This window comes from Streptomyces sp. NPDC029122 (assembly GCF_055569445.1).
In genome coordinates, this window is the sequence record NZ_JBVHWK010000040.1 from 1 (window position 1) to 40,395 (window position 40,395).

The 40,395-nt window shown below is 72.2% G+C and carries 42 protein-coding genes and 1 pseudogene; 22 read left to right on the forward strand and 21 right to left on the reverse strand.

From position 1 onward, the window contains the following. Positions 1-146 precede the first annotated feature (146 nt). The gene (locus ACZ4WZ_RS31565) at positions 147-842 is read right to left on the reverse strand and encodes a DUF4232 domain-containing protein (RefSeq protein ID WP_467896201.1); all 696 of its coding nucleotides are present in this window, start codon (positions 840-842) and stop codon (positions 147-149) included. A 248-nt stretch (positions 843-1,090) separates the two neighbouring features. Between ACZ4WZ_RS31565 and ACZ4WZ_RS31570 the strand changes: the two genes are divergently transcribed. Continuing rightward, positions 1,091-2,122 (forward strand): hypothetical protein, encoded by a 1,032-nt coding sequence (locus ACZ4WZ_RS31570; protein ID WP_467896202.1) that lies wholly within the window; start codon positions 1,091-1,093, stop codon positions 2,120-2,122. A gap of 79 nt (positions 2,123-2,201) precedes the next feature. Here ACZ4WZ_RS31570 and ACZ4WZ_RS31575 read toward each other — a convergent pair whose 3' ends face one another. The 4 genes from ACZ4WZ_RS31575 to ACZ4WZ_RS31590 all read right to left on the reverse strand — a co-directional run bounded on the left by ACZ4WZ_RS31575 (position 2,202) and on the right by ACZ4WZ_RS31590 (position 5,350). Continuing rightward, positions 2,202-3,212 carry a glutathione S-transferase family protein gene (locus tag ACZ4WZ_RS31575; RefSeq protein ID WP_467896204.1) on the reverse strand — a complete coding sequence of 337 codons (1,011 nt, stop codon included), beginning with the start codon at positions 3,210-3,212 and terminating at the stop codon, positions 2,202-2,204. 73 nt (positions 3,213-3,285) lie between these two features. Continuing rightward, entirely contained in the window at positions 3,286-3,795 is a 510-nt protein-coding gene (locus ACZ4WZ_RS31580) for a GNAT family N-acetyltransferase (RefSeq protein WP_467896206.1), read from the reverse strand. Positions 3,796-3,943: 148 nt separating this feature from the next. Beyond that, a complete protein-coding gene (locus ACZ4WZ_RS31585; protein ID WP_388941286.1) occupies positions 3,944-4,270 on the reverse strand; it encodes a GYD domain-containing protein in 327 nt (108 codons plus the stop codon). A 186-nt stretch (positions 4,271-4,456) separates the two neighbouring features. Next, a complete protein-coding gene (locus ACZ4WZ_RS31590) occupies positions 4,457-5,350 on the reverse strand; it encodes a LysR family transcriptional regulator (RefSeq protein WP_467896209.1) in 894 nt (297 codons plus the stop codon). 241 nt (positions 5,351-5,591) lie between these two features. On the opposite strand from ACZ4WZ_RS31590, the gene ACZ4WZ_RS31595 reads away from it, so the two are divergent. From ACZ4WZ_RS31595 to ACZ4WZ_RS31635, 9 genes are all read left to right on the forward strand, one after another. Then, on the forward strand, positions 5,592-6,206 hold the full coding sequence (locus tag ACZ4WZ_RS31595; RefSeq protein ID WP_467896210.1) for a hemerythrin domain-containing protein: 615 nt from the start codon (positions 5,592-5,594) through the stop codon (positions 6,204-6,206). 100 nt (positions 6,207-6,306) lie between these two features. Next, a complete protein-coding gene (locus tag ACZ4WZ_RS31600; RefSeq protein ID WP_467896212.1) occupies positions 6,307-7,308 on the forward strand; it encodes a GNAT family N-acetyltransferase in 1,002 nt (333 codons plus the stop codon). Between the two features lie 107 nt (positions 7,309-7,415). Beyond that, positions 7,416-8,627 carry a glycosyltransferase gene (locus ACZ4WZ_RS31605; protein ID WP_467896214.1) on the forward strand — a complete coding sequence of 404 codons (1,212 nt, stop codon included), beginning with the start codon at positions 7,416-7,418 and terminating at the stop codon, positions 8,625-8,627. Next, complete coding sequence (locus ACZ4WZ_RS31610; RefSeq protein ID WP_467896216.1) at positions 8,624-9,361, forward strand: SAM-dependent methyltransferase; 738 nt, start codon at positions 8,624-8,626, stop codon at positions 9,359-9,361. Before ACZ4WZ_RS31605 ends, ACZ4WZ_RS31610 begins: the two co-directional genes overlap by 4 nt. A gap of 72 nt (positions 9,362-9,433) precedes the next feature. Then, positions 9,434-10,303 (forward strand): alpha/beta fold hydrolase, encoded by an 870-nt coding sequence (locus ACZ4WZ_RS31615; RefSeq protein ID WP_467896218.1) that lies wholly within the window; start codon positions 9,434-9,436, stop codon positions 10,301-10,303. 428 nt (positions 10,304-10,731) lie between these two features. Continuing rightward, positions 10,732-11,547, forward strand: a complete 816-nt coding sequence (locus tag ACZ4WZ_RS31620) for a S1 family peptidase (protein WP_467896220.1) — start codon at positions 10,732-10,734, stop codon at positions 11,545-11,547. Between the two features lie 274 nt (positions 11,548-11,821). After that, positions 11,822-12,010: a DUF6381 family protein gene (locus tag ACZ4WZ_RS31625; RefSeq protein WP_467896222.1), complete on the forward strand. Its 189-nt coding sequence runs from the start codon at positions 11,822-11,824 to the stop codon at positions 12,008-12,010. 110 nt (positions 12,011-12,120) lie between these two features. Continuing rightward, a complete protein-coding gene (locus tag ACZ4WZ_RS31630) occupies positions 12,121-12,507 on the forward strand; it encodes a VOC family protein (RefSeq protein ID WP_467896224.1) in 387 nt (128 codons plus the stop codon). 309 nt (positions 12,508-12,816) lie between these two features. After that, positions 12,817-13,509, forward strand: a complete 693-nt coding sequence (locus ACZ4WZ_RS31635) for an esterase/lipase family protein (RefSeq protein WP_467896303.1) — start codon at positions 12,817-12,819, stop codon at positions 13,507-13,509. Between the two features lie 96 nt (positions 13,510-13,605). On the opposite strand, the gene ACZ4WZ_RS31640 is transcribed toward ACZ4WZ_RS31635, so the two are convergent. From ACZ4WZ_RS31640 to ACZ4WZ_RS31660, 5 genes are read right to left on the reverse strand one after another with little or no spacing between them, the layout of a single operon-like run. Beyond that, a complete protein-coding gene (locus ACZ4WZ_RS31640; RefSeq protein WP_467896226.1) occupies positions 13,606-14,589 on the reverse strand; it encodes an ABC transporter substrate-binding protein in 984 nt (327 codons plus the stop codon). Further along, complete coding sequence (locus ACZ4WZ_RS31645; protein ID WP_467896228.1) at positions 14,582-16,684, reverse strand: ABC transporter permease subunit; 2,103 nt, start codon at positions 16,682-16,684, stop codon at positions 14,582-14,584. The genes ACZ4WZ_RS31640 and ACZ4WZ_RS31645 overlap by 8 nt, the downstream gene beginning before the upstream one ends. 46 nt (positions 16,685-16,730) lie before the next feature. Then, positions 16,731-17,831, reverse strand: a complete 1,101-nt coding sequence (locus ACZ4WZ_RS31650; RefSeq protein ID WP_467896229.1) for a quaternary amine ABC transporter ATP-binding protein — start codon at positions 17,829-17,831, stop codon at positions 16,731-16,733. Beyond that, positions 17,828-19,414 (reverse strand): GMC family oxidoreductase, encoded by a 1,587-nt coding sequence (locus ACZ4WZ_RS31655; RefSeq protein WP_467896305.1) that lies wholly within the window; start codon positions 19,412-19,414, stop codon positions 17,828-17,830. Before ACZ4WZ_RS31655 ends, ACZ4WZ_RS31650 begins: the two co-directional genes overlap by 4 nt. A gap of 21 nt (positions 19,415-19,435) precedes the next feature. Continuing rightward, the gene (locus tag ACZ4WZ_RS31660) at positions 19,436-20,920 is read right to left on the reverse strand and encodes an aldehyde dehydrogenase family protein (protein WP_467896231.1); all 1,485 of its coding nucleotides are present in this window, start codon (positions 20,918-20,920) and stop codon (positions 19,436-19,438) included. A gap of 237 nt (positions 20,921-21,157) precedes the next feature. Between ACZ4WZ_RS31660 and ACZ4WZ_RS31665 the strand changes: the two genes are divergently transcribed. Both ACZ4WZ_RS31665 and ACZ4WZ_RS31670 read left to right on the forward strand, forming a co-directional pair. Then, the gene (locus ACZ4WZ_RS31665; protein WP_467896232.1) at positions 21,158-21,847 is read left to right on the forward strand and encodes a DUF6882 domain-containing protein; all 690 of its coding nucleotides are present in this window, start codon (positions 21,158-21,160) and stop codon (positions 21,845-21,847) included. A gap of 149 nt (positions 21,848-21,996) precedes the next feature. Next, entirely contained in the window at positions 21,997-22,371 is a 375-nt protein-coding gene (locus ACZ4WZ_RS31670) for a VOC family protein (RefSeq protein ID WP_467896234.1), read from the forward strand. A gap of 153 nt (positions 22,372-22,524) precedes the next feature. Here ACZ4WZ_RS31670 and ACZ4WZ_RS31675 read toward each other — a convergent pair whose 3' ends face one another. Further along, entirely contained in the window at positions 22,525-23,133 is a 609-nt protein-coding gene (locus ACZ4WZ_RS31675; protein ID WP_467896236.1) for a DinB family protein, read from the reverse strand. Positions 23,134-23,360: 227 nt separating this feature from the next. On the opposite strand from ACZ4WZ_RS31675, the gene ACZ4WZ_RS31680 reads away from it, so the two are divergent. Beyond that, entirely contained in the window at positions 23,361-24,233 is an 873-nt protein-coding gene (locus tag ACZ4WZ_RS31680) for an isocitrate lyase/PEP mutase family protein (protein WP_467896238.1), read from the forward strand. Next, positions 24,230-24,484 carry a hypothetical protein gene (locus ACZ4WZ_RS31685; protein ID WP_467896240.1) on the forward strand — a complete coding sequence of 85 codons (255 nt, stop codon included), beginning with the start codon at positions 24,230-24,232 and terminating at the stop codon, positions 24,482-24,484. The genes ACZ4WZ_RS31680 and ACZ4WZ_RS31685 overlap by 4 nt, the downstream gene beginning before the upstream one ends. Positions 24,485-24,589: 105 nt before the next feature. Here ACZ4WZ_RS31685 and ACZ4WZ_RS31690 read toward each other — a convergent pair whose 3' ends face one another. Further along, positions 24,590-25,561, reverse strand: coding sequence for a GlxA family transcriptional regulator (locus tag ACZ4WZ_RS31690; protein WP_467896242.1), 972 nt, complete (start codon positions 25,559-25,561; stop codon positions 24,590-24,592). A 100-nt stretch (positions 25,562-25,661) separates the two neighbouring features. Between ACZ4WZ_RS31690 and ACZ4WZ_RS31695 the strand changes: the two genes are divergently transcribed. Both ACZ4WZ_RS31695 and ACZ4WZ_RS31700 read left to right on the forward strand, forming a co-directional pair. After that, positions 25,662-26,075, forward strand: a complete 414-nt coding sequence (locus ACZ4WZ_RS31695) for a hypothetical protein (RefSeq protein WP_467896245.1) — start codon at positions 25,662-25,664, stop codon at positions 26,073-26,075. Between the two features lie 81 nt (positions 26,076-26,156). Beyond that, complete coding sequence (locus tag ACZ4WZ_RS31700; RefSeq protein WP_467896247.1) at positions 26,157-27,425, forward strand: hypothetical protein; 1,269 nt, start codon at positions 26,157-26,159, stop codon at positions 27,423-27,425. 73 nt (positions 27,426-27,498) lie between these two features. Here the strand turns inward: ACZ4WZ_RS31700 and ACZ4WZ_RS31705 are convergent, their stop codons facing one another. Together ACZ4WZ_RS31705 and ccrA are read right to left on the reverse strand one after the other, a co-directional pair. Beyond that, complete coding sequence (locus ACZ4WZ_RS31705) at positions 27,499-27,885, reverse strand: VOC family protein (protein WP_467896307.1); 387 nt, start codon at positions 27,883-27,885, stop codon at positions 27,499-27,501. A 54-nt stretch (positions 27,886-27,939) separates the two neighbouring features. Then, positions 27,940-28,806: pseudogene (ccrA, locus tag ACZ4WZ_RS31710) on the reverse strand (crotonyl-CoA carboxylase/reductase); the annotation flags it as partial. Between ccrA and ACZ4WZ_RS31715 the strand changes: the two are divergent. Further along, a complete protein-coding gene (locus tag ACZ4WZ_RS31715) occupies positions 28,739-28,984 on the forward strand; it encodes a hypothetical protein (protein ID WP_467896313.1) in 246 nt (81 codons plus the stop codon). The pseudogene ccrA and the gene ACZ4WZ_RS31715 sit on opposite strands and share 68 nt — an antisense overlap. A gap of 58 nt (positions 28,985-29,042) precedes the next feature. On the opposite strand, the gene ACZ4WZ_RS31720 is transcribed toward ACZ4WZ_RS31715, so the two are convergent. After that, positions 29,043-29,339 carry a winged helix-turn-helix transcriptional regulator gene (locus ACZ4WZ_RS31720; protein WP_201878052.1) on the reverse strand — a complete coding sequence of 99 codons (297 nt, stop codon included), beginning with the start codon at positions 29,337-29,339 and terminating at the stop codon, positions 29,043-29,045. A gap of 333 nt (positions 29,340-29,672) precedes the next feature. Between ACZ4WZ_RS31720 and ACZ4WZ_RS31725 the strand changes: the two genes are divergently transcribed. Together ACZ4WZ_RS31725 and ACZ4WZ_RS31730 are read left to right on the forward strand one after the other, a co-directional pair. Then, positions 29,673-29,966, forward strand: coding sequence for a DUF1330 domain-containing protein (locus ACZ4WZ_RS31725; protein ID WP_467896250.1), 294 nt, complete (start codon positions 29,673-29,675; stop codon positions 29,964-29,966). Positions 29,967-30,005: 39 nt separating this feature from the next. Then, the gene (locus ACZ4WZ_RS31730) at positions 30,006-30,659 is read left to right on the forward strand and encodes a PhzF family phenazine biosynthesis protein (protein ID WP_467896252.1); all 654 of its coding nucleotides are present in this window, start codon (positions 30,006-30,008) and stop codon (positions 30,657-30,659) included. A gap of 257 nt (positions 30,660-30,916) precedes the next feature. Here ACZ4WZ_RS31730 and ACZ4WZ_RS31735 read toward each other — a convergent pair whose 3' ends face one another. The 5 genes from ACZ4WZ_RS31735 to ACZ4WZ_RS31755 form a co-directional block, all read right to left on the reverse strand. Continuing rightward, positions 30,917-31,432: a glycine-rich domain-containing protein gene (locus tag ACZ4WZ_RS31735; RefSeq protein WP_467896254.1), complete on the reverse strand. Its 516-nt coding sequence runs from the start codon at positions 31,430-31,432 to the stop codon at positions 30,917-30,919. Further along, positions 31,429-32,760 (reverse strand): hypothetical protein, encoded by a 1,332-nt coding sequence (locus ACZ4WZ_RS31740; protein ID WP_467896256.1) that lies wholly within the window; start codon positions 32,758-32,760, stop codon positions 31,429-31,431. Before ACZ4WZ_RS31740 ends, ACZ4WZ_RS31735 begins: the two co-directional genes overlap by 4 nt. A gap of 143 nt (positions 32,761-32,903) precedes the next feature. Continuing rightward, positions 32,904-33,056 carry a hypothetical protein gene (locus ACZ4WZ_RS31745; RefSeq protein WP_388941401.1) on the reverse strand — a complete coding sequence of 51 codons (153 nt, stop codon included), beginning with the start codon at positions 33,054-33,056 and terminating at the stop codon, positions 32,904-32,906. Positions 33,057-33,359: 303 nt separating this feature from the next. Beyond that, positions 33,360-34,817, reverse strand: a complete 1,458-nt coding sequence (locus ACZ4WZ_RS31750; RefSeq protein ID WP_467896258.1) for a SulP family inorganic anion transporter — start codon at positions 34,815-34,817, stop codon at positions 33,360-33,362. Positions 34,818-34,890: 73 nt separating this feature from the next. Beyond that, positions 34,891-35,484: a carbonic anhydrase gene (locus ACZ4WZ_RS31755; protein ID WP_467896261.1), complete on the reverse strand. Its 594-nt coding sequence runs from the start codon at positions 35,482-35,484 to the stop codon at positions 34,891-34,893. Positions 35,485-36,202: 718 nt separating this feature from the next. Between ACZ4WZ_RS31755 and ACZ4WZ_RS31760 the strand changes: the two genes are divergently transcribed. The 3 genes from ACZ4WZ_RS31760 (at position 36,203) to ACZ4WZ_RS31770 (ending at position 39,762) form a co-directional block, all read left to right on the forward strand. Continuing rightward, positions 36,203-37,885: a flavin-containing monooxygenase gene (locus ACZ4WZ_RS31760; protein WP_467896262.1), complete on the forward strand. Its 1,683-nt coding sequence runs from the start codon at positions 36,203-36,205 to the stop codon at positions 37,883-37,885. A gap of 117 nt (positions 37,886-38,002) precedes the next feature. Next, entirely contained in the window at positions 38,003-39,118 is a 1,116-nt protein-coding gene (locus ACZ4WZ_RS31765) for an AI-2E family transporter (RefSeq protein ID WP_467896263.1), read from the forward strand. Between the two features lie 134 nt (positions 39,119-39,252). Continuing rightward, positions 39,253-39,762, forward strand: coding sequence for a RidA family protein (locus ACZ4WZ_RS31770; protein ID WP_467896265.1), 510 nt, complete (start codon positions 39,253-39,255; stop codon positions 39,760-39,762). Positions 39,763-39,898: 136 nt separating this feature from the next. Here ACZ4WZ_RS31770 and ACZ4WZ_RS31775 read toward each other — a convergent pair whose 3' ends face one another. Further along, on the reverse strand, positions 39,899-40,279 hold the full coding sequence (locus ACZ4WZ_RS31775; protein WP_467896266.1) for a hypothetical protein: 381 nt from the start codon (positions 40,277-40,279) through the stop codon (positions 39,899-39,901). Positions 40,280-40,395: the final 116 nt, after the last annotated feature.

Here is a 40,395-nt window from a genome sequence, read left to right on the forward strand (position 1 = left end):
CTGGCAGGCCAACCACTGGTACTAAGCCACCAGCGCCCCACGGCACAAGAGACGCCCGCCCGGCGACCCCCGGCGGGCGTCTTCGCGTTCCCGTGCCCGCCGGGACGGGGCGAGCGCAAGCGCCCCGGGAGGTTCGCCGGCGACGCCTACAGGGTGTTGAACGAGTCGCGGGCGGTGAAGTGGTAGAGGCCGACCTTCGGGCGGGCGACGGAGTGCGGGGTGGCCAGCGGAAGACTGACGCCGTCCGCGTTCGGCATGTGGCCCGGGTCGGCCAGGATGTTGATCTCGTCGGCGACGGGTCCGGTGCCGCCCGACGGGTTGAGGTCCACGGCCGCGTACGTCGTCGCCCCCGGCCGCACCGGATGGGCCGGTGCGCCGCCGAGGCCGCTCGGAGGCGTCGCCTGGATACCGAGGGCGGCGCCCTTGGCGCTGAAGCCGACGGCGGGGTGGAAGTCGAGCCCGCACACGGTGGAGCCGTTGTTCGTCACCGTGACGATGCGGACCGTGGCCGGGAAGCCCTGCGGCGAGGTCACCTTGACGGTGATGTTCCGTGCGGAGCACGGGTGGGTGTACGCGTAGCTGTCGTCGGTGGCCGCGCCGCCCGTGCCCTTGCCGTCCGGGCCCGTGGGGGCAGGGCTCGCGGCGGCGGGCGGCGCCGCGGCACCGGACGGTGTCGCCGTCGGGGTGGTGCCGGCGGCCGCCGTGCCCCCGCTGGAACCGGGGTCCGGCGTCGACGCCTTGAGCGGCCGGTCCGTGGAACCGGCGCCGCCGCAGGCGGTCAGGGCCAGGGTGAGCCCGAGGAAGGTGGCCAGGGCCGCGGAACGGCTCCGATGGATGCGCATGAGGGAACTCTCCGTGTCGTACGTTCGGGGCGGAAACCGCCCACGTGGGAACCATCATGACCGAGCGTCAGGTGTGTCCGGCACGCGCCCCGGTCACCTTGTCGTGTGGAGTCCGACGGCGGGTGCGTGGAGTCGACGCCGTGCCCGCGCCGCGCGGGCCGCGCTCACGGCCGCTCCCCCGGCAGGGGGAGGGGGATGGTTCCGGCGGCTGATGCCCACCCCGACGCCGTCGATGCACTGTTCGGGACATGACCAGTAGCGAATGGACGACGAAGGTGCGGCGGGGCGCCCGGTGGCAGTGGCGGCCGTACGGGGTGGCCCGGGCGACCGTGGTGTGGGCGGTGCTGTACACCGGCTTCGGTCTGGTGTGCGCGTTGAGCGGGACCCCCTTTCTCTACCACGGCGGTGACTCGGGGATCAGCTGGCTCGGTTGGGTGGCGGTGGCGGTGGGTGCACTGGCGGCGATGGCCGGCGCGGCGGTGGGGCGGTCCGGGCCGCGGCCGGCCTTGCGGGTGCTGCTCCGGGTCCTGTGCGGGCTGGCCGGACTCGCCGCGTTCAGCCTACTCATGGACGTGGTCACGCTGATGCTCGGTCAGGGGGTGGACAGCCCGGCCTCCACCGCGAACAAGGCCCTGGCGGCGGTCGGGGCGGTCCTGCTCGCGGCCACGGCCCGGTCCGGCCCCCGGCCCGCGGGCACCGCCGCGCCGGCGGCGTCCGCGGCACCGGGGCCCGTCCAACTCGCCGCCTGGGCTGGGACGCTGGCCTTCGTCCCGTACACCGCTATGAAGCTGGTCTGGGCGTCCGGCGGCACGTTCGCGGGGATCACCGGCGAGGAGATGCTCGCGGTCTCGGAGCGGAACGGGGCCTCGGGGACGTTCCTCACCCTGGAGTCCTGGGGCCTCGATCCCACCGCGCTGCTGGCCGTGCTCGGTGTCTTCCTGCTCTGGGGCCTGGTCCGCCCGTGGGGCCAGGTCTTCCCGCGCTGGACGCCGTTCCTCCGCGGCCGGCGGGTGCCGCACTGGCTCCCGCTCGCCCCGGCCCTGCTCGGCGCCGCCACGCTCGCCCCGTACGGCGTCGTGGGGGTGGGGTACCTGGCCCTCGCCTCGGCCGGCGTCGTCACCTTGCGGCGCGGAGACTTCCACTCCTCGGGCGACGCGCTGCTGGTCGGCTGGATCGGGATGGTCGCCTTCGCCGTGTACGGCGTCGCCCTGGTCATCGCGGCCCGCTCGTACCGGCTACGGACCCGCCCCGTCCGCCGGACGGGTGCCGACGTGCCGTAGTGCCGGGCAGCCGGGCAGCCGGGCGCGGGGCCCGCGGGGCCGGGGAAGGACCCGACCCCCACGGGCCCTGCGGGCCGCATCAGGGGTGCGTCGGAGCCTGGTGGGGCGGGACGGTCTCACCGGGGGAGGGAGGCCCGGGCGGGGTGCCGTCCCCGAACGGGCGCCCGCCCAGAGCCTCACGGCCGTGCGGTTCGAGCCAGCCCGACGGGTCCGGGCCGAGGGGCACGATCCCGGACGGGTTGATGTGGCTGTGGACCACGTAGAAGTGCTTCTTGATGTGGTCGAAGTCGACCGTGTCCCCGAAGCCGGGCGTCTGGAACAGGTCCCGGGCGTACGCCCACAGCACCGGCATCTCCGAGAGCTTCTGCCGGTTGCACTTGAAGTGGCCGTGGTAGACGGCGTCGAAGCGCACGAGCGAGGTGAACAGCCGTATGTCCGCTTCGGTGATCGTTTCGCCGACGAGGTAGCGGGACCCCTCCAGCCGCTCGGAGAACCGGTCGAGGCGGGCGAAGAGACGCTCGTACGCCTCGGTGTACGCCTCCTGGGAGGGGGCGAACCCGACGCGGTAGACGCCGTTGTTCACGTCCGTGTAGATCTCTTCGTTGACCGCGTCGATCTCCGGCCGCAGCGCCTCCGGGTACAGCTCCGGAGCCCCGTCACGGTGGTACGCCGTCCACTCCAGCGACATGTCGATGGTCATCTGCGCGTAGTCGTTGGTGACCACCTCGCCGCTCGGCACGTCCACGATCGCGGGCACGGTGATGCCCCGGTCGTAGTCGGGGTCGCGGGCGAAGTAGGCCTCCTGGAGCCGCTCTATCCCCAGGACCGGGTCACGGCCGTCCGGGTCGAGGTCGAAGGTCCAGCTGCGCTTGTCGTGCGTCGGGCCGGCGACGGCCATGGGCAGGGCCTTCTCCAGCCCGAGCAGCCGGCGCACGATCACCGCGCGGTGTGCCCAGGGGCAGGCGCGGCTGACGACGAGACGGTAACGGCCGGGCTCCACGGGGAAACCGTCGCGTCCGTCGGCTGTGATGCGGGTGGTGATGTAGCGGCTGTCGCGGGAGTATCCCTTGCCGGGCTTTACGTTGCTCATCCTGGGGCCTTACCCAGGAACCGCCGCGCCGAGCGGCCGCTCCACCGGAGCTCCGGTCTCCCTCGTCCCGGTCTCAGGTTCCGGACCGGGGCGCCGCCGCGGGGCCGAGGGCGCGGAGGTAGGACAGCCCGGGGCGGCCGCAGAGCCGGGTACGGCCCGTGACGGTGAACCCGGTACGGGCCAGCACGGCCCGGGACGCCGCGTTGTCGAGGGTGGTCGCGGCCCGCAGGGACGTCAGCCCGTAGCTGCCGGCGGCCAGGGCGCACACGGCCCGTACGGCCGCGGTGGCGAGGCCCCGGCCCGCGGTCCGTTCCGCGATCCGGTACCCGAGCTCGGCACCGCCGTCCGCCACGTCCACCAGGTTGACCCGCCCCAGGACCTCGCCCGTGGCACCGGTCAGCACGTGGAAGTAACAGACGCCGGAGTCCTGTTCGGCCAGCAGTTCACGGTGGCGAGTCCCGAACCGGGCGAAATAGTCGTCGCCCCGGTCGGGGACGGACGCCGCGAAGTAGGCCCGGTTCTCCCGCTCGAAGGCGAGGAGCGCGGGGGCGTGGTCCGGACGGAGCAACTGCAGCTCGGGCATGGGGCAGACGCTATGCGGCCGGACCGCCCTTCCGCCACGGGGACGGTGAGGCCGGTACGGACCTGCCGCGCGCCGGCAGCCCGCGGCCCTGATCCGCAGGGCACGTCTCCTCGCGGTCCCGGCGGCACGCGGGATCCGGGGCCGGCCGCTACGCGCCGGGAGGCCGGTACCGGATCTGCCCCGCCCCGCGCAGGGCGTCCAGGGTCTCGTCGACGCTCAGCAGCACGGTCGTCTCGAACGAGCTGAGCGCGCCGCCCCCGCTGATGGCCAGCGCGACCGAGGCCATGGACACGTTGTCCGGAGCTTCCCAGAGGTTGTAGCCGTCGTGCGTGCCGAAGGCGTACCAGAAGCCGTGGAGCTTCCCGCCGACGGACTCGATGTACGACCGGGCGGCCTGTGAGCGGTCCTCCGGGTGGCCGGTCAGCCTCGCCCAGGTCTCCGGCGTGTAGCTGAACCTCGACAGATAGAGCGGCATCGTGTCCCTCTCTCGTTTCAACCATCGGTGCCCCCGCCCGGTGGAGGAGGGCCGGGGAGGCCCGCGGTTCCCCCGAACGGCCGGGGACGATGACCGGCACGGCCCACAGCCGACGGGTGAACGGGCCGGCACCACCGTGGTGGCCGGCGTCGCGTGATCACCGCGCGGTGCGGCCCGGGCGGAGGGTCAGAACCGGCACACGCCGAGCTCCCGCACCGTGTCGGCCAGAGCGCGGACGAGGTCGTTCTCGGCTTCGGTCCGCCAGACCAGGGCGAAGTGCAGGGTGGGCATGTCGGGAAGGGGGAGCCATCGGATGTTCGACAGAGCCCAGTACCTGGTCACATGGCCGGGGAAGGTGTGGATGATCTCGTCCATGCCGACGTGACCGATCAGCTCATCGCCGGTGTCCGAGGCCGCGTGGGTGAGGCGCTCGATCGTACGGCCCCGGGGGGTGTGGAAGGGCAGGTAACTGTCTTCCCAGTAGTCCGGCAGACCCAGGGCGGTGGCGTGCGGGAAGTCGGCGAGCAGCTCCAGGGACACGGAGTCCCGTCCCGCGAGCCGGTGCCCGGCGGCCACGGCGAGGATCCGGGAGTCGGTGCACAGGGTCGGCCCGACGGTGAAGTCCGGCTCTTCCACCGGCAGCCAGGCGACCACGACGTCCATGGCACCGCTGCGGAGCCGGCCGAACACATCGGTGAAGGTCGCCTGGCGGATCTGGAGCCCCCAGTGCGGGTACCGCGCGCGGAACGCCTTCCAGTAGGGGTGCAGCTCGGGCAGGTTGAAGGGCAGCAGGCTCACGCGGAGCTGTGCCGTGATGCCGCGGGCCGCCAGCCGGGCCCGCTCCAGGGATTCGTGCAGGCCCGCGTAGACCGGTTGCAGGTCGTCGCGGAACTGCCGGCCGACCGCGGTCAGGCGCACGGTGCGGCTGGTGCGGGTGAACAGCTCGGCGCCGATGCGCCGCTCCTGCTGCTTGATGGCCTGGCTGACGCGCGCCTGGGAGACGTGCAGCCGCTGTGCCGTCCGGCCGAAGTGCAGCTCCTCGGCCAGCACCAGGAAGATCTCGATGTCCCGCAGCTCCACCGGCCCCGGCCTTTCGTCGATAACCCAGCGGTTATCGAACCGCACACAAGTGTTCCTTGATCATACGTACGCACTGCAAGATCGTTTCAGGCATGCAGTCACGCACCCAGACCCTCACCCGCACGGCCGGACGGGTGAGCCGTCGTTCCGCCAGCCCCCTCGGCCGCGTCGGCTCCGTGGCCGCTGAGCACGTCCGAACGGCCTGCCACCGCCCGGGAGCCACGCCATCGACCTGACCGTGATGTACGCGGTGCACGACGCCCTGCGCCGGGATCTGGCCCATCTGGACCGGGTCACCACCGCCGCGGACCGTGACCCGCGGCAGGTGCTGGCCACCGCTGCCGGATGGACGCTGTTCAAGAAGGCCCTCCACGCCCACCACGCGGCCGAGGACGACGCACTGTGGCCGTCGCTGCGGCGGAACCTGGCCGGCCGGCCGAAGGACCTGGCGCTGCTGGAGGTGATGGAGGCCGAACACGCCGCCATCGCCCCGGTGGTCCGGGCCATCGACGGCGCGCTGACCGACCCGGGTGCCGACTCCCTGCGCTTGGGCCAGCTCGCCGACGCCCTGACCCGGGGTCTGGCCGGTCACCTCGAGCACGAGGAGGAAGCGGCGTTCCCACTGGTCCGGCGGATGCTGACGGCCGACCAGTGGGGCCGCTTCAGCCGGGTCCACGACCAGTACGTCGACCAGGACGCGCCCCGGCTGCTGCCCTGGCTGCTGGACGGCGCCGACGAACCGACGGCGGAGAGGCTCCTGGCCCGGCTGCCCGCAGCCGCGTACGCCGCCTGCACCACCCGGTGGATCCCGGCGTACGCCGCCCTCGACCGCTGGAGTCCCGGCACCGCGCCCTGACCCCGGCTCATCGGCCGCGCCCCGGCGGTCCGCCGGCCGATGCCGACACGCCCTCGCGTCCTCCCGAAGAACAACCGGCTCGACCATGAAAGCGATCACTTTGTCCACATCCGTACATGTCATTCCGCTCCCGCACGTCTCGGCCGCCGAGGCCGCCGCGTGGCACCGGACCGTCGCGAACGCCATGGCCCACGACCTGCCCGGAGTGCCCGCCCCCGAACCGGAACGGATCCACGCCCAGCTCACCCAGCCCGCCCTGGGCAGCCGCCGGCTGGCCTGGCTGGCCACCGGGGCGGACGGGGCCCCCGTCGGAGTCGCCGGCCTGAGGGTGTTCACCTCCCCGGGCCAGGAGCACCTGGCCGAACTGGAACTGCACGTCGACCCCGCCCACCGGCGCCGGGGAACCGGCTCGCTCCTGATGTCGGCGGCCGTGGCGGCCTGCGGCGCCGAGAACCGGCGCAGCCTCATCGCGGCAGCCGCGGCCGGCAGCCCGGGCGAAGCCTTCGCCGAACGGTGCGGCTTCCGCCGGGCACTCACCCTGGACCACCTCGTACTGCGCCTCGACGAGCTGTCCGACGCCGGCCTGCCGCGGATCGCCGACACCGCGCCCCCCGGCTACCGGCCGGCCCACTGGACCGGTACGGTCCCCGACGAACTCGCCGATGCCTTCGCCGCGGCCAAGAACGCGATGAACGACATGCCCGTCGGCGACCTGGACTACGGCAGCGTGGCGTGGGACGCCGACCGGGTCCGCTCCATGGCCAAGGCGGTCGCCGACCGCGGCGACACACTGCTGACCGTCGCGGCGGTCCACGACGACGGCACCATGGCCGGCTACACCGAGATCCTGCTGCCCCAGGGTTCCGGACCGCGCGCCCAGCAGTACGACACGGCCGTCGTGCCCGCGCACCGCGGTCACGGTCTCGGCCTGTGGGTGAAGGCCGCCATGGTGCGGCGCCTGCGCGCCGAGCATCCCGATGTCGTGGAGATCGAGACGGACAACGCCGCCGACAACGTCCACATGCTGGCCGTCAACCACCGCCTCGGATTCCGCTCCTACCGGCGCACCCACGAGTACCAGCTCGACGTGCCCGCGACCTGATCCGTCCGCAAACGCCACGAGGCGCCCCCAGGCGAGACCCGGAACACCCGGCTCCCGCCGCACCATCGCCGGCCGGAGCCGGCATCCACAGGAATGAGGAACACGACATGCGTGTGCTGTTGATGGCTTACGGGTCACGCGGCGACATCGCCCCGCTGGCCGCGCTGGCGGCCCAGTTGCGGACACTCGGTGCGGACGTACGCGTGTGCGCGCCGCCGGACGAGGAGTTCGCGCGCCTGCTGGCCGGTGTGGGCGCGGAAGTGGTGCCCTTCGGACGGGACGTGCGCGCGCTGCGGACGGGAGCACCGCCGTCGGACGCGGCCGCGTTCGCGGCGGAGCTGGTCGCCGCGCACTTCGACACGGTCGCCGGGGCCGCCGAGGACTGCGACGTGGTGGTGGCCAGCGGCCTGATGCCGGCCGGTGTCCGCTCGGTGGCCGAGAAGCTGGGCATCCGCTACGTGTACGCGGGCTTCCACCCGTTCGAGATGCCCTCGGCGCACTACCTGCCGTCGCCGCGCCCCGGCCCGCCGGCTCCGCCCGGCATGACCGACAACGAGGCCCTGTGGGACCTGGACGCCCAGAAGGTCAACGCCCTCTACCTCAAGCCCCTCAACGCCCACCGCGCGGCGATCGGCCTCACACCGGTGGACAACGTCCGCGACCACGTCTTCACCGAACGGCCGTGGCTGGCGGCGGACCCGGTCCTGGGCCCGTGGGAGCGACTGACGAACCTCGACCTCGTGCAGACCGGCGCGTGGATCCTGCCCGACGAACGCCCCCTGCCCGCCGATCTGGAGGCGTTCCTGGACGCCGGCACCCCGCCGGTGTACGTCGGATTCGGCAGCATGCCCATGAGCACGGCCTCCGACATCGCCCGGACCACCGTCGAAGCGGCCCGCGCGCAGGGCCGCCGCGTGCTCGTCTCCCGCGGCTGGGCCGACCTGGCACTGGTGGACGACTCGGACGACTGCTTCGCCGTCGGTGACGTCAGCCACCAGGCGCTGTTCCGCCGGGTCGCGGCCGTCGTGCACCACGGCGGCGCGGGCACCACGACCACCGCCGCCCGAGCCGGTGCGCCCCAGGTGGTGGTTCCCCAGTTCGTGGACCAGCCGTACTGGGCCGCCCGCGTGGCCGAACTGGGCATCGGCGCGGCACACGACGGCCCGAACCCGACCTTCGATTCCCTCTCCGCCGCGCTCAGGACGGCCCTGACCCCCGAGACGCGAGGACGGGCGGAGGCCGTCGCCGGGACGGTCCGTACCGACGGGGCGGCGGTGGCGGCGAAGCTGATCCTCGACACGGGGGACGCCGCCCCGTGAACCACGAGCAGATCTCCATGATCGCCCACGCCGGCCATCCCATAAAGTCCCCGCTCGGCGACGATTCGGTCAGCCGGCTGCTCGAACACGGCCTCCCACGGGGTGACGAGCGGGTGCTCGACCTCGGATGCGGCACGGCGGAGTGGCTGCTGCGAGCCCTGGCGACGCGCCCGCACCTGCACGCCGAGGGCGTCGACGTCTCCGAGGTCGCCCTGACGCAGGCGCGCCGGGCAGCGACCGAGCTGGGAGTCGACGGGCGCCTGCTCCTCCACCGGCAGGAGGCGGCGGACTTCGGCTCTCCCCACCCGTTCGACCTGGTGATCAGCGTCGGCGCCACGCATGCCTTCGGCGGTCTTCTCCCCGCCCTCGCGGCGGCCCGTGAGCACCTGGCCCCCGGAGGCCGCGTCCTGATCGGCGAGTCGTTCTGGGACCGCGCCCCCTCGCCGGCGGCCGTCGAGACCTTCGGCGACCTCGCCGACCTGGCCACCACGGTGGACCGCGTCGTCGCCGACGGATGGGCCCCCGTCCACGGCCATGTCAGCACCCGCGCCGAACTGGACGCCTACGAGTGGGCCTGCTGGGGCTCGCTGGCCTCATGGGCCCTGGACCACCCTGCCGATCCCGCCGCCGCACAGGTACGGGAGACGGCTACCGCCCGGCGTTCGCAGTGGCTGCGCGGCTACCGGGACAGCTTCGGCTTCCTCTGCCTGGTCCTGCGTCCGACGTCGGACTGACGGAAGCTGACGGACCGTCCGAATCACCGGACATCGACCGGATGTCCACCCCCCACCCGAAAGTGAGTACTGATGCAACCGACGTTCGTACTGGTGCACGGAGCCTTCGCGAATTCCTTCTCCTTCGCACCCCTCCAGGCAGAACTCGGCCTCCTCGGGCACCGCTCGGTCGCCGTCGACCTGCCCGGTCACGGATTCCAGGCGACCTTCACCCGCGCCTACCAGGCGCCGCAGGACCCCGAGGGACTCGCCACCGCGCCCGGCTCGATCAAGGGCGTCACGCTCGCCGACAACGTCGCGCACCTGATCGGGATCCTCGAACGGGCCAAGCGCAACGGCCCCGTGATCCTCGTCGCCCACAGCCGGGGCGGAGTCACGGTCACGGCCGCGGCCAATGCGCGCCCGGACCTGATCGACCGCCTCGTCTACGTCTCGGCCTGGTGCCCGGTCCGGCTCGACACCAACGACTACTACGCGGAGCCGGAGATGGCCTCGGTCGATCCTGCCGCCTTCGCCTCGGCGCTGGCCGGAAACCCGGCCGACCTCGGCCTGCTCCGCGTCAACTTCCGCACGGCGGACCCGGGCTCGCTGGCGGCGTTCAAGGCGGCCTTCTTCGCCGACGGCACCGACGAGCAGTTCCACGCCTTCCTGAACACCTTCCAGCCCGACGAGAACCTGGACGTCGGCGGCTCCTCCGACCGGGCCCAGGCCGCGACCTGGGGCCGCGTCCCCAAGACGTACATCCGCCTGGCCGACGACACTAGCCTGCCCCTCGCCCTCCAGGACCGCCTGATCCGCGAGGGCAACGAGCTGACGCCCGACAACCCGTACGACGTGCGCACCCTGGAGGGCAGCCACCTGAAGTGGCTGGCCGATCCGGCGCCGGCGGCCCGCGTCCTCGGTGAACTCGTCACGCTCCCGGCCCCGCCCGCGCGGGCGTGAACCCAGGGGCGTGAGCGGCTGCCGGGGCGCCCTCCGCCACCGGCCGAGGTGTGCTCCGGGGAGAACCGGGCCACCATGGTCGAGGGGCGGAGCCCGGAGGTGACGGACATGGACGAATCGCGCAGGGCCTGGGTCATGATCGGCACCGTCATCGCCGTCGTGCTCCTGAACCTCGTGGCCATCATCCTGATGAACACCCTCGGACCCTGACCCGGAGCGGCGGCGGCCGATGCGACGGCCCGGGGCCGCCCAGCGGGTCGGCCCCGGGTTTACCCCCGTCCCCGTTTCCCGTCCGGCCCCGGCCGCCGGGGCCGGACGGGGCGGGGGAGGGTGGGGTTGGTCCCACCCCGATGGTGCCGCTACCCGGATGGCCCGGTGGATCTTGAACGAGCAGGGTGGACATCCGTCCCACGAGCGAAGGATTCCCTGTGTTCAATCCGAAGCCGGTCCGAGACCGCGTGGCCCGCACCACCGCCGTCGGCGCCCTGGCCCTGGCGGCCTGCGCCACCCTGCTCACCGGCAGTGCCGCGGCCATCGTCAACGGCACCGACTCCACGGAGCCCTACCCGTTCATGGCCGTCATCCCGGAGTCGGCCCCCAAGCACGGCATCCACGACGGTAACTGCGGGGCGTCGCTGATCGATCCGCAGTGGGTGCTGACGGCGGCCCACTGCGTGCGGGGTGACGGCCTCGAGCTGGACGGCACCGTCCGCATCGGTGGCCGCGAGCGGAGGACCGGGGGGACCGTCAGGGCCATCGAGCGGATCGTCGTCCACCCCGGCTACGCGAACGGTGACGGGAAGGCCCCCAACAGGGACGACATCGCGCTGGTACGCCTCGACCGCCCGGTCACCGAGAAGCCCGTGCCGATCGCGGCGCGGGCCGGACGGCCCGGTACCCCGACCCGGATCCTCGGGTTCGGAACCACCGTCGATGCCGAACTGAAGTTCGCGGAGCGATTGCAGGAGCTCGACACGCGCAGGGGCACCGAAGCCGAGTGCGCCCCCGGCTACGGGCACCGGACCCGGTTGTGCACGGTCAGCCGCGTGCCCGGGGCCATGGCGTGCTTCGGGGACTCCGGCGGGCCGCAACTCCAGAGGGGCCGGCACGGCCGGTGGGAGCTCATCGGAGCCACCTCGGGCCCCGGCACCCCGGGAGTCGCGTGCTCGGCCGGGCCGGGGCTCTACACCGACGTGCCGGTCTACGCGGACTGGATCCGCAGGACCATGCGGCGCCACGGCTGACACCCCGCGCGACGGCCCCGACCCCTGACGAACCGCCCCGCGGTGAGCACGTCGGCGCGGGGTCAGGGGCTGACCGGGCGCGCCGTACGAGCGCGCCCCGGAAGCACCGTTGGCCGGGGGCGCCGCGGCGTGTTCCGGGACGGGCCGGTGACGCGGGGGTGCCGGGGAGGGTTCTCCGTGGTGAAGTACGCGGCCGCCACGGCCGGTGGTCCGCGGGCCCGGCCGTCGGGCGTGCTTGAGTGGAGTCGGCCAGCCCCGAACCGGAGGAGATCCCATGAGCAACGAGAGCGGGCCCGACGAGCAGGCCCGGAACATGCGCGAGAAGGCCGAGGAGCTCGAACTGGCGGCCCAGCGGTCCACCGATTCCGCCGAACGCCGGCGACTGTCCGAGAAGGCCCTGCACATCCGGGAGAAGCTCGAAGAGCTGCACGGCCCGGAGAGCGCCACCACCGACCCCATGTAGCCCTCGGGTACGGACCAGCGCCCCACAGCGCCCGACCCGCCATCGGACCGCCGCGGACGCGCCTACCGGAACTCCGCGCGCACGCCGCCGCGGCTGGGCAGAGTGGGGCCATGGTTCACGTACTCGGCAGCAGGATCCTGCTGCGCCCCACCGATCCCGAGAGCTCCCGCGCCTTCTACGGAGGCACGCTGGGGCTCGCCGTGTACCGCGAGTTCGGTACCGGACCCGAGCGCGGCACCGTCTACTTCCTCGGCGGCGGCTTCCTCGAGGTGTCGGGCCGCGCCGGCGCGCCCCCCGCGCCCGGGCTGCGGCTGTGGCTCCAGGTGGCGGACGCGGAGGCGGCACACCGGGAGCTTCGCGAGCGGGGCGCCGAGGTGCTGCGGCCGCCGCGGCGGGAGCCGTGGGGACTGATCGAGATGTGGATCGCGGACCCCGACGGCGTACGCATCGTGGTCGTGGAGGTGCCGCCGGACCACCCCCTGCGCTTCCGCCCCTGAACGTCCGCACCGGCCCGCCGGCCGCCGTCGACGGGCGCGCCGCCGGGGCCGGTGCGGACGCTGCGCCAGGACCTCTGGAGGGCGGCGAGCGCGGTGTGCAGGCCCTCCTCCGCGATGGTCAGCGGCGGTGCCGGCCGGATCGTGGATCGGCGGGACAGCGAGCCGTCACCCGAGCCGGACCGACGGGCCGCGCCCGCCCGTGCCGAAACGTTCCTCGGGTGAACGGCGGCCTCCGGACGGGTGAGTGTTCACCGTTCAGGGCCCGGGAGGGACGGGCGGGAGCGCTACAAACGGTCCGTGAACGCGACGATGCCCCGCTCCCTCACCGCCGTCCTGCTGACCATGGCCGCCTTCGCGGCCCCGGCCGCAGCCGCTCCCGCGGCCTCTTCGCCGCCCGACCCGGTGGTCTTCGTACACGGCTGGAACAGCGACGGTACGGCCTGGAACATCATGGCCGACCGGTTCCGGTCGGACGGCTGGCCGGACGACCGCCTACACCAGTGGACCTACCCGTCCTCACAGTCCAACTCCACGACCGCCTCGCAGCTCGCCGAGACCATCGACCGTGTCCTGGCCTCGACCGGCGCCGCCAAGGTGGACGTCGTGACCCACTCCATGGGCTCCCTCTCCTCCCGCCACTACCTCAGGAACCTCGGCGGCGACGCGAAGGTGGACGCCTGGGTCTCCCTCGCCGGCCCCAACCACGGGACGGAGACCGCCCGTTGGTGCGGCGGCCCCGCCTGCGTCGAGATGCGTCCGGGCTCCGCCTTCCTCCAGGCGCTCAACTCGGGCGACGAAACGCCCGGAGACACCCGCTACGCCACCTGGTGGTCCTCCTGCGACGGGATCGTCTCACCCGTGACCTCCGTCGCCCTCGACGGCGCGGTGAACACACAGACCCCCTGCCTGCGGCACCAGGTCCTCACCGACGACGCCGGGGTCTACCAGCAGGTCAGGGAGCACATCGGCGGCGCGGTGCCGCAGGCGCCCCCGTCGCGATGACCGCGGGCGTACGGCGGTCCGCCGTATGACGTCGGCGCACGCGCACGGCCCCGCACACACGGGTGTGCGGGGCCGGACGGAACGGCCGGCGGGAGGTCAGCCCAGCCACGGCCGCCAGACGGACTCGTTGCGCTCGACCCACTTCCGCGCCGCCTGCCGCGGTGAGAGCTTCTCCTCCGCGATCATCAGGGCCACCTCGTTCTGCTCCGCCGTGGACCAGTGGAACCGCTTCAGGAAGGCGGCCGCCTCGCCCCCCGACCCGGCGAAGCGCGTGTTCAGGTACTTCTGCAGCGGTGTGTGCGGGTAGGCGCAGGCCACCTTCTCCGGTACGTCGGCGCACCCCTCGGTGTACTCGGGGAGCCGCACCTCGGTCATCGGGACCCGCTCGAAGAGCCACTGCGGCTTGTACCAGTACGTCAGGAAGGGCTTGCCCTCCTTGGCGAACTGCTTGATCTGGGTGATCTGGGCGGCCTCCGACCCGGCGAAGACGACCTCGAAGTCGAGGCCCAGGTTCTTCACCAGCGCCTTGTCGTTCGTGACGTAGGACGGTGAGCCGTCCATCAGCTGTCCCTTGCCGCGGCTCTCGGGGGTGCGCAGCTGGTCGGCGTACTTGTCGAGGTTCTTCCAGTCGGTGACGTCCGGGTGGGCCTGTGCGAAGTACGTGGGGACGAACCAGCCGATGTGACCGGTCACCCCCAGGTCGCCGCCCCGGGTGATCGTCTTCTTGGTCTCGACGTACCGTTTCTCCTGCTCGGGGTGGCCCCAGTCCTCCAGGATCGCGTCGACCCGCCCCTGGCTGAGGGCGTCCCAGGCGGGGACCTCGTCGACCTGCACGGTGTCCACGCGGTAGCCCAACTCGTGTTCCAGGAGATAGGCGGCCACGGCGGTGTTCGCCTGGGCGCCGACCCAGGACTGGACGGAGAGGGTGACGGTCTTCGCGTCCTGCGCGGCGGCGTACGGAGAGGCCTGCCGGGTCATGTCGGCGGCTCCGCAGCCGGTGAGCACGGCGAGTCCCGCGGCGGCGGCGATCACGGCACGGCCGCGACGGCCGCGGCCGCGCGGGAAGGGTCGTTCACGCATCTCGGGCCTCCTTCGCGGGCTGGGTGACGCGGTCGAGCAGCAGGCCGAGGCACACGATCGCGGCGCCGGCCACCAGACCGGTGGCCAGGTCGCCCTGCGCCAGGCCGAGGACGACGTCGTAGCCGAGCGCGCCGCCGCCCACCAGGCCGCCGATGATGACGACGGACAGGACCAGGACCACGGCCTGGTTCACGGCCAGCAGCAGAGCCGGCCGCGCGAGCGGCAGTTGGACCTGCCACAGCCGCTGCGCACGGGTCGCGCCCAGCGAGCGGGCGGATTCGAGCGCCGCCGGGTTCACCTCGCGAAGCCCCTGCGCGGTGATCCGGACGACCGCCGGCAGCGCGTACACGACGGCGGCGGCCGCGGCCGGTGCCCGCCCCACCCCGAACAGGGCGACCACGGGGATGAGGTAGACGAACTGCGGCAGTGTCTGGCAGACGTCGAGCACGGGACGCAGCAGCCGCTGCGCGCGGGCACTGCCGGCGGCGCCCACCGCGATCGCGAAACCCACCACGAGGGTGACGGCGACCGCGGCGATGACCTGGGACAGCGTGTCCAGGGAGGCCTCCCACACGCCGAGTACGCCGACGCCGGCAAGGGCGAGGACGGCCGTCAGCGCGGAGCGCCGGGCGCCGACGAGGAGGGCGAGCGCTCCGGCGACGAGCAGGAGCAGCCACCACGGCGCGGCCTGGAGGCCGGCGCGCAGCGGGTCGAGGACCCAGCCGGTGAACCGGGCGGCCCAGTCGGCGCTGCCCCCGACGACGGGCACTCCGGAGTAGAGGTGGGCGGTCATCCAGGCGACCGCCGCGTTCACGGGCTCGGCGATGGACACCGTCCACGACGCCGGCCACAGCGACGTGCCCGCGATCCGGCCGGCCACGCCGACGGCCACCGCCGTGAGGACGGTGAGCAGCCATCCGTACCAGCCGTCGAACACCCTGAGCAGGAGCTGCCGCGCGCCGCCCGGGGGCGGGCCGTCCGCGCCGATCCGGCCGCCCGCCGCCTCGGCGGTGCGGTCGAGGACCACGGCGAGCAGCACGATGGGGATTCCGGCGGCCAGTGCCGCGCCGACGTCGACGGACGAGAGCGCCTGGTAGACCCGGTCACCGAGGCCGCCCGCGCCGATCACGGAGGCGATCACGGCCATCGACAGGCCGGTCATGACGGCCTGGTTGACACCCAGCAGGAGCTGCCGGCGTGCGAGCGGGAGCCGCGCGGTCAGCAGCCGCTGGCGCCGGGTGGCGCCGAGCGAGGCGGCGGCCTCCATCACCCCGGCGTCGGCCCCGCGCAGACCGAGCGCGGTGAGGCGCGCCATCGGCGGGGCGGCGTACACCACGGTGGCCAGCACGGCGGCCGGTACGCCGATGCCGAACACCAGCACCATCGGCAGCAGGTACGCGAACGCCGGGAGGATCTGCATGGTGTCGAGCAGGGGACGCAGAGCGCGGTCGGCGCGCGCGGAGAGCCCGGCGGCGAGTCCGAGCAGTCCGCCGACGGCGACGGCGGCGGCGACGGCCACCACCATCAGCGCGAGGGTCTGCATGGTCGGCACCCACATGCCGAGCAGCCCGCACGCGGCGAAGGCGCCGGCGCAGGTCAGGGCGAGCCGCAGCCCCGCCAGGCGCCAGGCCACCAGGGCGGCCAGAGCGGTGATGCCGGTCCAGCCCCCGGCGAGCAGGACGACGTAGACGGCCCGGACGGAGACGGTCACGGCATTGCTGATGTGCCCGAAGAAGTAGAGGAAGAGGGGGTGGCTGTCCCGGTGGTCGATGATCCAGTCGCCGGCCCGGCCCAGCGGCCCAGACAGGTCCACGGTCAGCGCGGCGGGCCAGCCGCCGGAGGCCGGAAAGGCGACGGCGAGCGGGACCAGCACGGCGGCGGCCAGGGCCAGGGGCAGGAGCAGGGCGCGGCCCTGGGGGCGCCCCGGCACGGACAGTCGGCGGCGCGGGCGGTCCGGCGCTCCGGTCCCGGCCGCAGGGCGCCTCGGCACTGCGGGACGGCCGGCGGTGGCGCGCTCCGGCTCCCCGGAGCGGCCGGGCGACTGCGGGGCGCCCGGCCGGGACGGTTCGCGCGCGGGGGCCGTGGTCGCGGTCATCCGCGCCACCCCCGGGGGGCGGGGACGGCGGGTCGGGCGGTGCCGGTCATGCCGCCGCCTTCCGTCCGGTGCCGGCCGGGATCCCGGCCACCACCGCGAGCAGCGCCGTCTCGTCGACCACGCCCAGGCACCGGCCGTGGTCGACGACCCGGACCGGACCGCCGCTGCGGACGACGGCCTCGATGGCGTCGGCCACCGTGGTGGCGGGGGCCAGCGCGGGGCCCTGCCAGGCCGCGTCGCCGACCGCGGGGCGCATGGCGCTGCGTACGGTGAGCACCTGTTCGCGGGGGACGTCGCGGACGAAGTCCCGTACGTAGTCGTCGGCCGGCGAGCCGACGATCTCCTCGGGCGTGCCGAGCTGCACGATGCGGCCGTCCCGCATCAGCGCGATGCGGTCACCCAGGCGCAGTGCCTCGGCCAGGTCGTGGGTGATGAAGACCATGGTGCGGCCCTCCTCGTGGTGGAGCCGGGCGACCTCGTCCTGCATCTCGCGCCGGATGAGTGGATCGAGCGCGCTGAACGGCTCGTCGAACAGGAGCACTTCGGGGTCGGCTGCGAGGGCCCGGGCGAGCCCGACGCGCTGCTGCTGGCCGCCCGACAGCTGTCCGGGGCGTCGCTCCTCGAGTCCGGCGAGGCCGACCTTCTCGACCACCTCGGCGGCCTTCTCGCGGCGTTCGGCACGGCCTACGCCCTGGATCTCCAGGCCGTAGGCGACGTTGTCCAGGACACTGCGGTGCGGCAGCAGACCGAAGTGCTGGAAGACCATGGCGGCCCGGTGGCGGCGCAGTTCGCGCAGCCGGCCGGCGTCCATCGCGAGGACGTCCTCACCGTCGAGGGCGACGGACCCGGCCGTGGGCTCGATCAGCCGGGTGAGGCACCGTACGAGGGTGGACTTGCCCGAACCGGACAGGCCCATCACCACGAAGACCTCGCCCTTGCGGACGTCGAAGGAGACGTCGCGGACGGCCGCCGTGCAGCCGGTGCGCTCGCGCAGTTCCGCCGCCGGCAGCGCGGCGTCCCCGGAGCCGGGGACCTTCGCGGCCGCGCCCTTGGGGCCGAAGACCTTCCAGAGGCCCTCGACGGAGAAGACGGGGGCGTCGCCGGCGGAGCCGGCGGAAGCGTCGGGGCTGGTGTTCACCGGGCTCACCGGGTACCGCCTTCCACGGCCAGCAGCTCGGCGGCCTTCTCGCCCACCATCAGCACTGCGATCATCGGGTTCACCGCGGTCATCGTCGGGAAGACGGACGCGTCCGCGATGCGGATGCCGTCGAGGCCGCGCACCCTGAGGTCGGGTCCCACGACGGCGGCCGGGTCCTCGGGGTCGCCCATCCTGCACGTTCCCGCCGGGTGGTAGACGGTGTGGGCGACGGAGCGGGCGTAGGCGCTCAGCGCCTCGTCGTCGGTGATCCCGGGCCCGGGGCAGACCTCCCGCTTCAGCCAGCCGGCCAGCGGCTCGGTCGCCGCTATCTCCCGGGCGAGCTTGATGCCGTCCACCAGGGTGCGGCCGTCGTAGTCCTCCTCGTCCGTGAAGTAACGGAAGTCCAGGGCGGGTTTGACCTCCGGGTCCGCGCTGGTCAGGTAGAGGCGGCCGCGGCTGCGGGGCTTGGGGATGTTGGGGGTCATCGACACCCCGTGCGCGGGCCGTTCGTAGCCGAGGCGCTCCGGGTTGTCGGTGAAGGGCACCTGGTAGAAGTGGAACATCAGGTCGGGGCCCTCGGACCGGGGGTCGCGCCGCACGAACAGCCCGGCGTCGCTGTCCATCGCCGAGTTCTCCGGGATCGGGCCGTCGGTCTCCCATACGATCACCGACTCGGGGTGGTCGAGCAGGTTCTCGCCCACTCCGGGCAGGTCGTGCACCGCGGGGATGCCGAGGACCTCCAGGTCGGCGCGGGGGCCTATGCCGGAGTGCAGCAGCAGGCGCGGGGTGTCGACGGCGCCCGCGCAGACCACCACCTCCCGGCGCGCGGTGATCAGCGACCGTGTCCCGTCCTGCGACCGGACGTGCACCCCCCGCACCCGGGGACCGTCGAGTTCGAGACGGTACGCCCACGTCTCCAGGAGGATGCGGAGGTTGGGGCGGTCGTCCATCACGGGGTGGAGGTAGGCCACCGAGGCGGAGGAGCGCTTGTTGTCCTCCGGGTGGTAGGCGAGGTCGAAGAAGCCGGCTCCCTCGTGGAACGGCTTGCGGTTGAACCCCTCGACGAGCGGGACGCCGAGGGCCGCTCTCGCGGAGTCGACGAAGTCGCGGGCGATGGCGTTGCGGTCCTTCTCGGCCACCGGGACGATGTTGTTGAGGAGCTTGTCGAAGTACGGCTCCATGGCGGCGGCGTGCCAGCCCTCGGCCCCCTCCCTCGCCCACTCGTCCCAGTCCGACGGCAGCGGCTTGAAGGCGATGAGGGTGTTGTGCGAGGAGCAGCCGCCGAGGACGCGGGCGCGGCTGTGCCTGATGTGGGAGTTGCCGCGCGGCTGCTCGGTGGTGGGGTAGTCGTAGTCGAGCTCGCCGCCCAGCAGGCCCATCCAGCGGCGCAGGGTGAGCACGTCGGGCCGGTCGACGTCGCTGGGACCGCCCTCGATCACGGCGACGGTGGTGCCCGGGTCCTCGGTCAGGCGGGACGCGATGACGGAGCCGGCGGTGCCGCCGCCGATGACGACGTAGTCGTACGCGTACTCGTGCTCGTGGTCCCGGCCGGGCGCGGCAGCCGCGGCACCGGGGCGCGTGTTCCTGTCGATGGTGATGGGTTTCCTCCTCCTTCAGCCCGCGAACCAGCGCACGGGGCGCGGAGCGAGGTTCTGGTACACGTGCTTGGTCTCGCGGTATTCGGCCAGGCCCGCCGGGCCCAGCTCGCGACCCGTGCCGGACTTCCCGAAGCCGCCCCACTCCGCCTGCGGCAGGTAGGGGTGGAAGTCGTTGATCCAGACGGTGCCGTGCCGCATCCGGCCCGCGACCCGGCGGGCCCGGCCCTGGTCGGCGGTCCACACCGCGCCGGCGAGTCCGTACTCGGTGTCGTTGGCGAGCGCGACGGCCTCGTCCTCCGTGTGGAAGGTCTCGACCGTCAGCACCGGCCCGAAGACCTCCTCCCGCACCACGCGCATCCCGCGGTGGCAGCCGTCCAGGACGGTCGGCCGGTAGAAGTAGCCGGGCCCGTCCGGGCGGGAGCCGCCGGAGCGCACCACCGCGCCCTCGGCGAGGGCGGAGTCCACGTACTCCTGAGTGCGCGCGAGCTGCGCCGCGGAGACCAGGGGCCCGCATTCGACGCCCGGGTCGGTGCCGCGGCCGAGGCGGATCCGGTCGGCCCGGCGGGCGAGTTCGGAGACGAAGCGCTGGGCGATCCGGTCCTCGACGATGAGCCGGGAGCCGGCGGAACAGACCTGGCCGCTGTGCATGAAAGCGGCGTTGAGGGCCTGGTCGACAGCGGTGTCGAAGCCCTCCTCGGTGGCGCAGGCGTCGGCGAAGACCACGTTCGGGTTCTTGCCGCCGAGTTCGAGGGCGACCTTCTTCACGGAATCGGCCGCCGCGCGCATGACCTTCGTACCGCTGGCGAGGCCGCCCGTGAAGGAGACCAGGTCGACATCGGGGTGGGCGGAGAGGCGGGCGCCGACGGGGTCCCCGGCGCCGGTCACCAGATTGGCGACACCGGCCGGCAGGCCCGCCTCGGCGAGCAGGCGGATGAGCTCCACCGTGGACAGGGGAGTGATCTCGCTCGGCTTGAGGACGAAGGTGTTGCCCGCGGCGAGGGCCGGGGCGATCTTCCAGCTGGCCTGGAGCAGCGGATAGTTCCACGGGGTGATCAGGGCGCAGACACCGACCGGTTCGTGGACGACGACGCTGTGGACGTCGGGGGAGCCGGCGTCGACCACGCGCCCGGCGCTCTCGGCGGCGACCAGGTCCGCGAAGTACCGGAAGGCGTCGCTGACGCAGTCCACGTCCACCCGCCCCTCCTCCAGGGTCTTGCCCGCGTCCCGGCTCTCCAGCAGCGCGATGCGCTCGCGGTCGCGCTGGAGCAGCTCGGCGGTGCGCCGCAGCAGGGCGGCGCGCTCCGCGACCGGCGTCCCGGACCACTCGCCACCGTCGAAAGCGGCCCGGGCGGCGCTGACCGCGGCGTCGGCGTCCGCGGTGCCGCCCTCGGCGGCGAGCGCCAGGACGCTCCCGTCCGCCGGGTCCAGGACCTCACGGGTGGCTCCCGAGAGGGCGGACCGCCAGGTCCCGGCGATGTGGATGGTTCTCGGCTCCGACACGACGCGCTGTACCTCCGCTTCCGGCACCACGGCTCGCCCGCGGTGCATGCTGCTTCGGCGCCCTTGCCCTGCCGCATGCCACACATGCCCCTTCCGTAACGGGAAGTGACGGGAGTCACGCCGCGTAACGTGCTCCGTGACGTGTTCCTTGACGTGTCGTGTGACGTGGGCCACCGCATCCGCGCGGGACGGCGGCACCGGCTGGTCGTGGGCGGGGCCGCCTCGTAGGGTCGGGACATGATCAGCGAGTTCAGTGACCCCTTCCTCCTCGAAGCCGAACGGCACGCCGCCTGGGGCGCGGCCCAGCTCGAAGTCCTGACGGGGTTCCTGCCCGACGGGCCGTGGACCGCCGACCTGCCGTCCTGCCTCTACCGGCAGGGCGGACGGGACCTGCGCGTGGCCGTGCTGGGCACCTACGACATGGACGAGCGGTCCTGGATGTGGGGTTGGTCCAACCCCGGCCTGCGGGGGAGCGAGGTGGTCGCCCTCACCGCGGATATCGAGCGGTACGGCAGGGAGCACGGCATACCCGAACTGACCGCGGAGGTCGTGGACCTGTCCGGCTTCGAAGACCCCCGGCGCGCGGCGGAGATGCTCGCCTTCACCGGAATGGGAGTGACCGGGGCACCCGGCTACATGGGGCTTCCGGCGGGACCGGGTACCCAGGTCTACTTCCTGCCCGACGACCCGCAGGTCCCGCGCGCCGGCCTGGAGCCGGCCGGCCTGCCGCGGACGCTGCTCACCGGCGCCGGCCTCATCGGCCGCTCGGCACCCCACGTGGTCGGCGGCTACTTCGACCACCACGGCGTGCCGCACCGTACGGAGGGCGACCGGATCCTCGCCGACCTGCCGGGCGGCGGCGCGGTCGGGGTCCGCTTCGACCCGCTCGGCCGGATCGCGGGCGTGGAGGTCAAGGTCCTCCCCTGAACGCCGGGCGGCCCGGTGGCCGACAGGCGCGGACCCGGTCACCGGCCGGGACCGACCGCCGACCGTCAGGCATGCCCGCCGCCGGGACGGGTACGACCCCTCACGGACGGACGGGCCGCGAAGGGCGGCCGGGTGAGAGGGTGTCGGAAGTGATTCGAAAGTTGCAGGCGATCGCGCTGGACTGCGCCGATCCGGTCCGGCTCGCGGAGTTCTACGCGGGTCTGCTCGGCGGCCGCGTGGTCCCGGACCCGGACGACCCCGACTGGGTCGAGGTGCACGGCTTCGAGGGAACGCCGCTGGCCTGCCAGCGGGTGGACGGCTACCAGCCGCCCGAATGGCCCGGCCAGCGGCACCCGCAGCAGATCCACCTGGACTTCGACGTCGACGACCTCGACGGGGAGGAGAAGCGGGCGCTGGCCCTCGGCGCGACCGTGCTGGAGCGGACGGACCAACTCCGGGCGGAGGCCAACTGGCGGGTCTACGCGGACCCGGCCGGCCATCCGTTCTGCCTCTGTCTCCACTGACCGCCGGCGACCGCGGGACGTTCTGACCCGTCAGCGCGCGAGGGTGGCGCCCCGTCCCGGGGCGCCACCCTCGTCCGTCCCACCGCCCTCGGCACGCCGCCGAGGCCGATGGTCCGGCCGACGGCGTCGGGTCCGGGGCCCGGCCCGCTCGGTTCAGGCCGGTTCGGGTCGGCTCAGCTCGGCCCGGGCCTGCTGGGCGGAGGCCTCCAGCCTGTTCCAGTACCCCTCGTACCAGGCTTCGTCGCCGCCCCCCATGTTGCTGTTGGCCTCGCGCATGCCGACGTTGCCGTCGATCAGCTCGCGGACGATGTCGGCGTGGCCGGCGTGCCGGTGCGTCTCGGCCGTCACGTGCAGCATGATCCGCTGAAGGGTGACTTCGCCCGCCTCCCCCCACCACGCGACGTGGCCCGTCGCGTCGAGCGGCAGCTCCTCGATCGTCGCGTCCGCGTGCGCCCAGGCACGGCGGTAGAGGCCGAGGATGTCCTCGCGCGACTCGTCGGACGTCGCCCACATGTCGGCGTTGGGCTCGGCGTCCTCCTCGTCCCAGGGGAGGTATTCGCCGTGCGGGCGGGCGAAGGTCGGACCGAAGTACCCGAACTCGACGCCGGCGAGGTGCTTGACGAGACCGAGGAGATTGGTGCCGGTCCGTGTCAGAGGACGGCGGACGTCGTACTCGGAGAGTCCGTCCAGCTTCCAGACGACGGCTTCGCGGGCCGACCTGAGGTAGCGGTGCAGGTCGTCCTTGGGGTCATTGGGCTTCATGGGACCGAGTCTCGCACCGCCCGCCGACCGGGCCGCAAGCCGTTTACCTCGTCAGCGGGCAGGTCCCCAGTGACGTTTCTGTGGTGAACGCGATGGGCCATCGGGGTGAGCAAAGCCTTGGTATGCGTAGAACCGGGAGATGGTCAGGAAATGATCAGCTTTGGGTAAAGCGGTGTCATCTCGGGGGCACCACCCAGCCCATTGCCTACCACCTCAAGGAGCTGACGATGAGTTACGGGAACAAGCTGCGCGCCCGGATCGCCGAACCGGGCACCACCCCCCTGATCGGCGTCTACGACATGTACTCCGCCTCGGTCACCGCCGACCACTACGACGGCATGTTCGTCTCCGGCTTCGGTTTCGCCGCCTCCCACTACGGCCTGCCCGACATCGGGTTCATCGCCTGGCCCGACATGATGGCCTTCGTCCAGCGGCTGCGCGGTGCCTTCCCCCAGCACCACCTGCTCGTCGACATCGACGACGGCTACACCGACGTCGAGGTCGCCTGCCACGTGGTGGAAGGGCTGGAACGCATCGGTGCCTCCGGAGTGATCCTGGAGGACCAGAAGCGCCCGCGCAGGTGCGGGCACGCGGACGGCAAGCAGGTCCTGCCGCTCACCGAGTACCTGGAGAAACTGCGAGCCGTTCTCGAGACCCGGAAGGACATGGTCGTCGTCGCCCGCACGGACGCCACCGAGGAGAGCGACATCCTCCACCGCGCCGAGGCCCTGGCCGCCACGGACGCCGACGTCGTCCTGGTCGACGGGGTACGCAGCGTCGAGTGGATCCGCAGGATCCGCGAGGTGGTCGGCTCCAAGCCGCTGCTGTTCAACCAGATCGCGGGCGGCAAGTCCCCCAGGCTCTCCCTCAGCGAACTGACCGACCTCGGCATCGACGTGGCCATCTACAGCACCCCCTGCCTCTTCGCCGCGCACCAGGCGATGGACGCCGCGCTGACGGAACTGCGGCTCGCCGACGGGCGACTGCCCGCCGCGGGAGAATCCGCCGCGATCGGCGTCCCCGAATCCACGAGGCTCCTGGCCAAGAACATCAGCCGGCACCAGCCGGTACCGGCCGCACGCGAGAGCGCCCACGCGTGAACGGCGCACGCGTACGGGCCGCCGCCTACCTGGCCGTGACCATGGCCTGGGGCAGCACCACACCCGCCGCCGCGGGCGGGAGCCTGATCACCGTCATCGACAACTCCCACGCCGACTCCGTCGTCGAGGTCGACCGGGCCGCCAACATCCAGAGCGGGAGCGGCAGCGCCGGAAGCGACCAGGAGGGCAGTGCCGTCGACGTCATCGGCGCCCTCCTTCCCCGGCCGCGCTCCGGCGAGCACAACGCCTGAGGGCCGTCCGCAGCGGGCCGTCCGGCAAGGCCCGCTGCGGACGCACCCGGCGCCACGAGACCCGGCGCCCCGGAGCGGACCGGTACGGCTGGACGAGCCCGCCGGTCAGCGCGAGGCCGGGCGCATCACGGCGCGGTAGGCGGAAGGGGTGATGCCGTAGTGCGCGGTGAAGGCCTTGCGCAGGGCTTCCGGGGTGCCCAGGCCGCAGCGCGCGGCCACGGAAGCGACGGGCAGGGTCGTCGAGGCGAGGAGCTGCGCGGCGGTCTCGACACGGACCATGCGTACGTAGCGGCCCGGGGACCGGCCGAGGTGCTGGGTGAACAGCCGCCCGAGGTGCCGCGCCGTCATGCCCGCGCGCGCCGCGAGGGCTTCCGTACCGAGATCCCCGGCCGGATGGGCGGCGATGTGCTCGACCAGCGCCCGGACCGTGTCGTCGCGCGGTGCCGGCGCCGCGGTGAAGAGGCTCATCTGTGCCTGGTTGCCCGGCCGTTGCAAGTAGACGACCAGATGGCGGGCCACCTGCCGGGCCAGCTCGGCGCCGTGGTCCTCCTCGATGAAGGCCAGGGTCAGGTCCAGCGCGCTGGTGATGCCGGCCGCCGTGTACACGTTCCCGTCCCGGATCCACAGCGGCGCCGGGTCGACCGAGACCTCCGGGTGCCGGGCGGCCAGGTGGGGCGCGAACCGCCAGTGCGTGGTGGCCCGCCTGCCCGCCAGGATCCCGGCGGCCGCCAGGATGCCCGCGCCCGTGCACACCGACGCCACCCGGCGGCATTCCCGGGCCAGCCTCCTGACGTGGCCCACGAGCCGGGGATCGGCAGCGGCTCGCTCGACCCCCCTGCCACCGGAGACGATCAGCGTGTCGAGCGGCCCCTTCGTACGCTCCAGCGCCGCGTCGCTGCCGAGCGCGAGACCGGTACCGCACCGGACGGGGCCACCGCCCGGTGCGACCACCCGTACCGCGTAGGGCGTCCCCGGAGCACCGAGTTCGTTGGCCATCGCCAGGCCGGTCGTCACACACGCGATGTCGAGCAGCTCAGCCGCCTCGTACGCGACCACGACGACCGCACGCTCCCCCATGGGCGCGACCTTATGCCAGACGGACGCGCACCCCAACAGAACGGACCCCGACGGCTCCCACGCGCCCCCTGATCCGGTGCCGGCCCGGAGAGTGGGTCCCATGACGCTCAGTTCACTCGTACACCGATGGCCCACCGTGCTGGCGCTCGCCCTGGTGGTGGTCACCTTCGTGGACGGTCTTCCGCCGACCGGCTTCCTGGCGGCGCTCCTGGTGGTCATGCCCCTGTGCTACCTGGCGTTCGGCGCGGCCCGTCACGAGCTCCGCAGCCGCCGGACACTGGGCGTCCAGCTGGCCGGCCTGGCGGGCTTCGGCGCCCTGGCCCTCGTGGTCCTGGCCGTTGCCGACCGGTACGCCCTGTGGGTCCTGGCCGCCGGCTGGTTCGCGCACGCGGCCTGGGACCTCGCCCACCACCGCTCGGGGGCCGTGGTACCGCGAGCCTGGTCGGAGTGGTGCGGTGTCGTCGACGCGGCGGGCGCGACGGCGATCGTGGTGCTGGCACTGGCAGCCCCCTGACGGCCGGCCGCCCTCACCACCGGCGGTCGGCCGTACCGGCAGACCTACACTGAGCCGCGGGGACGGCGGGGGAGCACGGTGGTGGGCGCGGGCGAGGGCACGAGCGGTTCGACGGACGGCGCATCGGCCCTGATGGCCGCCGTGCGGTCCGCGGACGCCACCCTCGTCGAGCGCCTTCTCCGGGAGGACGGCCAACCCGGTGCGGGGGACGCCGCGTTCGGCCTGGCGGTCCGGACGCGCGCCGGCGCCATCGCCCTCCTGCTGCTCCGGTACGGTGCGGATCCCGGCCGGTGCGGTCCGGACGAGCTGCTGCCGCTGCGCGAGGCCGTCGATTCCGGCTCACCGGCGCTGGTCGAGGCGCTCCTGAACCCGAGGGTCCTCGGCCGGTACAGCCGCTCGGAGCTCCTGGAGATGCGCGATCGCGCGCGCCACTGGCAGGAGGCGGGCGCCGAGAGCGAGCTGCGGCGCCGTACGGGCTCCCGCGACGCCGTCGCCCGTACCCGGATCCAGGACGACGAGTACTACGGCGTCGACGAGCTCACCCTCGGCCGGATGACCGTACGCGACGGGCACGGGGCGATACTGACGGACCTGGAGGAGCTGCTCGGCGTCCGCACGCCGTTCGAGGAGCTGATGCGGCGCGCGTCGGTCCACGGCCGGGACCACAGCGCGTGGGGCAGGGCCACCATCCTGCTGGCCCACCGGCGCGACGGGGAGACCTGGACGTCGGCCGAGGCCCTGCGCACGCATCCGGACCCCGCCCACCGGTTGTTCGGCGCCGAGGTGCTCCGGCTGACACACCTCTTCGACGACAGCGGCGAGGACGCGTTCGCGGGCCCCGCTCTGGACGTCCTCACCGACTGGTCGGCCCGGGAGACGGACCTGGACGTCCTCACCGAGGTGCTCAAGGCGCTCGGGGAGCACAGCGATCCGCGGGCCGACGCGGTCCTCCTCGCCCACGCCGGCCATCGCGACGCCGGCGTACGGCGCGAGGTGGCGAACGGGTTCGGCACAGGGACCGAGCCGCCCGGCTTCTCCGACGAAGTCCGTGAGGCACTGCTGGTGCTGATGACGGACCCGGACGCGCAGGTACGCCGGGGCGCGTCCCTCACGGCCGGCCGGGGCAGGGGCCGCGATCCCGTCCTGGCCGATGCCATGGCCGCTCTGCTGGACGACGCGGACCGCCGGGTCCGGGTCGCCGCTGTGTACGGCCTGGCCCTGCACGAGGACGAACGGTGCGTGGCAGCGGCCCGCCGCCTGGGCCCGCCGCGGCCCGGTCCCGGCGTTCTCGACGAGGAGCACTGCCTCGACGCGGCCCGGCGCTACGAGTGGCGCCGCGACGGCCGATGACGTTCCCGCGGTGTGCGGCGCGGGAACGTCCCGGCTGTCGCCGACGGCCATGGCACGGGCCGGGCCCTGGGGTTCAGGACGGTTCCGCGCCGCCCCGGTCGGATTCACTGCGCAGGACGCAGAACTCGTTGCCTTCGGGATCCGCGAGAACGGCCCACCCCGAGCCGTCGGGGTTGCGGCGGTCGTCGACCAGGGTCGCACCCAGACCCAGCAGCCGTCCGACCTCCTCCTCCCGCGAGGTCTCCGGACGCAGGCACAGGTGGAGCCTGTTCTTGGCGCTCTTCGGCTCGGGCACCTGATTGAAGTACAGCACCGGTCCCGCCGGCAGCATCACCTGCGTCTCCCTGTCTCCCGGCTTGTCCTCGGGATGCAACGGGTGGCCGGTCACCCCGCTCCAGAACCGGGCCAGCTCATAGGCATCCGCACAGTCGATCGCCACGTTCTGCAACACCGAAACCATGACGATGATCATGCCTGAGCGGGCTCCCGCCGGCCACCGGCGTGCCCCGCGGCATCAGCTCCGGAACAGCTGGAACCGCTCCTCGCCCACGCGGGCGCGCGCCCGCGCGTTGGTCACGCCGAGCCCGGGCCGGGGCGCGATGCCGAGCACACCGACCTTGCCGAGGTGCTCGTTCACCTGCACGCTGCGCGCCGCCTCCCCGGCGTCGTCCAGGGCGTAGGTGGCGGACAGGGCCGGCAGGACCTTGCCCATCCCGATGAGCCGGTTGGTCTCCCACTGCTCGTCCAGGTTGGCGCCGTGACTGCCGATGATGTTCTTCAGCTTCATCCACAGGTAGCGGTTGTCGTACTCGTGGTCGTAGCCGGTGCTGGACCCGCAGGTGACCACGGTGCCGCCGCGGCGCGCCAGGAAGACGGAGGCGGCGAAGGTCGCCTTGCCGACGTGCTCGAAGACGATGTGCGGATCCTCGCCGACCGCGTCGCGGATCGCCTTGCCCAGCTTCTTCCATCCCTCCGGCCGCTGGAGCATCGAGCGGTCGCCCTGCTCGATCGCGGAGCGGTCGATGACCGCCTCGCAGCCGAGCTTGCGCAGGACCTCCGCCTTCTCCGCGGAGCTGACGACACCGACGGGGATGCCGCCGCCGTTGCGCACCAACTGCACGGCGTACGCGCCCAGTCCACCGGTCGCGCCCCAGATCAGGACCACGTCGCCCTGCTTCATGCGGGCACCGCGGTCGCTGACGAGCATCCGGTACGCCGTGCCCGCGCACAGCGGGTTGGAGGCGGCCTCCTCCCAGGTGAGCAGCGCGGGCTTGGGGAGCAGCTGGCTGGCCCGTACGACGGTGTACTCCGCCATGCCCCCGAAGTTGGTCTCGAACCCCCAGGCGCGCTGGTCCTCGCCGAGCATGCCGTCGCGGTGGGTGGCCGGGGACCTGGCACAGGTCTCGCCGTACCTGACCGAGCACATCCGGCGCTTCGGTGATTACTCCACCCGCGAGCTCGGCGACGAGCCCGACGCGTACGACCCGCGCCTGGACGTCGGCTTCACCCCTCTGCGCGGCTTCGAGCCAGCGACCGAGGGTTTCTCGCAGGTCGCGTGAGCCCATGTCCCGAGTCGGTGGCCGTCACATCACCGCTCCACCTGGTCGGGCGTGATCTTCACGTCTCCGTGGGCTCCTGATCGTTGTGTTCTTGCTCCTGCGCCCAGGCGATCGCCCATTCGTCGAGCGGACGAAGGGCATCACGGAGTGCTGTCCCCAGCCGAGTGAGCTCGTAGCCATCGGCCGAGGGCGCGATGATCCCGCTCGATGCGAGTTCGCGGAGCCGCTGGTAGAGGACGCTGGATGACAGCCCTTCGCACCGTGCCAGCAGCGCGCGGGCGCCGAGCGGACCCGCACGCAGTTCCCAGAGGATTCGCAGCGCCCACCGACGGCCGAACAGGTCCATCGCGGCCATGAGGGGACGGCCGGTAGTCGATCCACGAACCGGTGTTCCTGGGCGGGGTGTCGGCATGACCCTCCTTGTGTTTCGTTATTCGAAACACTAGCATCCACCCAGCGTTTCTGATTTCGAAACAAACTCGGCGGGAGAGCCGATGTCGCAGACAGCCATGCTGGAACCGCCGTGCACCGACCAGGCCGGCGCACTGCTCGCGCGCATGACACCGCGGTGCTGGGCGGCATCGGCGCCATGGCGATCATGACGCCGACAAGCCTCGCTCTCGCCCGCAGACGCTCGTCCGAGACCAACCCGTAAGTCGGACGCACTCATCCCAACACTGGAGGTTCCATGCCCAAGGGCTACTGGGTCAGCGTCTACCGCACCATTTCAGACCCTGAGAAGTTGGCTGCTTACAACGAGCTGGCTCGCCTGGCCGTCGAGCCCTGGGGCGGCCGGACCATCGTCCGTGGCGGTCGGGTCGTGGCGCATGACGCCGGAATCGCCGAGCGCACCGTCCTGGTCGAGTTCGACAGCTTCGAGCAGGCCGTCGCGGCGCGCGAGAGTGCGGCCTACCAGGAGGCGCTGGTCGCCCTCTCCGACGGCGTCGAGCGCGACTTCCGCATCGTCGAAGGCATCGACTGACCGATGTCCTGGCCGGATGTCACGGTAGTTGACGCGTGCGTGCGGCGCGACGGCCGGGGCGGTAGCCCCACGTCCGTCACCGACGACGACCCGGCGGCGACGGACGCGGACCGGCGTGCGGTCGCTGCTGCGGCCGGCACCTCGCACGCGGCGTTCCTCGTCCCGGGGCGGACGTCGGACGGTGGCTGGCCGGTTCGGTTCTTCACGGCCATCGCCGAACTGTCCGGCTGCGGCCACGGCACCGTTGCCACGCAGGCCGTCCGGTTGACCCGCACCGCGCTGTGCGAGCTGAACGACCGCCAGCACACCGGCGGGCGCACGTTCGACACCGCCGCGATCCGCCGCCCCGCCGGCATCGAGGTGTGGTTCGACCAGGGCCGGGTCGCGCTGCGTCACCCGGCACCGGACGAGCGCGCCGCGATCGTCGCCGCGCTCGCGCTCACCGCGGACGACCTGCATCCGACCGACGCGCCACGCATCGCCGCGCCCGGCGCACCACGCATGCTGGTACCGGTCCACGACCGGTCGGCGCTGCTCCGAGTCCGCCCATACCTCGGCAGGCTGACAGCGGCGTGCCGGCGGCACGGGCTCCTCGGCTGCTTCGTGTACGTACCGCCGGGGCGTCCCGACCATCCTGGCGCAGCGCAAGGCCCGCCGCGAGTACGAGAGCCGCGTGCACACCCTCGTGGCTGACCAGCGGCGCTGAGCAGCCAGCGGGCCAACACCGGCCGCCCCGCTCACGCCGGAACTGGTGTCCACCCTCACCGAACCCTTCCGGCGCGGAACGGAACGCGTACGCACGGACGAGCACGCCGGCGTCGGCCTCGGCGCCCGGCTCCCGGGCACGCCGTAACCGGCCGAGGGGGGCGTCGCGAGGCCGTTAAGGGACTGTTGGCGGCTGCTGAGGGGCGGTGCCGCCAACAGGGCCGTGCGGTCGGCCGCGAGGAGCGTCAGGGCGCGACCGGCTCCGGTGCCGGTTCGAGGGCCGAGATCTCGGCGAGGGACAGGCTCATTCCCTCGTGCAGGAAGCGGACGATCGTCCAGTGCGGCAGGATCCCCTCGTCCATGGGGCCGAACTCCGCGCAGTACAGCGGGATCCAGCGCAGTGCTTCCTCCACGGCCTGCTCGCGCCCGGGCTCGGCCTGGTACTCCTCGTACCCGATGCTGCGGTGGTGGATGAAGAAGCCCCCCGGAAGCCGTTCCTCGCAGAGCGTGCGGTACTCGCGGGTCTGGAGGATGAGGTAGTGCCAGATCTCGTCGATGTCCTGCTCGACCGGGAGGAACAGTCCGCCGAGCCGGTCCGGGTGGGCGGAGACGAGGTACAGGTAGCGCAGGCATTCCAGCACCTGCCGTTCGGCGTACGGCCGCGCGACGCCGGTGCGGCGTTCGGCGTAGCGCACCGCCTCCTCGTGCAGCGGCTCGCCGAGCAGCGCGCGCAGGGTTTCGGGCGTCACACGGGGGCTCATGCGGTTTCTCCTCGGGGGTCCGCGTCCGGCAGGTCCGGGTCGGCGGCGGGCGCCAGCCAGGCGTACTTGCCGGACGCGCCGATCGGCAGGTGGGTGGTGTGCCCCGTGGTGCAGGGGCGTCCGGTGAGGGCGGTGAGTTCGGCGGCGAGCGCGGCGGCCGGTCCGGCGGCCAGCGGGTGCCCGTCGAAGGTGGTGTAGCGCAGCCGGGCCGGGGAGCCGGGGCTGCCACCGTCCGCTTCGAGGCTGTAGAGGAAGATCTCCGGTGCGGTGGCGGCCACGCGGTCGTCCAGGTCGGCCTGGGCGACGGGGCCGTGGGGGGTCTCCAGCAGTTCCTTCTCGCGTCCGCAGAAGGCGACCACCTTCTCGGGGTCGGTACTGCCGTCCGAGGTGCGGACGCAGTCGCCGGAGCGGTAGCGCACCAGCGGCATGTACGGGTTGCGGATGCTGGTGACGATCAGGCTCTGGATCCCGCTGCCGGGGGCCACCGGGACGAGCTCGATGCCCATCCGGTCCAGATAGGGGTGGTAGCGGCCGTGCCGGTCGCTGTAGTAGAGGTAGCCCAGCTCGGTGCTGCCGAAGAGGTCGATCACCGGTATGCCGAACCGCTGCGTGAGGTACCGGCGGACATTGGCCGGGGTGTATTCGTACGCGGTGACGATGCTGGCCGGCTGCGGGAATGCCTCCGGGTTCCACAGGCCGAACGCCGAGGCGCGGTGCACCAGGTGGGCGAGGTGGTATCCGGAGCAGTCCAGGTGGTAGGCGCCGTCCGGATGCGCGGAACAGACCTCGCGTATCTCGGCCAGTATTCGCTCGACATCGGCCCGGTCCCACTGCGCGGGGTCCAGACGGGTGTTGAGGTACAGGGTGCGCTCGTCGAGCCTGCGGTCCTCCAGGGTCGGCAGGGCGGCCGGCTCGGTGCCGTTGCGGCGGGCGTTGACGCGCGCCACGTGCTCGGTGGCGAGCACGGTGGTCAGCGAGACCCGCTGGCAGCCGCTCTCCCAGGTCTTCGCCAGGTCCGGGTGCTCGCTCCACAGCCGGTAGTAGGAACGCAGCAGGAAGTACGGGGGCCGGATGAGCTGCATCCGGGCGTGGTGGGTGCCGGTCGACCAGACGTACTCGGCCTCACCGGCCTCGAGGGCGGCGGCCAGGCGCGGGGTCATCCAGTTGTCCGGGAAGCCCCGGGCGATCTCCGGCTTCTCCAGGATGGGGAAGGCGCCCTGGTCGAGAGCGGGGCGGTAGACCGGGATGTCCCGGACGCAGTCGATGACGTCGGAGACCGGGAGTCCCTCCGAGTGCGGGATGCCGGTCGGGTTGGTTGTGCCGTCCATGGCCACTTTCGGTTGTGGGGCGTGCGGGGCAGGTCCCCCAGGGTGTGCGGCCCGCCGGGCCGGGGCGGGCGGAGAGGGTGTCACCGCCCTCCACCCCGGCCCGACGGACCGTCACCTCTGGCTGACCGGCTTGGTCGGATGCGTTAGGAGATGCAGCCGCTCTTGCCGGTCACGCTGATGCAGCCGGCCTTGGGAGAGGCGCTGATGCACCCGTCCTTCGCGCCCTGCACGGAGTTGGCCTCGACCCAGCGGCGCCAGACGTCGTCCTGGGTCATCTTGCGGATGAGCTGCTCCATGGGAGTACCTCCAGAGATAGTGGAAAAAAGCGGCATCCAGTGTTTTGCGCCGCCGTACGAAATTAAAAAACACGGCAAGGAATGGTCAACGAAAAACCAAGAGTTGGCGTGTATCCGGCAGAAGGAGGCCGAAACAGATGGCTACTCCTGTGGCGGATGATGCGGCTGGGGTTCGTAGCGGGCGGCGGGGATGAGGCCCGCGGCCCACGACGTGCCCCCCGTCGCGAGGAACGGGGAGCGACTGGTCCTGTGCGCCGAGGGCCGGGCCGTACGGAACGGCACCGGCCCGGAAGTGACCGTTCGTCAGATTCGCGCCAGTTCCCCGATGGTGGCTCCGCGCTGCTGGGCCCAGTTCTCCAGAGTGGTGCGGCAGGCGTGGTCGAGGTGACGCAGCTCGGAGAGGTCGAGTTCCACGGGGTGGCCCGCCGGGAGAGCTTCGAGCGTTTCGAGCATGTGCGGCAGGCGCAGGAAGGTGGCGGAGCCGGTCAGGGTGACCAGGAACCGGCCGTCGGTCGTCTCGTGGACGTCGAGGCGGACGTGAGAGGTCTCCCAGGCGCTCTTGACCACCGCGAGGGCGATGCCGAGGAGGACGCCTTCGAACATGCTGGTGGTGATGATGGCGATGGCGGTGACGGCCAGGACGAGGACTTCGCCCCGGTGCGAGCGCCACAGGGGCAGCAGGTCCTTGACGGGGATGAGCTTGCATCCCGCGTGGACGAGGACCCCGGCGAGCGCGGCCAGCGGGATGATGCCGATCGCGGCCGGAAGGAGGGCGGCGAAGAGCACCAGCCACAGCCCGTGCAGGACGCGGGAGAGCTTCGTCTTGGCTCCGGCCTGGACGTTGGCGGCGCTGCGGACGATGACGGCGGTCAGGGGCAGGGCGCCGAGTATGCCGCAGATGGCGTTGCCCACGCCCTGCGCCATCAGTTCCTTGTCGAAGTCGGTCCGCGGGCCGTCGTGCATGCGGTCGACGGCGGCGGCGCTGAAGAGGCTCTCGGCCGACGCGATCAGGGTGAAGGCGATGACCGTGCCGATGGCGGCGAGGCTGCCCAGTGCGGCGAAGTCGGACATCCCCGGCGGCTGGATGGCGGAGAGCAGTCCTTGTACCTCGACGCGGGGGACCGACCAGCCGGCCGCAGCGGTGACGGCCGTGGCCAAGGCGACCGCGACCAGCGGCGCGGGAACCGTCCGTGCCTTGGCCGGGAGCTTCGGCCACAGGACGAGGACGGCGATGGTGCCCGCCCCGATGGCGAACGCGGTCAGGGCGTGGCTGGAGGTGACGATCTCGGCGACCAGGCGCGGCAGACCCAGGATCTTGTCGAGTCCGGAGCGGGGCTGCTTGACGTCGGCCATGGTGTAGAGCTGCCCGAAGATCAGGACCAGCCCGATTCCGGCGAGCATTCCCTGGACGACCGAGACCGTGATGGCACGGAAGAATCGGCCGAACCGCAGTGCGCCCAGCGCGAGTTGGGCCAGACCGGCGATCAGGACGATGGCGCCCAGGGTGGCGAGGCCGAACTCCTGGACGGCCTCGAAGACCAGTACGGTCAGGCCGGCGGCCGGGCCGCTGACCTGAAGGGAACTGCCGGGCAGGAGGCCGACGACCAGGCCGCCGACGATGCCGGTGATCAGGCCGAGTTCTGCGGGTACTCCGGAGGCGACGGCTACTCCCACGCACAAGGGGAGGGCCACCAGGAAGACGACGAGGGACGCTAAGGCGTCACGCCGCAGATGGGCGGGCTTTTTGAGGGTGAGGGTCATCAGCGGGATTCCTTGCGAGGCCGTGGCGGAAGGGGAGGGTTGCTGGGTGGCCCGTGGGGCGGGCGGATGGGGGTCACAGCGGCCGGAAGGAGTCGTCGTCCGGCCCGTACTCCTTGACGGCTCCGGTGTGGACCTCGTAGTACCAGGCGTGCACCGCCAAGGTTCCGGCCTCGATCCGTTCCGCGATGCACGGGTGGGTGTACAGCCGTTCCAGCTGTGCGACCGCGTGACGCTGAACGGCCTCGGCGAGGTCGGGGGAGAGGGGCATCACCGTCTCGGGCTGGACGGCGGAGTGCTGCAACCACCCTCGCACGGCGGGCAGTTCGGAGAGATCGCCCCCACTCACCAGGGCGTTGACCGCCCCGCAGTGGGAGTGCCCGCACACGATGATGTCGCGGACACCCAGCACCCGTACCGCGTACTCGATGGTGGCCGTCTCGGCGGCGGGGCGGTGACTGCTGTACTCGGGCACGATGTTGCCCGCCGTGCGGAGCTCGAACAGCTCACCCGGACGGGCGCCGGTGATCAGGGAGGGGATCACGCGGGAGTCGGAGCAGGTGATGAACAAGACCTCGGGGCTCTGCCCGGCCTCGAGGGCGTTGAACTCCTCGGCGCGCTCCGCCACATGCGTCGAGAAGGATCGTGCGTTGTCAACCAGGGACTTCATGGTGGCCTTTCTCCTGCGCCCATTACCACGAGGGTCTGCGGGCGCGGTGTGTTCAGGTCATCAGTCGATGGGTATGCGGACGCGCCCGAAGGGGCGCGCCGCCGGCTTGTGCGTCATCGTCGACGCGATGAGGTGTTCGAGACGGGAAGAAGCTCTCGCCTACCGTGCGGAAGGGCTTTCCGCCGCCTGAAGGCAGGAGCGGGAACGTCTGCGCTCGGGGAGCGGCCATGCCGACCCGTGGCCGGAATCGTATGGACTCCGCCGCTGCTGCATCAGTACCTCTCCTCCCTCGGTAAGACAGTCATGGCCTGTAGCACACCAGCCCATGATTAGGAGCGTCAGCTAGTCTGCTTGACTGCCGCACGAACACCTCTTTGCCTGAAGATTACCTCACCGTCGAGGGTCAAGTCATGGCCAAAATATGGCCAAGTGACGGTCCCTGTGCGGAAAATGGCGCATTTCCCACGGTGGCGCACTCGGGCGTACTCCTGGTGGAGGACGAGTGGAGAGTGCGCCCCCCAGAAGAGGGGCGAACGGCGGGAACAGGAATACGAGGGCTGGCCATCGGGCCGTGGGGTACGGTCACTTCCCGTGACGCCTGGAGTGCACCCGGATGACGCTCCCGTGCACTACGTCTTCGCCGGCCCCCACGCTCGACGACCGTACTCGCCCCGTCACGGCGCAGGGCCGCGCCGGGCGCGGGGAGATGGAGAACCCGATGGACACCACCACCGCCCCTTCCTCCGCCCACCCCATCGACGCGGTCGTCGTCGGGGCGGGCCTCTCCGGCCTCTTCCAGCTGCACCGGCTGCGTCAACTCGGCCTGACAGCCGTGGTCTTCGAAGCGGGCGACGACATCGGCGGAACCTGGTACTGGAACCAGTACCCCGGCGCCCGCTGCGACGTCGAAAGCATGTCGTACTCCTACTCCTTCTCCCCGGAACTGGACCAGGAGTGGGAGTGGAGCGAGCGCTACGCGTCCCAGCCGGAGATCCTGCGCTACATCCACCACGTCGCCGACCGCTTCGACCTGCGCGGACACATCAGCCTGCGCACCCGCGTCACGCGCGCCGCGTACGACGAGGACCGTCACGTCTGGCAGGTCTCCACGGACACCGGACGCACCGTCTCCGCCCGTTTCCTCGTACTGGCCTCGGGCTGCATGTCCGTCCCCAACGACCCGGGGATCCCCGGAGCGGATACCTTCGCGGGTGCCATCCACCACACGGCCCGCTGGCCGCACGAGGAAGTGTCCTTCGCCGGCAAGAGGGTCGCCGTCATAGGAACCGGATGCTCCGGTGTCCAGGCCATCCCGGTCATCGCCGAGGAAGCGGCCGCCCTCACCGTCTTCCAGCGCACCCCGGCCTACGTACTGCCGGCCCACAACCGCCCGCTGCACAGCGCGGAAGTCACCGAACTCAAGGCCCGGTACCCGGAGTTCCGCCAGGCCCAGCGACTGTCCCGGGGCGGGACCGTCTTCGAGCCGCCGACCGGGTCGGCCCTGGAGGCCGACGAGGCGGAGCGCACCGCCGCCTACGAGGCCGCCTGGAGCTCGGGCCTGCTCAGCGGGCTGCTCCGCACGTACACCGACATCCTGACCGACGAGAAGGCCAACGAGACCGTGGCCGAGTTCGTCCGGTCCAAGATCCGGTCGATCGTCACCGACCCGGCGACGGCCGAACTGCTCTCCCCGCGCTTCCCGTTCGCAACCAAACGCCCCTGCCTGGGCACCGGCTACTACGCCACCTACAACCAGCCGCACGTGAGGCTGGTGGACCTGCGCACCGACCCGATCGAAACGATCACGCCGCAGGGCATCCTGACCTCGGACGGGGAACACGCCTTCGACGTCATCGTCTTCGCGACCGGCTTCGACGCCTTGACCGGCTCTCAACTCGCCATCGACATCGTGGGCAAGTCCGGGGTGACGCTCCGGGAGAAGTGGGCGGCCGGCCCGCGGAACCATCTGGGGCTGATGTCGGCCGGCTTCCCCAACCTCTTCACCGTCCTCGGCCCCCTCAGCCCGTCCGTGCTCTCCAACATCGCGGTGTCCCTGGAGCAGCAGGTGGAGTGGATCACCGACTGCATCGCCCATCTGCGGAAGCACGGCCTCACGGAGATCGACGCCACTCCGGAGGCCGAAGCGGCCTGGGGCACGCACGTGGCGGAGATCGCCGCCAGGACGCTCTACCCGGCCGTGGCCTCCTGGTACACGGGAGCGAACATACCGGGCAAGCCGCGGGTGTTCCTGGCGTACGCGGGCGGGCTGGACCGGTACCGGGCGGAATGCGACGCCGCCGCCCGGAACGGATACACCGGCTTCGTCCTCTCCACCACCGAGTCCTCGGCCGGACCCGTCCCGGTCCACGGCGGGCCGGGTCCCGCATCGCCCACCGGGTGACGCCGCGGCGACGGTGCGCTCCGGGCGACGCCGGCCGGCCCGGCCCGGAGCCGCACCGCCCCCCCCGTGACCGGCGGCGGTACCCGGCCGCGAACGGCGTGTGAATAGGGTGACCCCATGTCTGTCACACTCAGCTCCGCAAGAGCCGCCGCCGCCCTCCGCACGACGGCCCGGGTCTCCGCCGAGTCGCTGGTGGTCCTGGTCATGGTGGCGGTGACCCTGTGGGTCCTGGGCCGCATGTGGTCGGTGGTCTGGCCGCTCATAGTCGCTCTCTTCCTCACCACCCTCACCTGGCCCCTGGCCGCGTTCCTCCGCCGGCGCGGGTGGCCTCCGGCTCTGGCCGCCTCCGTGGTGACCGTGCTGTTCCTCCTGGTGGCCGCCGGCATCGGGGCGCTGATCGCCGTACCCGTGGCGTCCCAGTCCGGCGAACTGGTCGAAGGCGTCTCCGAGGGCATCCGACAGCTGCGCGAGTGGGCGGCCGGACCGCCGCTGAACATCGGCAACGACCAGATCACCGGCGCCGTCGACGCCGCGGTGGCCCGCCTCCAGAACAGCGTCGGCAGTGCGGTCTCCACCGTCGTCACGGGAGTGAGCACCGTCTTCAACGGCCTGGTCACGGCCATCCTGGCGGTCTTCCTGATGTTCTTCTTCCTCAAGGACGGCCCCCGCTTCCTGCCGTGGCTCACCCGCCAGCTCCCCGGCCGGCTGGCCACCGACATTCCGGTGGTGGCCGAGCGCGGCTGGCTGACCCTGGGTTCGTTCGTCCGCTCCCAGGCCTTCGTCGGTCTCCTCGACGCCGTGTTCATCGGCCTGGGCCTGTGGATCGTGGGCGTACCGCTGGTACTGCCACTGGCGGTACTGACCTTCGTCTCCGCGTTCGTGCCGATCGTCGGAGCCCTCTTCGCCGGTCTGGTGGCGGTGCTCATCGCGCTGGTGTCGAACGGCCTGACGGACGCGCTGATCGTGCTGGCGATCATCGTCGTGGTGCAGCAGCTCGAGGGCAACGTGTTCCAGCCCATGATCCAGAGCCGCGGTCTCGGTCTCCACGCGGCGGTGGTCCTGCTGGCGGTCACGCTCGGCGGCAATCTCGCCGGCGTCGTCGGCGCCCTGCTGGCCGTACCGGCGGCCGCGCTCCTGGCCGTCGTCTGGAACTACCTGCGCGACCAGCTCGGCGAACCACCGCACGAGCCGGAGGCCGACGAGGCGCTTCCCACGGCCCCGGTCCCGTCGTAGCGCCGCGGGTCCACGGGCACCGCTCCCGGGGCGGTGCCACGTGACGTCCACTCGATTCCCATGCGAGGAGTTCTCCCTTTCGCCGTGACAGCGTCGGGGCTCCGGGCTCCACCGGGGACGAAAGGACAAGAGGAATGACCAAGTCAAGGCGCAGGTTCGGCATCGGCGCCGTGGTGGCCGCGATCGTGGCCGCGATGATCACCTTCACGGGACTGCAGGGCGCCACCGCGCAGGACCAGGGACGCCGCGGCTGGGACCACTTCGGGTTCGGGGTGCCGTGGGAGGAGTCCTACGGGTATTCGCAGGGCATCAGAGCCGGGGACACGATCTACATCTCGGGGCAGGTGTCCCACGACGCGGCCGGGAATTTCGTGGGCGCCGGCGACTTCGAGAAGCAGGTGCGCACGTCGTTCGACAACCTGGACAAGGTGCTCGCGCACTACAAGGTCCCGCGCAGCCAGATCATCAGCATGAAGATCTTCACGAAGGACCTCCGCCAGAACTTCGACACGGCCGCCCGGCTGCACAAGGAGTACGTCGGCAACCACCGCACGACCGACACCATCGTGGGTGTCAGCGACATGTCGGTCCCCGAGCAGCTCGTGGAGATCGAAGCCATCGTCAAGGTCACACCGCGCTCCTGACCGAGTAGGCATTGCGGCGGTCACCGCGCGAGGGCCCCTCCGCCGAACGGCGAAGGGGCCCTCGCGCGTGAGCAATCCAGCGCGATCGGCGATCGCTGCGCCAGAGCCTGGGCCCTCACCCCTGCTTTCCCCCGCATCAGGGCTCGAAGGTTGCGATGGAGTGAGCGACGAGAATCACCAGAATCGTCAGTCCGACCACAAACCCGATGGCCGCAGATCTTTCAGAGCGCTCTCTGTGGGCCCGATCCTCTGCCAGATCCTGCCTGTGCCGTATACGTTCATGGACCTCCGTCGCGCCGGGGTCCTCGGCCATTTCATCCATGCCGCGCCGCACAAGGCGCGCAAGGTCTCGATCCGTGACTTTCTTCGACGGGTCGATACCGGAATCATCTTCCATAACCCACCCCGCAGTTATCGACGAGTTACGAGAAATCGTCGTATGAAGAACATTTCTCTGGACTTTGAGATCGGCTTGACGAAATGGAGCGAATTCGGGGCCCCTGCCCGTGTCGGTCACCCCACCCCCCGGGGCCGGCGGGGACAGTAGTTCCCCCCGGCCGCCACAACACGACGGGCCCCCTCCCCCAAGGGAGCCCCCCTGGCCCCGAACGACGCTGCCCCCCACCCGCGTCG

What these genes read in the sequence shown, in the direction of transcription:
- ACZ4WZ_RS31625 (WP_467896222.1), top strand. Translation starts at nt 11,822, where the DNA reads ATGAGCAACGAGAGCGGGCCCGACGAGCAGGCCCGGAACATGCGCGAG.
- ACZ4WZ_RS31585 (WP_388941286.1), bottom strand. Translation starts at nt 4,270, where the DNA reads ATGCCGCTCTATCTGTCGAGGTTCAGCTACACGCCGGAGACCTGGGCG.
- ACZ4WZ_RS31665 (WP_467896232.1), top strand. Translation starts at nt 21,158, where the DNA reads ATGATCAGCGAGTTCAGTGACCCCTTCCTCCTCGAAGCCGAACGGCAC.
- ACZ4WZ_RS31645 (WP_467896228.1), bottom strand. Translation starts at nt 16,684, where the DNA reads ATGACCGCGACCACGGCCCCCGCGCGCGAACCGTCCCGGCCGGGCGCC.
- ACZ4WZ_RS31720 (WP_201878052.1), bottom strand. Translation starts at nt 29,339, where the DNA reads ATGGCCGCGATGGACCTGTTCGGCCGTCGGTGGGCGCTGCGAATCCTC.
- ACZ4WZ_RS31690 (WP_467896242.1), bottom strand. Translation starts at nt 25,561, where the DNA reads ATGGGGGAGCGTGCGGTCGTCGTGGTCGCGTACGAGGCGGCTGAGCTG.
- ACZ4WZ_RS31770 (WP_467896265.1), top strand. Translation starts at nt 39,253, where the DNA reads ATGACCAAGTCAAGGCGCAGGTTCGGCATCGGCGCCGTGGTGGCCGCG.
- ACZ4WZ_RS31605 (WP_467896214.1), top strand. Translation starts at nt 7,416, where the DNA reads ATGCGTGTGCTGTTGATGGCTTACGGGTCACGCGGCGACATCGCCCCG.
- ACZ4WZ_RS31740 (WP_467896256.1), bottom strand. Translation starts at nt 32,760, where the DNA reads ATGGACGGCACAACCAACCCGACCGGCATCCCGCACTCGGAGGGACTC.
- ACZ4WZ_RS31615 (WP_467896218.1), top strand. Translation starts at nt 9,434, where the DNA reads ATGCAACCGACGTTCGTACTGGTGCACGGAGCCTTCGCGAATTCCTTC.
- ACZ4WZ_RS31570 (WP_467896202.1), top strand. Translation starts at nt 1,091, where the DNA reads ATGACCAGTAGCGAATGGACGACGAAGGTGCGGCGGGGCGCCCGGTGG.
- ACZ4WZ_RS31575 (WP_467896204.1), bottom strand. Translation starts at nt 3,212, where the DNA reads ATGAGCAACGTAAAGCCCGGCAAGGGATACTCCCGCGACAGCCGCTAC.
- ACZ4WZ_RS31765 (WP_467896263.1), top strand. Translation starts at nt 38,003, where the DNA reads ATGTCTGTCACACTCAGCTCCGCAAGAGCCGCCGCCGCCCTCCGCACG.
- ACZ4WZ_RS31580 (WP_467896206.1), bottom strand. Translation starts at nt 3,795, where the DNA reads ATGCCCGAGCTGCAGTTGCTCCGTCCGGACCACGCCCCCGCGCTCCTC.
- ACZ4WZ_RS31595 (WP_467896210.1), top strand. Translation starts at nt 5,592, where the DNA reads ATGTACGCGGTGCACGACGCCCTGCGCCGGGATCTGGCCCATCTGGAC.
- ACZ4WZ_RS31760 (WP_467896262.1), top strand. Translation starts at nt 36,203, where the DNA reads ATGGACACCACCACCGCCCCTTCCTCCGCCCACCCCATCGACGCGGTC.
- ACZ4WZ_RS31735 (WP_467896254.1), bottom strand. Translation starts at nt 31,432, where the DNA reads ATGAGCCCCCGTGTGACGCCCGAAACCCTGCGCGCGCTGCTCGGCGAG.
- ACZ4WZ_RS31695 (WP_467896245.1), top strand. Translation starts at nt 25,662, where the DNA reads ATGACGCTCAGTTCACTCGTACACCGATGGCCCACCGTGCTGGCGCTC.
- ACZ4WZ_RS31715 (WP_467896313.1), top strand. Translation starts at nt 28,739, where the DNA reads ATGCCCCCGAAGTTGGTCTCGAACCCCCAGGCGCGCTGGTCCTCGCCG.
- ACZ4WZ_RS31745 (WP_388941401.1), bottom strand. Translation starts at nt 33,056, where the DNA reads ATGGAGCAGCTCATCCGCAAGATGACCCAGGACGACGTCTGGCGCCGC.
- ACZ4WZ_RS31750 (WP_467896258.1), bottom strand. Translation starts at nt 34,817, where the DNA reads ATGACCCTCACCCTCAAAAAGCCCGCCCATCTGCGGCGTGACGCCTTA.
- ACZ4WZ_RS31635 (WP_467896303.1), top strand. Translation starts at nt 12,817, where the DNA reads ATGCCCCGCTCCCTCACCGCCGTCCTGCTGACCATGGCCGCCTTCGCG.
- ACZ4WZ_RS31755 (WP_467896261.1), bottom strand. Translation starts at nt 35,484, where the DNA reads ATGAAGTCCCTGGTTGACAACGCACGATCCTTCTCGACGCATGTGGCG.
- ACZ4WZ_RS31725 (WP_467896250.1), top strand. Translation starts at nt 29,673, where the DNA reads ATGCCCAAGGGCTACTGGGTCAGCGTCTACCGCACCATTTCAGACCCT.
- ACZ4WZ_RS31680 (WP_467896238.1), top strand. Translation starts at nt 23,361, where the DNA reads ATGAGTTACGGGAACAAGCTGCGCGCCCGGATCGCCGAACCGGGCACC.
- ACZ4WZ_RS31705 (WP_467896307.1), bottom strand. Translation starts at nt 27,885, where the DNA reads ATGGTTTCGGTGTTGCAGAACGTGGCGATCGACTGTGCGGATGCCTAT.
- ACZ4WZ_RS31640 (WP_467896226.1), bottom strand. Translation starts at nt 14,589, where the DNA reads ATGCGTGAACGACCCTTCCCGCGCGGCCGCGGCCGTCGCGGCCGTGCC.
- ACZ4WZ_RS31630 (WP_467896224.1), top strand. Translation starts at nt 12,121, where the DNA reads ATGGTTCACGTACTCGGCAGCAGGATCCTGCTGCGCCCCACCGATCCC.
- ACZ4WZ_RS31675 (WP_467896236.1), bottom strand. Translation starts at nt 23,133, where the DNA reads ATGAAGCCCAATGACCCCAAGGACGACCTGCACCGCTACCTCAGGTCG.
- ACZ4WZ_RS31565 (WP_467896201.1), bottom strand. Translation starts at nt 842, where the DNA reads ATGCGCATCCATCGGAGCCGTTCCGCGGCCCTGGCCACCTTCCTCGGG.